Below are 57445 nucleotides of genomic sequence, written 5' to 3' on the forward strand. Positions count from 1 at the left end.
GGCCGGGTAGATGTTGATGTTCTTGACCTGGGCCGTGACCGCCTTGTCGTCGGTGTTGAGCCAGCTCGCGAACTCCGCCGCCTCGGCGGGGTGCTTGGAGTCGGTGGTGACCGTGATGGCCGAGCCGCCCCAGATGCCGGTGGTGGTGTCGCCCGCCGTCCAGGCCGGGAGCGGCGCGGCGGTCCACTTCCCCTTGGTCGACGGGGCGATGCCGCCGATCTGTGCCGGGGCCCAGGCTCCGGAGATCCAGGTGAGGAGGGTGCCGTTGTTCATCTCCTTGTTCCACTGCGGGGAAAAGGAGGGGTTCTTCTTCACCAGCCCCTTGTCGACCAGGCCCTGCCAGTAGTCGGCGACCTTGTCACTGGCCGTGCCGTTGATGTCCACATGCCAGGAGTCGCCCTGCGTGGTCCACCAGTCCGCTCCCGCCTGCTGGGTGAGGCCGGTGAACCAGCCCGGGTCGGCGGCGTCGAAGTTGGTCATCGAGGCCTTGGGGGCCTTGCTGTGCAGCTCGGCGGCCACCTGCGCGTACTCCTGCCAGGTGGTGGGCACCTTCAGGCCGTACTTCTTGAACAGGTCGGCCCGGTAGAACAACATCAGCGGGGCGAAGTCCTGCGGGATGCCGTAGACCTTGCCCTGGAAACGGGTCTGGGCGAGAGTCGCCGCGTCGAAGTCCGTGACCGCCTTCTTCGTCTCGGCGGTGATGTCGCGGACCACGCCGTTCGCCACCAGGCCCGGCAGCGACTGGTACTCGACCTTCGCGATGTCGGGGGCGGTCTTCGCCTGGTGCGCGGTGATCATCTTGCTGACGAGCTGGTCACCGCCGGCCGGGTTGCTGAGGGCGACCTGGATGTCGGGGTGCGTCGAGTTCCACAGGGCGACGACCTTGTCCATGCCCGGGTCCCAGGCCCACATGGTCAGGCGGACCTTGCCGCCGGTGGGGGCCGATCCGCTGTCGGAGCCCCCGCCGCCTCCCCCGCAGGCGGCGAGAACCAGTGTTGCGGCCAGTGTGGCGCCTGCGACTGCGGCGAATCTGGTCTTCATTGGCCAGTGCTCACTTTCGTGTCAGAAGAGGGCCTGCCGCGGTCGTCCCGCCTGTGAGGCCGTCGCCCGGTGGTCCCTCCTGGGACCTGAACCCATGGCCGACCGGCAGTCGACCTGCTCCGACTTTGACTTCGACTTAAGCTAAGTCGCGGCAGAGGTGGGGTCAATATGGTCGACGTACCGATTTACGACGTGTCGATTTCTTTATGAGAGGAAGTCCGCGTGGGGCGGCGGACGCGGGGGCCGGCTCGCGCAGCGGGGCCGCCCGACTCTCCGCACCGTACGCGCCGGGGTGGGTGCACGGGAGCCCCCGCAGGATCTTGTCCACGGCGGCGGGGTGCCGGCGCGCGAGCCCCGGGGGGGGGCGAGCCTGCGTTGTACGGGGTCTGCACCACGTCGGACAGATTCCTCAACGGTGGGGCGACGTCCAGGATCTCGGGCTCGGTGACATCGAGGACGGGCCGGACGGACAGAGCCGGTGCGTGGTTCCGCGGTCGGGGCGTCCCGGTCCGCGAGCGCGCCACGGCACGCGGCCACGGCGCCCGGGCCAGTACGTCGTCGGCGGCCACCCATGGACAGAGCCCCGGGCGGTCAGCAGGGCGTCGGCGCTGGTGAGCGTGGCACGCGCGCGTGCCACGGCGGAATACCGGAGTCGGCCCCTACGGCCTCACCTGTTCGCACGCTTCGGCGGCACCGAGGACGACGCCATGCGGCAGGAGCTGTAGGCCGGTTCTCCCTCGGCGGTGGCCCCGGCTCGATCTCGCGGCGCGTCTCCGGGCGGGCGCGAACGTCGCGGGGGAAGAGCCGGTCGGGCAAGGGGCCGACCATGTCGGCCGCCGCGCCTGGCCGCTCGCCACCCCCGTCGGCTCGTTGACCGGGCCGCCCGGAACAAAGGGAAGAGCCGGTTGGGCAGGGACCGGCCACCGCTGCTGCCACGACCGGCCGCTCGCCCCCTAGCCGGCTAGTTCACCGGGCCGCCCAGAGCAGTCCGCGTATGGTGAGCGCTCTTACGGTGGGCTCGCGCAGGTCGTCCGGCCGGTGTCCCAGGGCGGAGAAGAAGACGCGTCCCCGCCCCCACTGTCTGGTCCATACGACGGGCATGTCGACCGGTAGCTCCCCCTGCCCCGCGGCACCCGGAGCGACGGTGGTGGACGCCAGTACGGTGCTGAACGCGTCGGTCAGCATCCAGTACTGCTCGGTCATCACCGTCGTGTCGGGCAGCCCGGCGACGACCGGGTGCTCCCGGTGCTCCGGCTCGATACGGACCCGGTACTCCAGGAACTCCTCCGGGTGGTGCAGGAACAGGCCGCCGACCATGCGCAGGTACGCGGGAGTGTCCTGGAACGTCGCTACGACGCCGCCGTGCCAGCCCGCGAAGCCGGTGCCCGCCTCGACAGCCGAAACGAGCCCCGCACACTGTTCCCCGGTCAGCCGGCCCTCGGTCCAGCACTGCACGACGAGATCGGTCCGTGCCATGAGGTCCGCGTCGGCGTAGGCCTCCAGGTCCTCCCGGACCGTGACCGTGAAACCGGCGTCGGCCAGCGCGGGCAGGAACAGGTCGGTGCACTCCCGTGGGGAGTGGCCCTCCCAGCCGCCGCGGACCACCAGCGCCGTACGCGCCGCGGCCATCAACGGGTCGCGGGGTCGGCGGTCCACGACGGCAGGGTGAGCGGTGTGCGTTGGAGACCGATCCACTGCCGTTTCGTGAAGCCCGCCATCTGGTCGTCCGCGCCGTGCCGCGCGTGGGCGTCGTTGACGTGCACCTCGCCGGCGTCGAGCCGCTCGGCCACCGACAGACCCCGTATGAGGTCGGCGGAGAACACCGAGTTCATCAGCATGGGGAGCCCGTTGGTCACGGCCACCGCCTCCTCCTGGTCGTCCACCACGGTGACCGGGAGGACCGGGCCGAAGATCTCCTCGGTGAAGGCGGGCATGTCGGGCGTCACCTTGGCCAGCACGGTGGGCCGGTAGAACAGCCCCTCGGGACCGTCGAACGTGCCGCCGGTGAGCACCTCCGCGCCCATCTCCACCGACGCCGTCACGAGGGCGTGCACCCGGTCGCGCTGGCGGGTGCTGATCAGGGGGCCGAGATCCGCCGTTCCGCTCATCGGGTCGCCGACGCGCAGGGCGGCGGCGCGGCGGGTGAGGGCGTCGACGTACTGGTCCGCCACCGCCCGGGTGACGATGTGGCGGCTGGCGCTGATGCAGGTCTGCCCCTGGTATTCGAGCGAGGCGATCATCGCGCACGAGGCCGCGAGGTCGATGTCGGCGTCGTCGAGGACCACGAAGGCGTTGCTGCCGCCGAGTTCGAGCCGGACCGGCCGCAGTGTGGCCGCGGCGGAGGCCGCGATGGCGAGGCCGACCTCGCGGGAACCGGTGAAGTCCAGCAGGTTGAGGCCGGAGTGCTCGGCGAGCGCGTGCCCCGCGTCGAGGCCGTCGCCGGTCACCACGTTGAACACGCCCGGCGGCAGTCCGGCGGCCCGGGCCGCCTCGGCGAGCACCTGGCCGCCGATGATCGGGGTGAGCTCGGCGGGCTTGAGCACGACGGTGTTGCCGAAGGCCAGCGCCGGTGCCACCGCCCGCATGGCCAGGTTGACCGGGTAGTTCCAGGGCGTGATCACACCGATCACCCCGAGCGGCACCGCCCGGGACATCGAGAGCTTGCCCGCCTTGTACGGCGGCAGCAGGTCGCCGGCGTTCTCGCTCGCCTGGATCATGGAGATCCGCAGCTGCCGGATGCCGGTGGACACCTCGTCCTCGGCCTTGGCCCGCACCCCGCCGGTCTCGCGCATGCTCTGCTCGACCAGCTCCGCGTGGTGCGCCTGGAAGAACTCGGCCATCCGCCGCAGGCCCGCCGCGCGCTCGGGAGCGCTCAGTGCCGCCCAGTCCGGCTGGGCGGCCCGCGCCGCGGCCACCGCCCGCCCGACGTCAAGGGCCCCGCCGAGGGCGTACGTACCGATCACGGCACCCGTGGCCTTCTCCACGACGTCGGCGGTACGCCCTGACGAGGCAGGGCCGAACGTTCCGTCGATGTAGAGCTGTGCCACGGGGAACTGAGACGTCATGAAGACTCCACGGAGGTCAGGGAGACTTTGGCTTTGACTTAAACTAAGAGGCGAACGTCATGGACGTCAACCAGTCCACAGCACAGCGGATTGATTTACCGGCTGGTCTACGCCCAGGCCCCGGCGCCGGACCCCGATCCGGGCACGGTCCCGGACACCGACCCCATCCCGGCCCCGGCCCCATCCCCGGACACGATCTCCGGGCGTCGGCCGCCCGTGGTCAGCAGGTGCGCCACCGGCAGGGTGGCCGCCCCCATCGCCACCGCCTCCTGGCCCAGCCGCCCGACCTCGATCCGGGTGCGCCCCCGCAGATACGACAGGGCGTGCCGCTCGGCCGTCGCACGCACGGTGGGCAGGACCACCCCGCCCATCACCGAGCCCGCCCATCCGGAGAGCACCACGAGGTCCGGGTGGAGCAGGTTGATCAGGTTGCCGATCCCGATGCCGATGTACTCCCCGATCTTCTCCAGGGTCTCCATGGCCACCGGGTCGGTGGCCGCCCGCGCCGTCAGCTCCGCGAGCCGGCCCTCGGTCCCTGCGGCGTGGAACGGCTGGCTGCCCAGGGTGGCCTGGTAGCGGTGGAGGATGGCATCGGCTCCGACATACGCCTCCAGGCAGCCCCGCGAACCGCAGCGACAGGGCAGCCCGCCGGCGTAGATCACCGTGTGCCCCCACTCGATCGTGGCCGGGGCCAGGCCCGTGGTGCCGCCCTCCGTGCCCGACCCGAGGGCCGCGCCCACCCCGACCCCGATGAGCGCGGTGACCACTCGGTCGGCGCCCTGTCCCACGCCGCGCCACATCTCCGCCTGGCCCAGGGTCCGCGCGCAGTTGTCCAGCATGAGCGGTGCGGCGACCCCGGGGGCGAGCATCTCGCCGAGCGCGACACCGGACCAGCCGAGCGTCGGCGCGTGCACCAGCGTGCGCCCGGGGATCCGCGGGTCGGGCTGGACCGCGCCGGGCACACCGACGCCGATGCCGAGCAGGTCCGCGGGGTCGACGCCCGCGGCGCGGGTCACGTCGGAGATGCCCTGGAGCACCAGTGCGGCCACCGACTCGGCGTCGAGCCGGGTGTCGGCGATCGGGTAGACCTCGGAGGTGATCACCGACAGGGTCCAGTCGAACAGCCCGATCCGGACGTGCGTCTCACCGATGTCCACGCCGATCACGGAGCCGTAGTCCGGGCGGATCTCGAGCACCGAGCGCGGCCTGCCCCCGTCGGAGTCCTCCGAACCGCCCTCCGCGATCAGGCCCTCGGCGAGGAGTTGGGAGACGACATTGCTCACCGTCGCGGAACTGAGGCCGGAGACACGGGTCAGCTTGTTCCGGCTGGTGGGTCCCTGCACGTACAGAGCGGAGAGGAGGATGGACCGGTTGTGCCGCCGCAAGTCGCTCGTCGTTCGCTTCACCACGGATTTCACAGGACGAAGTCTGCCAGCCCACGGCTCCTCGGATCCCGCCACGTCCGCCGGACCACTTCCGCCCGCGCCCCCAGCCCCTCGGCCGACCCGATGGACGCGTGGTTCCCGGACCACCCGCCGTGCTCGCGCCCCCGCCCGCCGTACGCCCGTCCGCACCGGGACGGCGCTCCTCCTGCCCGTCACACCACCGCCCCTGACAGCAGCCGGTCATAGGAAGAACCCGGTCCGCCGACGCAGGCCGGAACGATCTACGGGATGGGCTTCCACCGCGTGCCCGAGACGAGCCGACGCTTCGGACACCCCTTCGCCGTCGGGCTGATGGGGGTCGTCCGCGTCAGCCGGTGCTCCACTTCTGGTTGTCCCCTCCGGTGCAGGTCCAGAGTTGCAACTCCGTGCCGTTGCCGGTCCCCTGGTTGGTGACGTCGACGCATTTGTCGGCCTGGATGTTGACCAGGTCGTGTGCGGCGTTGAGACGGAACTGCTGGGCCCCCGTGCCGTTGCACGCGACGATCTTGATCCACGCGCCGTCCTGCCGGGAACCACCGTCCACGTCCATGCACTTGCCCAGAGCACGGACGGTCCCGTCCGACGCGAACCGCCACCTCTGGCGGGCGGCGCCCGTGCAGTCCCAGATCTGCAGACGGGTGTGGTCCGCCGAGCTGCCTCCGGTCACATCGACACAGCGGTCGGAGGCATGGCCCCGGATCAGCACGCCCTCGGCCGCGGCGGCGGATTCGGCGGCCGGCGAGGAGTCACCGGGTGAACTCCCGGGCGAGGCAAGGCCGTTCTTGGCGTCGCCGGTCGAAGTGGCCGTGGAACCAACAGTGTTCTTGCCCGACCCCGGCGAACCGGTGTCCGACGTCGGCCGCCCGTCGGGGTGTCGGGTGCCGTCGGTGTCGAGCGCGGAGGACTCCCCCGACGGCGAGGCGGAGCCGGACGCGGACTGGTCGCGGCCTCCGTCCACAGCGGCGTCCGATCCGGTGCCGGCCACTTCCGAACTCCCCCCGCTGTCGCCACCGCCCATGAGGAACAGGGAGCCGATCAGCAGGACGCCGGCGGTACCGGCGGCGACGAGCAGCACCTTGCGGCGCCGCACGGGGCGGGGCGCGGACCGCCCCGGAACGGCTGTGCCGTGGGCGCGGTGGTCAGCCATGTCCCCGGTACGGCCACGGGTGCGGACGCCGGGCGCCGCAGTGTCAGGCGCACCCTCGGTGAATGCCGCGAACTCGGCCGCCGCAGCGGACAACGGCGGCGGTAACACCGACCCGGGGTCGGACACGTCCCCGGACTCGGAGTCGGAGTCGGCAGCGGGCCCCAACGCGGCGGAGGCAGCGGCGATCGCCGACGGTCCCCTCTGCCGACGCGGCAGGGACAGTGACGCGGCGTCACGCTGCTCGGTCCGGGCCGTCGCGGCCTCCGGCGTCGGATCGGCCTCCGCCGTCGGGTCCTCGGAGGAGGCCGTCATGTCGTCCTTCCAGTACGGGAGTTGTGGATTCCCGCACGGGCGGTACGGCGGCGTCGAAAGGTCGAAGACGTCGTGGTCGTCCGTGGGGGCCCGCGATGGTTCGTGATCGCCTTGAACCTGCGTCGGCGATCGTCGTCCTCGCGAACGAGGGCGATTGTGTCGTGTTCACGCCCCGCTAGCAAAGGCGCGACACGCGGTGTCCGCCCCGGTGCCTGAAGCTCGCGTCGGCATGGTCGAGCCGTTCGAGGATACGCATGATCGCGGTCCACTCGTTACGGACCAACTCCCGGCGCCCCGCGCCCAGATGGGACTCGCTGAGCCGACCCATGGTGTCCGACTCGACGTACGCAACGTCGGCGTGCGGGTAGCGGGTGGGGGCGTTACGGATCCGGTGACGGCGTCCTCGTACTGGCCGAGGTGTTCCCGCCGCAGCGGGGCTGGCGCCTCCCGGCAGCGCTCGAGAGCCCGCTCGTGCTGCCCGAGCAGGGTGGAGCGCTACGCGGCATCCCGCACGGCTTCCAGATCGCCACCCGGCGTAGCGGCTACGGCCGGCGTTCGCGAGCACCCCGGGAGAATCGAGTACACAGCACCGTCAACGCGCCCCTGGAAATCGTCACGGCCGACTGAACCGCTCCGGTGGCAACGCCCGAGGGTGCCGGAACAGCACGGAGCTGAGCGCACGCCTACGGAACCCCCGCCTCGAACAACACGTACCCGGCATACGACCCCGACGCGACCGCCGCGATCCCCAACAGCAGGCACAGCATGGGCAGTTGGAGGGTACGGAGCTTGACGGCCAGCGGGATGAAGAGGGGGAAGCACGGGAGGAGGTAGCGGGAGACGTTGCCGAAGATCTGCTGGCTGCCCAGGACCAGGGCGAGGGTGAGCAGGGTGTAGACGGTCAGGACGGCCGGTGGGCGCAGCCGGATCAGGAGGGGGATCAGGAGTGCGGCCAGCAGGACGACGGCCACGCCGATGGTGTCCTCGAGGGGGAACGCGGACAGGTAGTCGAAGCGGCCGACCGCCACGGAGGTGAAGACGTCGACGGTGTGCTTGCCGTAGTCGAAGCTGTGCGCCCAGGCGCCGCTCTGGAGCTTGAAGTAGCCGGTCAGGTCGCCCATTCGATTGCCGACCCAGAGGAGGTAGCCGATCAGGCCGAGCGGTGCGATCGCCATCGCGACCCAGGGGCCGGCGAGGTTCTCCCGGCGGCGGTGGAGCGTCTGTAGGGCGGCGACGGTGAGGGCGGCGATGAGCGCCACGGCCGTCGGGCGGTTGAGGCCGGCGGCGAAGGTGAGGACGCCCGCGGTGAGCCAGCGGTCGGTCATGACGGCGTGGCAGGCCCAGACCGCGAGGGCGATGTAGAGGGACTCCGAATACGCCGACCACTCCATGCCGGAGCCGGGCCAGACCGCCCACAGCCCCGCTGCCGCGAACCCGGCCCGTCTGCCCCCGAACCGGGCCGTGACGGCGTAGATGCCGAGCGCCGCGACGAACGACGCCACGACCGACACCAGCATCCCGGAGCCGTACAGCCCCAGGCCCGTGGCGTCGGAGACGAGTCGCATCGTCGCCGGGTAGAGCGGGAAGAAGGCCGCCGAGTTGCCTTCGAGGGTGATCAGACCGGTGGCGCCGGGGACTTGGACGAGCGCGGGGTGGTAGCCGTGTTCGGCGATCTGCTGGTACCACCAGCCGTCCCAGGTCGCGAGTACGTCCCAGACGTGGGCGCCGCCGCCGAAGCGCGGGTTCCGCGTCCGGAAGCCGCCGTCGGAGTCCAGCAGGTACATGAAGACGGAGAAGCCGATGAGCTTCAGCACGCCGTACAGCGCGAGCACCGGGCCGTAGTAGCGGACTGTGCGGCGCAGGAACGCGCCGACATCCCTGTACGGGAGGCCCGTTGAGGTCTCCGGGAAGGTTGTGGAGACGGGGCGGATCAAGGTCGTCGTGTCGCTCATATCGCCGTCACCTCCGTCTCCGCCTCCGCCTCACGGCGACGCCTCGCCGGGAACACCCAGGCCCGAAAGAGCAGGAACCGTACGAGAGTCGCGGCCAGGTTGGCGGCGACCAGGACGCCGACTTCCGTGGCGCGTGCGGGAGTTGGTGTCGTGTGGTGCAGAAGTGCGAGGGAGCCGCTGGTGAGGGCGAGGCCGACCGTGAAGACCAGGAGGCCCTGGGCCTGGTGGCGGAGTGCGCCGGTGCGGCCGCGGAGTCCGAAGGTCAGGCGGCGGTTCGCTGCCGTGTTGACGAGGGCGCAGAGCAGCAGCGCCAGCGCGTTGGCGGCCTGGCCGCCCGTCGCCGGGCGCAACGCCACGTACAGCAGGACGTATCCGACGGAGCTCACCGCTCCTACGGCGGCGAAGCGCAGGAGCTGGGCGGCCAGGCCGGCCGTGCGCGAGCCGTCGTCGGCGGACCGGCGCAGCCCAGCCGTCGGGAGCGTGCCGCGCGCCAACTCCCGTCCGATGCGGGCGATTCCGCGCAGGTCGGCCACTGCCGTGGACAGGATGTCGACCCGGCTGTCGGGGTCGTCCACCCAATCGACCGGTACTTCGTGGATACGCAGTCCGGCCCGTTCGGCGATCACCAGCAGTTCGGTGTCGAAGAACCACCCCGAGTCCTTCACCAGGGGCAGCAGCCGCTCGGCGACATCGCGCCGCACCGCCTTGAAACCGCACTGCGCGTCGGAGAAGCCGACGGCGAGGGTGGACCTCAACAGGGCGTTGTAGCAACGGGAGATGGCCTCGCGCTTGGGACCGCGCACCACCTGGGAGCCGCGGGCCAGTCGGGTGCCGATCGCGATGTCGGAGTGACCGGAGATCAGCGGGGCGACCAGCGGGAGGAGCGCCGCGAGGTCGGTCGACAGGTCGACGTCGACGTAGGCAAGCACGGGCGCCCGTGACCCGGACCAGGCGGCGTGCAGCGCCCGGCCCCGGCCCTTCTCGGCGAGCCGCAGCCACTCCAACTCGGGCAGTTCAGCGGCTAGTTGGGCCGCTATGCGCGGGGTCCCGTCCGTACTGGCGTTGTCCGCGACCGTGATGCGGAACGGGTACGGGAACGTCTCCGACAGGTGTGCGTGCAGCCGTCGTACGCTCGGTTCGAGGTCCTTCTCCTCGTTGTACACGGGGACGACCACGTCGAGGACGGGCTCGCGGTGGTGTGCCGACACCGGTGTGCGGAGCGGCAGTTGACTCATCGGACCCGTTTGACTCGTCAGCATTACCATGTTTTGTCCTGGTCTGTTGGCTGCCACAGGGCATGCGGGATCGCCTGCGGGCGCGATGTCGCAGCTGGGGCTTACGGGTTGGGGCGGGCTATCCGGAGCTCGTCGGACCCACCGTCGCGGACGACTCCGTCGCCGGCTGTGTCGTGGTCGAACTCGTCGAAGTGCCGTGCCCCGTGGACGTGTTGGCCGTCCCCGTGCTGGAAGGCGGCGGGGACGTGTCGGTCGTGGTCGGGTCCGAGGACGAGGTGGTCGAACTCCCGGTGGGGGTCATGGACGGGGTGGTGGGTGGCCCGGTGGTGTGGGTGGGTGTCGGGCTCGTGGTCCCGCTCGGGGGCGTGTCCGGTGTCAGGGTCGGGCTGCCGGTCGGGATGGTCGGGGTCACGGCAGGGCGGGGCAGCGGGGCCTGCGGTCTGTCGTCCACCCGGTCGTGGGGCAGCAGGAAGAAGCCGAGGCCGATACCGGCGACGGCCAGGGCCGAACCGACGGCCTTCTGGGCCGCGCGGACCCGGCGCCGGGCTCGGACGCCGGAGCGGAGTCGGGTCCGGTGCCTGGGTTCGAATGGGGTCGTTTCCTGGGTGTCGCGCATCATCCGCGCGAGCTCCCGCTCGAAGTGATCCATCAACTCCCCCTCATCCCACCGGTTCGATGACATCGCCGAGGATCCGGCGCAGCCGCGCCACGCCCCGCGACGCATGGGAGCGGGCGGTGCCGACCGGACACCCCAGCACTTCCGCGACCTGCTTGTCGGGCAGGTCCTGGTAGTAGCGCAGGACCACGGCGGCCCGTTGCGCGGGCGGCAGTTGGGCCAGTGCCGACTCCAGCCGGGAGCGCTCGGCCACGGCGGCGGACACGTCGTCCACCTCCGCGCGGTCGGGCAGTTGCTCGACCGGGCGCTCACCCCACCAGCGCCGCCGCGCCGATCGGCCCGCCGCCCGCGCCAGGATCTTGCGCACGTACGGCTCGGGTGCCTCCTCGCCGATCCTCGGCCAGGCGAACCACAGCTTGACCATGGCCTCCTGGAGCAGGTCCTCGGCGCGGTGCCGATCGCCTCCCACGAGCAGACAGGACAGATGGAACAACGCCGACCAGCGTGCTGCCACGAACCCGTCGAACCCGTCGGCCCGACTCTGTTCCATCCGTACCGTCCACCGTCCCCGTTTCGGGCAAGCCCCTTACACAGAGAGAAAGGCCGTGGGCCCCACCCCGCGCTGCACTTCAGTGCTGTGATCCGGGTTACATCACGCTCCGGGGTGCGGCGAGTACGGAGCCGGGCCGCTCGTACCTCCTGCGCCGGTTCCTCGACGAGGATCCGCACACCGGCATCGCGGGTCCGCGCACCGGCTGGTCAAGACTCCGTCATGTGAAATCCGCGGCTGAGAGGGGGCGGGTCCGGCGCCGTACTAAGGGAGCAAGCAGATGCGACTCCTGACGAAGGGCACTTCCTTGATCCCGCGACGCATCGTCCTGAGCCTCGTCGCAGGGCTCGCCTCCACGCTGCTGCTGGGGGCGTGCGGTTCCTCGAACGACGCCGGTACCGACAACGCCGCCTCCGTGGCCCCGGCCGCGTCGCCTCCCGCGGTCTCGACGCCGGTCGCCTCACCTCCCAGCGCCGGCGCGAGCAGCGGTTCCGGTGCCGGAACCACGACCACCGCGGTGACGGCCAAGGTGATGAACGGCCTGGGCACGGTGGTCACCGACAACAACGGGAAGACCCTCTACCGCTTCGACAAGGACGAGCCGTCCCCCTCCAAGTGGACGTGCAAGGACGCCTGCACGATGACGTGGATCCCCGTCATCGTGCAGGACTCCGTACAGACGTCGGGAGTCGCGAAGAGCCTCCTCGGCACGGTCCACCGAAACGGCCGGCCCCAACTCACCCTCGCCGGCTGGCCGTTGTACCGGTACGTCGGCGACACGGCCGCCGGAGAGGCGAACGGCCAGGGCAAGGACGGCGAGTGGTACGCCGTCGCCCCGTCCGGACAGAAATCGGCGACGACGGGCTGACCCTCGCTCCCTGCGGTCGTCCTCAGTCCTTGTAGTCGGGGGCGGTGCGCTCCACGAGCCGGAGCAGCGCCGCCCACGCGAACTCGTACGCCTTGTCGTCCTGGAGGTCCGAACCGCCGTCCTCGCCGGTGAGTTGACGGGCGGACAGCTCGCAGACCTCGGGGGTCGGCATGACGAGCGGGGTGCCCGCCGCGGTGACCGCGGTCTGGATCTCGCAGGCCTTGTCCAGGTAGTACATGCGCAGAAACGCCTGCGCGGGGGTCTCCCCTACGGTGAGCAGGCCGTGGTTGCGCAGGATCATCGCGGGTGGCGGCCCAAGTCGGCGACCAGGCGCCGCTGTTCGGCGAGGTTGAGGGCGACGCCCTCGTAGTCGTGGTAGCCGAGCCTGCCGTAGAACTCCATGGAGATCTGGTTGAGCGGGAGCAGGCCGTGTTCCTGGGCGGCGACCGCGCAGCCCGCCCTGGTGTGGGTGTGCAGGACGCAGTGGGCGTCGGGGCGGGCGGCGTGGACGGCGCTGTGGATGACGAAGCCGGCCGGGTTGACCGGGTGGCGGGAGTCCTCGACGGCGCGGCCGGACAGGTCGATCTTGACGAGGTTCGACGCGGTGATCTCCTCGAAGAGGAGGCCGTAGGGGTTGATCAGGAAGTGGTGTTCGGGGCCCGGGAGGGGTTCGCCCTGCACTGGTTGCCGGACGGTCACCGCTCTTAGGGCCTAGCGGTGACCGTCGGACCGCTTGCGGTGGAGCGTGAAGTTCTCGAACACCGACAGGTCGCCGTTCGGCTTGTTCACGTTGTAGTAGGTCACGTGCATGCGCGTGGTGTCGCCGGCGTGGCGGCCCGGGTCGACGGTGAACGCGGCGAATCCGTAGGGGTGTTCGGTGTCCCGGACGCCGATCCAGACCGCCTCCTCCTGCGTGTACGTGGAGGTGCGCTTGCCGTTGGAGCCGGGCGTCGCCGAGACGGACGTGATCACCTTGCCGGTGCCGTCCTTGAAGAAGCTCTGGTTCGTGGTGCCCGAGACTCCGCCGCCGCCGAGGATCATGTGCACGGTGCCGAGGCCGGTGTCGATGTTGTCGGTGGCCGTGGAGACGGGGTTGGGGGTCAGCGTCTCGGTGCCGCTGACGACTCCGCGGACGGCCAGCGAGCGCTCGTAGTTGTGCTCGTGGCCGCACAGCACCAGGTCGACGCCGTAGCGGTCGAAGAGGGGGCCGTACTTCTGGCGCAGGCCGAGGTCGGCGCCGTTCGCGTCGGTAGAGCTGACCATGACCTGGTGCATGGCGACGACGATCCAGTCGGCGTCGCGCGAGGCCCGGGCCGCCTTCAACTCCTTCTCCAGGAAGGCGAGTTGGCGTCCGCCGGAGTAGCCGCTGATGTAGACGTCACCGCCGTCCTGGAGGCAGTTGTCGTCGTTCTGCAGCACGATCACCCGCACCGAGCCGGCCGTGAACGCGTAGTAGAGGCCCGCGAGTTCGGCGTCGGTCTCGGTGGACGGGAGGGCGAAGTAGGTCTGGTAGGCGCCGAGTCCGATCGGGCCGTTGGCCTTCTCGATCTCGTGGTTGCCGGCCGCCGGCATCCAGGGGCGGAAGCGGGCCGAACGGGTGTTGTTGGTGAAGAAGTTGTTCCAGGTGCGCACCCGGTCGACGTCCAGGTTGGCGTAACAGAGGTCGCCGTTCAGGAGGTGGAAGAGCGGGGCGACCTGCTCGATGCCGGTGACGATGTCCTTCGTCGCGGGGGTGGAGTTCGCGTCGAGCCCGACCGTGCCGTTGGCCGCCCAGGTGACCTGCGGGGCGGACTGGTCGCCGAAGCTGGTGAAGGTGAGCGGCTTGCGTCCGCGCGGGGCGGTGCGGAACGTGCCGCTGTCGGGCGTCGCGCCCTCGTGGGTGGCGAGGTAGAGGTAGTCGGTGTCCGGGGTGAGCCGGTTGAGCGCGGCGTGGTGGACGTAGACGGTGCGGCTGGAGGTGCCGTCGACGTAGGTGACGGTGCGGGCCTTGGCACTGGAGCCGAAGCCGTGCTCCAGCGTGCCGTAGCGCACGACGGGTCTGGTCACCGGTTTGTCGGTGATCCACGAGACGTTCATCTGGGTGCGCGGGTCCGCGCCGAAGGTGAGGTGCAGGCCCTGGACCGGGGATGCCCCGGAGGAGTCCGCGGTGAGGTGCAGGGCCGGGGCGGCGAGCGGGGCGGCCTGCGCCGTGCCTGCTCCCAGCAAGGGGGTGACGGCCGCGCCGGCGCCGGCCGTACCGAGGAGCCCCAGCGCGTGACGCCGGCTGACTCCCTCGGACGACTGCGCGGACCCGTCCGGTGTCTCGGTCTGTGTGGTCATGGTGCCCTCCCTGGCGAGCAGTTGAGCTGACGACGTCCGCACCTTGGCGCTCCACAGCGGCCCCCGAGTGAACAGTGCGTGGCCAGACGGTCATCGCGGCCCGAGGGCCGGGCGCCGGGGCCGATTCTTGCCCCGCGCTTTGCCAGGGACCGCCATTTCGTTGACGCGGACGGTCGGCCGGGCGGGAGTCGGGGAATCAATTCCGGCCACCGCCGGCCCCGCGTCACGGGCGCGTCAGGAATCGGCCCTCCGGCGTCAGACGCGCGCCAACACGGCGATACGTCCGCTCCCTTCGGCCCTTCGATGGGATGCGTGGTCGTCTGTGTACGCCGAGGAGTGAGCGACGATGAGCAGTGACGCACGGGCACGTGCCGTGGTCGGAGTGAGCGGTTCGCCGGGCAGCCTGGCGGCGCTGCACCGGGCGGTGCGGGAGGCCCGTCGCACCGGCGCCGAGCTGCTGGCCGTCCTGGCCTGGGAGCCGCCCGGCGGTGAACTCGCCCACGGGCGCTCGATGTTGGCGCCCCCGGTGTCCCGCCTCCGCCGGGACGCTGCCGACCGACTCCTCGCCGTACTCGACGCGGCCTTCGGCGAGACGGGCCCCGGGATCCCGTTCGAGGGCCTGGTCGTCCGGGGTACGGCGGGCCGTGCCCTGGTGGAGACCGCCGACCGCCCCGACGACCTCCTGGTCATCGGCGCGGGCCCGCGAGGACCGCTCCGCGCCCTGTTCCCGTCCGTCTCCCGCTACTGCGTCACCCACGCCGCGTGCCCGGTCCTGACGGTTCCGCCCTCGCCGCTGGAGAGCGAACTGACCTCCCTGCACCGCCGTATCTCACTGGGGCGGGCGGTGGACGCGCGGGAGCTGACGGAGGGCGGGACCTGACCGGCCACCCGCACCCCCGTCAGCACCGCGTTATGGCTACGGCGCTCCCCGTCAAGCATCCGTCAGCGAGGCACCCGTACCCCCGTCCGGCGGGCATAGCTTCGAGGAAGCGCCAGGTCAGACCGATCAGGCCCCGCACATCGCCTCGTACAAGGAGCCGCACGATGTCCCCAGTCGAACCCGCCGAGAAGATCCCCGCGGACCCCGGCGCCCCCGAGGACCCGGAGCCCGCCGAACCCGTCCCGGCCGGACTTCTGTACGTCCCCGTCCGGTCGGGACCCGCGGGCTGCACGGCCCGTTTCTTCCGCACCCCGCTGGGCGGCCGTACGGCGGTCGGCTTCACCTCGGCGGCGCGGCTCGCCGCCACCCTGGGCGCCGAGCAGGCCTGGATCCGGCTCTCCGAACCCGCGCTGCGCGCCCTCGCCGCACCGCTCGGTGTCACCGCGCTCACCGTCGACCCGCAGTTCTCCGCGCCCGCCGCCGACCGTACGGCGGCCGCCGAGCGGGAGCGGGCGAACTCCTGGCGCCGCTGGCATCCCCAGCACGTCGGTGCCCTGCGCGTCACCGGCGCCGCCGCCGTGGTCGCGTGCCTGAACCTGCTGATCGGCTGAGGAGACCCACCCATGTCCATCCTGGACGCCCCCGTTGTCCCGGTCGCCGACACCCACGACCTGTCCGTCTGGCCCCGCTCCACCCGTCCCTCCCCCTCCGGCGACCTCAGCGTCGGCGGCGTCTCCCTCACCGAGGCCGCCGACCGGTTCGACACCCCCGTCTACGTCCTCGACGAGCAGGAGGTCCGCGACCGCTGCCGTACGTACCGCACGGCGTTCCCGGACGCCGACGTCGTCTACGCGGCGAAGGCGTTCCTGTGCCGGGCGATGGCCCACTGGGTGCGGGAGGAGGGACTCGGCCTCGACGTCTGCTCCGCCGGCGAACTCGAACTCGCCGTCACCACCGGCTTCCCACCGGAACGGATCGTGCTGCACGGCAACGCCAAGAGCCCCGAGGACCTGCGCACCGCGCTCCGGCTCGGCGTCGGCCGCATCGTCGTCGACAGCACCTCGGAGATCGCCCGGCTGGCCGCGATCACCCCCGCCGACAGCCGCCAGAAGGTCATGGTGCGAGTCGTGCCCGGCATCGCGGCCGGCGCCCACACCAAGATCCGCACCGGCACCGACGACCAGAAGTTCGGCCTGTCCATCACCGACGGCTCCGCACAGCACGCGGTGACCCGCATCCTCGACCAGCCGCACCTCGAACTCGTGGGCCTGCACTGCCACATCGGCTCGCAGATCACCACCACGAAGCCGTACGTCGCCGCGGTCCGGCGCATGGTCGGACTGTTGGCCCGCGTCCGCGACCAACACGGCGTCACGCTCCCGCAGTTGGACATCGGTGGCGGCCACGCCATCGCGTACCGCCCCGGCGAGGAACGCCTCGACATCTCCGTCCTCGCGGGCCGGGTCCGCGCCGAACTGGAGGACGGCTGCGCCCGCACCGGCCTGCCCGTACCCCGGCTCACCCTCGAACCGGGCCGGGCGATCGTCGGCCCCGCCGGGGTCGCCGTGTACCGGGTGCTCGCGGTGAAGCGCACCGGCGACCGCACCTTCGTCGCGGTCGACGGCGGCATGAGCGACAACCCGAGGCCCGCGCTCTACGGCGTGCGCTACGCACCCCGGCTCATCGGCCGCCCCGCCACCGCGCCGCCCCGCCCGGTCACCGTCGTGGGCCGGCACTGCGAGGCGGGCGACATCCTCGCGGACGAGGTGGCGCTCCCCGGCGACGTACGCCCCGGCGACCTCCTCGCCGTACCGGCGGCGGGCGCGTACCACCTGTCCATGGCGTCCGGCTACAACCTCGTCGGCCGCCCGCCGGTCGTCGCGGTGTCCGAGGGCATCGCGCGCGTGCTGGTCCGCCGCGAGTCGCTGGACGACATGAACCGCAGGGACATCGGGCTGTAGCCCCGGTCAGAGCGGGCCGGACAGAGCCGGGGAACTGGTCTAGACCGCGCGGAGAGGTTAAGGTCACAGCCACGTCCTCTGCTGCTCACCTGCACATTTGCCCTAGCATCCGAGCATGACGGTCCTGCCCGACGACGGGCTCTCGCTGGCCGCCGAGTTCCCTGACGCGACCCATGAGCAGTGGCAACGCCTGGTGGAAGGCGTACTGCGCAAGTCGGGCAAGGAAGTCTCGGGTGCCGCAGCGGAAGACGCCCTGTCCACCTCGCTGGAGGACGGACTCCGTGCCCGTCCCCTGTACACCGCGGACGACTCCGCACCCGAGCCCGGCCTCCCCGGTTTCGCCCCCTTCGTACGGGGCGGCCGCGCCGAGGGCAACATCCTCGGCGGCTGGGACGTACGCCAGCAGCACACGACGGCCGACGCCGCCACGGTCCTCGGCGACCTGGAGAACGGCGTCACCTCGCTGTGGCTGGTCGTCGGCGAGCGCGGCATCCCGATCACGTCGCTCGGCAGCACCCTCGACGGCGTCTACCTCGACCTGGCGCCCGTCGTCCTCGACGCGGGGCCCGAAGTCGCTTCCGCCGCAGCCGAGTTGCTACGGCTGTACGAGGAGCGGGGTGTCGCACGTGAGGCGGCCCGCGGCAACCTCGGTGCCGACCCGCTGGGCTTCGCGGCCCGTACCGGGGACGAGGGCTTCGACTTCGCGCCCGTCGCCGCGCTCGCCCGGCGCTGCGCTGAGGAGTATCCGGGGCTGCGCGCGCTGACCGTGGACGCGTTGCCGTACCACGAGGCCGGCGGTTCGGTGGCGCAGGAGCTGGGCGCCTCGCTGGCGACCGGTGTCGCCTATCTGCGGGAGCTGACCGAGGCGGGGCTGAGCGTCGAACAGGCCGTGGGGCAGCTGGAGTTCCGGTACGCGGCGACCGCCGACCAGTTCCTGACGATCGCCAAGCTGCGCGCCGCGCGCAGGCTGTGGGCGCGGGTGGCCGAGGTGTGCGGGGCGCCGGGCGGGCAGGTGCAGCACGCGGTGACCTCGCCGGTGATGATGTCCCGCCGTGACCCGTGGGTGAACATGCTGCGCACGACGGTCGCGACGCTGGCCGCCGGGGTGGGCGGCGCCGAGTCCGTCACCGTGCTGCCCTTCGACCACGCGCTGGGCCTGCCGGACGCGTTCGCGCGCCGGATCGCCCGCAACACCTCGACGATCCTGGTCGAGGAGTCGCATCTGTCCCGGGTGATCGACCCGGCGGGCGGCTCCTGGTACGTGGAGCGGCTCACGGACGAACTCGCCCACGCGGGCTGGGAGTTCTTCCAGCACATCGAGCAACAGGGCGGCCAGGCAGCGGTCTTGCGTTCAGGCAGTCTCCGCGACGACCTCGCCGCGACCTGGGCGACCCGCAGCGCGAAGCTCGCCAAGCGCCGCGAACCCATCACCGGCGTCAGCGAGTTCCCGAACCTCGCCGAACGCCTCCCGGAGCGCGCACCCGCGCCCGAGGCACCGACCGGCGGACTGCCGCGCGTACGGCGCGACGAGGCCTACGAGGAACTGCGCGCCCGCTCCGACGCCCACCTCGCGGCGACCGGCTCCCGGCCGCGGATCTTCCTGGCCGCGCTCGGCCCGGCCGCGGCGCACACCGCACGCCTCACCTTCGCGTCGAACCTGTTCCAGGCAGGCGGCATCGAGCCCGTCACCGGGGGCGAGTTCGCGGACAGCGGGGCCACCGAGGCCTGCCTGTGCTCCAGCGACGCGCTGTACGAGGAGCAAGCGGCTTCGGTCGCCGGGGAGTTGAGGTCGGCCGGTGCCGGGCACGTGTTCCTCGCGGGCCGTCCCGGGCAGTACTCCGGTGTCGACGCCTACGTCTTCGCGGGCTGTGACGCCGTAGCCGTACTCTCCGCCACCCTCGACCGCATGGGAGTGTCCTGATGGCAGCGATGGGGCGCATCCCCGACTTCTCCGGGATCGAGCTGGGGGCCCCGGCCACCGAGGCAGGTACCGACGAGTGGCGCGACGCCGTCAAGAAGGCGGCGGGGGGCGACGATCTGCTCTGGGAGACCCCGGAGGGCATCGCGGTCAAACCCCTGTACACCGGGCAGGACTTGGAAGGCCTGGACTTCCTGGCCACCTACCCGGGGATCGCGCCGTATCTGCGCGGCCCGTACCCGACGATGTACGTCAACCAGCCCTGGACGATCCGGCAGTACGCGGGTTTCTCCACGGCCGAGGAGTCCAACGCCTTCTACCGGCGCAATCTCGCGGCCGGCCAGAAGGGCCTGTCGGTCGCCTTCGACCTGCCCACGCACCGGGGTTACGACAGCGACCACCCGCGCGTGACCGGTGACGTCGGCATGGCGGGCGTGGCGATCGACTCGATCTACGACATGCGCCAGCTCTTCGACGGCATCCCGCTCGACAAGATGACCGTGTCGATGACGATGAACGGCGCGGTGCTGCCCGTACTGGCCCTGTACATCGTGGCGGCGGAGGAACAGGGCGTACCGCCCGAGAAGTTGGCCGGGACCATCCAGAACGACATCCTCAAAGAGTTCATGGTCCGCAACACCTACATCTATCCGCCGAAGCCGTCGATGCGGATCATCTCCGACATCTTCGCGTACACCTCGCAGCGGATGCCCCGCTACAACTCCATCTCCATCTCCGGCTACCACATCCAAGAGGCGGGCGCGACGGCCGACTTGGAGCTGGCGTACACCCTGGCCGACGGGGTGGAGTACATCCGGGCGGGGCGGGAGGCGGGGATGGACGTGGACGCGTTCGCACCCCGGCTGTCCTTCTTCTGGGCGATCGGCATGAACTTCTTCATGGAGATCGCGAAGATGCGGGCCGCGCGTCTGCTCTGGGCCAAGCTGGTCAAGCAGTTCGACCCGCAGAACACCAAGTCCCTCTCCCTGCGCACCCATTCACAGACCTCGGGCTGGTCCCTGACCGCGCAGGACGTCTTCAACAACGTCACGCGCACCTGCGTGGAGGCGATGGCGGCGACGCAGGGCCACACCCAGTCGCTGCACACCAACGCCCTGGACGAAGCCCTCGCGTTGCCCACCGACTTCTCGGCGCGCATCGCCCGCAACACCCAGCTCCTGATCCAGCAGGAGTCCGGCACGACCCGCGCGATCGACCCGTGGGGCGGCAGCGCGTACGTCGAGAAGCTGACCTACGACCTCGCGCGCCGGGCCTGGCAGCACATCGAGGAGGTCGAGGCGGCGGGCGGCATGGCCAAGGCCATCGACGCGGGCATCCCCAAGCTGCGCATCGAGGAGGCCGCGGCCCGCACCCAGGCCCGCATCGACTCCGGCCGCCAGCCGGTCATCGGCGTCAACAAGTACCGCGTGGAGACCGACGAGGAGATCGACGTCCTCAAGGTCGACAACTCCTCCGTCCGCACCCAACAGATCGAGAAACTACGGCGGTTGCGCGCCGAGCGCGACGAACAGGCCACCCAGGACGCGCTGCACGCCCTCACCCGGGCCGCCGAAAGCACCGGCAACCTCCTGGAGCTGGCGGTGAACGCGGCCCGCGCCAAGGCGACGGTCGGCGAGATCTCCGACGCGCTGGAGAAGGTGTACGGGCGGCACGCGAGCCAGATCCGTACGATCTCCGGTGTGTACCGCACCGAAGCCGGCGACTCCCCGTCCGTCGAGCGCACCCGCACCCTCGTGGCCGAGTTCGAGGAGTCCGAGGGCCGCCGCCCCCGCATCCTGGTCGCCAAGATGGGCCAGGACGGCCACGACCGCGGCCAGAAGGTGATCGCCACCGCGTTCGCCGACCTCGGCTTCGACGTCGACGTCGGCCCCCTCTTCCAGACCCCCGGCGAGGTGGCCCGCCAGGCCGTCGAGGCGGACGTGCACATCGTCGGCGTCTCCTCGCTCGCCGCCGGACACCTCACCCTCGTACCGGCGTTGAAGGAGTCCCTCGCCGCGGAGGGCCGCGAGGACATCATGATCGTGGTCGGCGGAGTCATCCCGCCCCAGGACGTCCCCACCCTCCTGGAGATGGGCGCGGCGGCCGTGTTCCCGCCCGGGACGGTGATCCCGGACGCGGCCTACGACCTGGTGCAGCGACTGGCCACCGACCTCGGGCACGCCCTGTGATCGAGGTCGACACCTATGTGAAGGGCGTGCTCGACGGGAAGCGGGCCCTGGTGGCCCGCGCCATCACCCTCGTCGAGTCGACCAAGCCCCAACACCGGGTCATGGCCCAGGAGTTGCTGACCGAACTCCTCCCGCACAGCGGCCAGGCCCGCCGGATCGGCATCAGCGGCGTACCGGGCGTCGGCAAGTCGACGTTCATCGACGCGTTCGGCACGCTGCTGACCTCGCAGGGCTTCCGGGTCGCGGTACTGGCCGTGGACCCGTCGTCGACCCGCACGGGCGGCTCGATCCTCGGCGACAAGACCCGCATGGAACGCCTGGCCGTGGACCCGGCGGCCTTCGTACGTCCCTCCCCCACCGCCGGCACGCTGGGCGGCGTCGCGAAGGCGACCCGCGAGTCGATCGTGGTGATGGAGGCGGCGGGCTACGACGTCGTCCTCGTCGAGACGGTAGGCGTGGGCCAGTCGGAGACGGCGGTCGCGAACATGGTCGACTCCTTCCTGCTGCTGACCCTGGCCCGCACCGGCGACCAGCTACAGGGCATCAAGAAGGGCGTCCTGGAGCTGGCTGACGTCATCGCCGTCAACAAGGCGGACGGCCCACACGAGCGCGACGCGAAGAGCGCGGCACGTGAACTGGCGGGCGCACTACGGCTGATGCATCCCGCCGACGCCGCCTGGACCCCACCGGTACTGAGTTGCAGCGCGCGCGAGGGAACGGGCCTGGACACGGTCTGGGAGCGCCTCGAACAACACCGTTCACTGCTGGACTCCACGGGCCGCCTGGCCGCGAAGCGCAGCGAGCAGCAGGTGGACTGGACCTGGACTATGGTCCGAGAAGAACTCCTGGGCCGCCTGCACGCCGACCCGACGGTCCGCGCCCTGGCCCCGGACCTAGAACGCCAGGTACGAGAGGGCGAGTTGACAGCAACCCTGGCGGCCGAGGAAATCCTGCGAGCCTTCGAATCCCGGCAAGCTGACATGCCCTAGGGGCGCGAGGCTGTATCGATTTGCGGCTCCGCCGCGTGGGCGCGACCAGCCCCCACCGGCCCGCACCCAAAAATCGACGCACAAGACCCCCACCCCGTAGGCTGGCTAACGCAGCTGGTTCGCCCCGTCAGCCAGACGGACGCGTCGCAAGAGGGAACCCGGTGAGATTCCGGGACTGCCCCGCAGCGGTAAGCGGGAACGACCGCCGTCATACGCACTGGGCCCACACAGGACCTGGGAAGCGACGGCCAGTAGGTGACCTCCGGTTCACAGGAGGCCGTGCCCGCAAGTCCGAAGACCTGCCACCTGCCCGCACGCGAAGCATTCGCGTGCGGAATCCCGGTGACCTCGTGGGCGGGTCGGCGTACATACGGGCGGTCACCATCCCCCGGTCTACGAACCTTCGCACTCACGTCCCGACACCGGGATCCAGGGAGATATCTCGCGAAGGAGATTTCCGTGACAGCGAAGTCCGCAGCCGCGGCAGCACGGTCCACCGTGTACGGCTACCCCCGCCAGGGCAGGGGCCGTGAACTGAAGAAGGCCATCGAGGGGTACTGGAAGGGCCGCGTCGACGCCGACGCCCTCCGGACCACCGCCGCCGAACTGCGCCGCACGAACTGGCGGCAGCTCGCCGAGGCCGGCATCCACGAGGTACCGACCGGCGACTTCTCGTACTACGACCACGTCCTCGACACCACCGCCATGGTCGGCGCGATCCCCGAACGCCACCGCGCCGCCGCCGAACTCGACGCGCTGGACGGGTACTTCGCGATGGCGCGCGGCACGCAGGACGTGGCGCCGCTGGAGATGACGAAGTGGTTCGACACCAACTACCACTACCTCGTGCCGGAGTTGGGCCCGGACACCGTCTTCACCACCGACTCCACCAAGCAGGTCGCGGAGTTGAGGGAGGCCCTCGCCCTGGGCCTGACCGCCCGCCCCGTCCTGGTCGGCCCGGTCACCTACCTCCTGCTCGCCAAGCCCGCACCCGGGGTGCCCGCGGACTTCGAACCGCTGACCCTGCTGGACCGGTTGCTGCCCGTGTACGCCGAGGTCCTCGCCGACCTGCGCGCGGCGGGCGCGGAGTGGGTGCAGCTCGACGAGCCCGCCCTGGTCCAGGACCGCACCCCGGCCGAACTGAACGCCACCACCCGCGCCTACCGCGACCTCGGCGCCCTCACCGACCGGCCGAAGCTGCTGATCGCCTCCTACTTCGACCGGCTCGGCGACGCGCTGCCGGTGCTGGCGAAGGCGCCGGTGGAGGGCCTCGCCCTGGACTTCACCGAGTCCGCCGCCGCCAACCTGGATGCCCTCGCCGCGGTGGGCGGGCTGCCTGGCAAGCGGCTGGTCGCCGGTGTCGTCAACGGCCGCAACGTCTGGGTCAACGACCTCACCAAGTCCCTTGCCACACTGGGCACGTTGCTCGGTCTCGCCGACCGGGTCGACGTGGCCGCCTCCTGCTCGCTCCTCCATGTGCCGCTCGACGCCGCCGCCGAGCGGGACATCGAGCCGCAGATCCTGCGCTGGCTCGCGTTCGCGCGGCAGAAGACGGGCGAAATCGTCACGCTCGCCAAGGGCCTGGCCCAGGGCACCGACACGATCGCCGCCGAACTCGCGGCGAACCGCGCCGACTTGGCCTCCCGCTCCGGTTCGGCACTCACCAGTGACCCCGCCGTACGGGCCCGGGCCGCCGCCGTCACGGACGCCGACGCCCGCCGCTCCCAGCCGTACGACGAGCGGACCACGGCACAGCGCGCGCACCTCGGGCTGCCGCCGCTGCCGACGACCACGATCGGCTCGTTCCCGCAGACCGTCGAACTGCGCACCGCGCGGGCCGACTTGAGGGCGCGGCGGATCGACGCGGCCGGTTACGAGGAGCGGATCAAGGCCGAGATCCAGGAGGTGATCTCGTTCCAGGAGAAGACGGGCCTGGACGTCCTCGTGCACGGCGAGCCCGAACGCAACGACATGGTCCAGTACTTCGCCGAGCAGCTCACGGGATATCTCGCCACGCAGCACGGCTGGGTCCAGTCCTACGGCACCCGTTACGTCCGCCCGCCGATCCTGGCCGGCGACATCTCCCGCCCGGAACCGATGACGGTGCGCTGGACGACGTACGCCCAGTCGCTCACCGGCCGTCCGGTCAAGGGCATGCTCACCGGGCCGGTCACCATGCTCGCCTGGTCCTTCGTCCGTGACGACCAGCCGCTCGGCGACACCGCACGGCAGGTCGCCCTGGCCCTGCGCGACGAGGTCAACGACCTTGAGGTAGCGGGGACTTCGGTCATCCAGGTCGACGAACCCGCGCTGCGCGAAACCCTTCCGCTGCGTGCGGCGGACCGGGAGGCGTATCTCGCCTGGGCCACCGAGGCGTTCCGGCTGACCACCGCCGGCGTCCGTCCGGAGACGCAGGTCCACACGCACATGTGCTACGCCGAGTTCGGCGACATCGTGCAGGCCATCGACGACCTCGACGCGGACGTCATCAGCCTGGAGGCGGCCCGCTCGCACATGCAGGTCGCGCGCGAACTGGCCGAGCACGGTTATCCGCGCGAGGCGGGACCGGGTGTCTACGACATCCACTCCCCGCGCGTACCGGGCACGGCCGAGGCAGCGGCCTTGCTGCGCAAGGGACTTGAGGCCATCCCGGCGGAGCGGTTGTGGGTCAACCCGGACTGCGGCCTGAAGACCCGGGGCTGGCCCGAGACCCGCGCGTCCCTGGAGAACCTGGTCGCCGCGGCCCGCACGGTCCGTGCGGAGCTGACCGGTTCCTGACCCGTTGGCGGGGGCGGCTGGGAGGAACACCCTCCCGGCCGCCCCCGCCGTCGGATGCGCGGGAGACGATGTCCTCCCATGGCCCTAGGAACGGGAGCGACCGAGTGACCAGCCGCATCACCTTGATCTCGCCGGCGATGAACCGGTCCCTGCGGGAGACCCGGTTCGACGACGGCAGCCCGCTCGATCCGAGCGGTGCGGCCCGCGCCGAGTCCGCCGCGCGGTCGCTCCGCTCGGCTGACCGGGTGCTGGTCTCGCCCACTGTGCGGTGCCGGGAGACGGCGTCCGCGCTGGGCCTCCCGGCCGTAGCGGAGCGGGAGTTGGCGGGGCTGGACATGGGGCGCTGGCGGGGGCTGACCCTCGACGAGGTGATGGCTCGGGAGCCGGACGCGGTGATGGGCTGGCTGACGGATCCGGACGCGGTGCCTCATGGCGGGGAGTCCGTGCGGGGGCTCTGCGAGCGGGCGGCACGGTGGCTGGAGGCGGCGGCCGGGGTCGAGGGCGGGACCCTTGCGGTGGTTGAGCAGGAGTTCGTGCGGGCCGTTGCGGTCACGGTCCTTGACGCGCCTGGGCCCGCGTTCTGGCGGCTCGATGTGCCGCCGCTGACCGCGACCGAGCTCAGTGGGCGGGCCGGGCGGTGGAATCTGCGGCTCGGGCGGGAGCTGGGAGCCGACGTCCGCTAGGCGCTCCGCGGGATCTGCGGTTCCTTGGCCGCCCGCCGGTGGGGGCTGGTCGCGCCCACGCGGCGGAGCCGCAAATCGATACAGCCCCGCGCCCCTAAAAGGCCGCTGTACCTAACCGGACTGCCCCAACTCCTCCGACTATACACACCACGTATACTCGCTATGTATAGTCTCGGCATGCCATCACTGAACGCTCTGTGCAAGAAGAGGGAAAGACCCCGGGCCGGGTTGCGTGCTGTCGGCATGTTTGTGGCGGTCGCCGTGCTGGGTCTGGCGTCGAGCGGGTGCACCAAGCTCGACACGACCGCGCCGGCCGCCGCCCGCGCCGAGGCCGTGTCGGGCACCGCGCAGGTCCCTTTCGGGACGGTCGACTGCCGTGAGGCGAAGTGCATCGCGCTGACCTTCGACGCCGGGCCCAGCGAGAACTCGGCGCGGCTGCTCGACATCCTGAAGGAGAAGCAGGTCCCGGCGACCTTCTTCCTCCTCGGCGAGCGGCACATCGAGAAGTACCCGGAACTCGTCGAGCGCATGGCCGCCGAGGGTCACGAGGTGGCCAGCCACACCTGGGACCACAAGATCCTGACCCGAATAACCCCCGCGCAGATACGCGGCGAACTGCAACGCACGGACGACGCGATAGAGCGGATCACCGGCAGGCGGCCCACGCTGATGCGCCCGCCGCAGGGCCGCACGAACGGCACCGTGCACAAGATCTGCCGGGAGCTGGGCCTGTCGGAGGTGCTGTGGAGCGTGACCGCCAAGGACTACGCGACCACCGACTCCGCGCTCATCACCAAGCGCGTCCTCGCCCAGGCCACCCGGGACGGCATCATCCTGCTGCACGACCTGTACCAGGGCACCGTGCCCGCCGTCCCCGGGATCATCGACGCGCTGAAGGAGCGCGGGTACGTGTTCGTGACCGTGCCGCAGCTCCTCGCGCCCGGGAAGGCGGAGCCGGGGAAGGTGTACCGCCCCTGAGAGCCACCGGGCTCTCCTTGCCTCACCAGTCGAGGTGCAGGGCGTACGGGGAACGGTGGATCATCGTCGGCCGCATGGTGACCGGACGGTCCCGCGCCAGCCGTAGACCGGGCAGGCGGCTCGTCAACTCCTCCAGGGTGAGGCGGAGTTGCTCGCGGGCGAGTTGGGAGCCGGGGCAGCTGTGCACGCCGAAGCCGAAGGCGAGGTGGCGGCTCGGGGTGCGGGTGATGTCGAACGTGCCGGCGCGCGCATGACGTCCCTCGTCCCGGTTGGCCGCGCCGAAGGCGACGAACAGCGCTGCCCCGGCGGGGAGTTCGGTACCGGCGAGGACGAGCGGCCGGGTGGTGATCCTGCGGAAGCCCTGCAACGCGGTGTCGTAGCGGGCCGCCTCCTCGATCGCCGCGGGGATGCGAGCGGGCTCGGCGCACAGCAGCTCCCACTGGTCCGGGTGACGGAGGAGATGCAGGACGGTCGTGCCGATGAGCGCGGTGGTGGTGAGGTGGCCGGCGATGAGCAGGTTCTGGAGGTGGGCGACGAGTTGGTGCCGATGCTCCAGGGTCAACGGCCCGTCCGTGACGGAGGCGATCAGCTCCGAACAGAGGTCCTCGCGGGGCTGGTCGTACCGCTCACACACGTACCGGTCGAGGGTGTGCTGCATCGCGACGACGTCCTCGGCCGCGGCGATCTGCTCGTCCTCCTCCAGCGGGCGGAAGAGCAACTCCTCGGCGCGGTGGCCCCCGTGGACGACCCCGGGCACGTCGGCGGGGTCGAGGCCGAGGATCCGGCCGACGACCTCGCCGGGCAGCCGCCTGGCGTACGCCGACATCAACTCGACGTGTCCGTCGCCGTGTCCGTCCTTGGCGAAGGCGTCGACCAGGGCGGCGACGCGCTCGGCGGCGTACGGCAGGACGGCCGCGACCCGGGCCGGCGAGAGGCCGCGGACGATCGGGGCGCGCAACCGCTGGTGCTGCGCGCCGTCCGCGGTGACGACGACGGGCCGCCCGCCGAACCCGCCCCCGAGGACGGCGAGCGCGGCGGGCGCCGACAGTACGTCGGGCCGTAGGGCCACCGATGAGGAGAAGTCCTCGGGGCGGCGCAGGACTTCACGTACGTCGGCGTCCCGGGCGACGAGCCAGGAGTCGAGTTCGGCGAGGTGGGTGAGTCCCTCGGTCTGCCGTGCCCGGGTGTAGGCCGGGTACGGGTCGCGCTGCAATGCGTCGAGCCCGGCGTGCAGTTCGCGGTCCACGGGACACCCTCCGGCCGATGGCGTGATGCGGTGCGGTGCGGGTCGCGCTCATCGTGCCGTAGGGGTGGGCGGGTGCGGTAGGGAACTTCCGGGCAGGGCTGCCCAGTTGGTCAGAACACGACCGTCCAGCCCTCCCGTGCCGCCTGGTCGGCGGTGTACGAGACGCCGTGCACCTTCAGGCCGTTCGCGTCGAGGAGGGTGATCTCGCCGCCCTGGTTGCCGAGTTGGACGCCGTCCGTGAGCGGGACGAGCAGGGTGGCGCCCGGGGCGAGGGGGCCGGGCGGTACCGCGCAGGAGTGGCCGAGCCGGTCCCGGACGCGCCAGCCGGTCGGGTCGAGCGGATCGGGCGAGGCGTTGAGGAGCGTGACGCTCTCCGGCTCGGGCGCCGGGCCGCGCGGGTTGACCAGGGCCGCGACGACGCGGACGGGCTGGCTGCCGGGGTCGGGGCGCGAACCGTCGGTGTCCTCCAGCGTGTGGCCGGTGGTGTCGTCGGTGTGCCAGGACTGGCTCTGGAAGGCGAGGAAGATGCCGACCCAGCGCGACTGCGCCGGGAAGTGGATGAGGAGGCCGCCGTCCTGCCAGACCCCGTCGTCGCCGCTGAAGCGGCGGCTGTTGCCCTGGTTCATGTGGATGTCGTGGACTCCGTTGCCCGGCAGGAAGCCGAACACCTTGTCCTTGACGGTCGGTTCGGGGCCGAAGCGCTCGCCGAAGACGTACAGGCGGGCGTCCGGGTCGTCCACCGCGCGTCGTACGTAGTGGTCGAGGAGGTCGGCGAGGTCGTTGTCGGGACCGCTCGCGTCCGGCGGGAGGGTGCGCAGCTGCGCCGGGTCGAAGAGGTTGCCGCGCACGAAGTCGAGGTTCGGGCCGCCGGGGCCGGGCAGCAGGGTGTTCCAGCCGCTCGGCAGGCCCTCCAGGCGGGCTGTGACCGGGTGTTGGAAGTCCTCGCTGACGAGATAGAGCAGCTCGGAGGGCCGCTCCGCGGACAGGACGTTCACGGCGGCCCGGAAATGTGTGCCCGTGTCGTCCGTGAGATGGATCTGGTAGTGCGGTGTCCCGGCGGCGCCCTCGCGCCTCGTGTCCACCGCGCGCGTGATCAATACGCCGTAGGCCTTCAGTGGCATGGCGACCAACTCCCCCTGCGGGCAGGCGGGATGCCCGCCCATGGGAGAAAGCCTAGGGGGGAGGCGCCCGCTCCGGCCGGGACGCGGGGAAACTCGGGGCGGCTGTCCGGTGTACGTCTGCGTACCTGTGAACCGCTAGGCCAAGGGTGTGAGCCGCCGGTGAAAGTACCGTCGATCAAGAAGCGTTCTCTACGATCCACACATGGTCAACTTCCGTCTCGAACGCACAGCCCCGCTTCCCCTTGAGGAGGCGTGGCGCCGGTTGACGGAGTGGCCACGCCACGCCGACGTGGTCCCGCTGACCCGGGTCACCGTGGTCACCCCTCCGCCGACCGGTGAGGGCACGGTCTTCGTGGCCCGCTCCGGGCTCGGCCCGCTCGGCTTCGACGACCGGATGGAGGTCACCGTGTGGCGCCCGCCGACGGACGACGAGCCCGGTCTGGTCCGGCTGGAGAAGCGGGGGCGGGTCGTCACAGGCTGGGCGGAGATCGAGGTGCGGCCGGGGCCGGGGGGCCGTAGCCGCGTGGTGTGGCAGGAGGAGTTGGCGGTCAGCTTCCTGCCGCGCCTCTTCGACCGGCCGCTGGAGTGGGCGGCGCGGTCGATGTTCGGGCGGGCGGTGAACGGGCTGCTGCGACGGCCGTAGCGCAGTCGGTCCCTACCGAGCCAGTCCCTACCGGGTCAGTCCTTGCCGAGTCAGTCCTTGCCGCATCAGTCCTTGCGGCCTGTCACCGCGACCGTCACGCCCAGCCCGATCATCGTGAGCCCGCCGACTCCACCGACCGCGGACAGTCGGCGCGGTGAGCGCGCGAACCAGTCCCGGGCGGTCGCGGCGACCAGCCCCCACACGCTGTCCGAGGCCACGGCGATGAGGTTGAAGACGAGGCCGAGCAGCAGCATCTGGCTGGTGACGTGGCCCTGTTCGCGGTCCACGAACTGGGGCAGGACGGCGGCGAAGAACACGATCGTCTTGGGGTTGGCCACCCCGACGGCGAACCCCTCCCACAGCGTGCGCAGTCCGCTGTGCGGGGCCGTCTCCTCCCCCGCGAACGCGGCCCGCAGCGAACCGCGTTGACGCCACGCCTTCACCCCGAGGTACACCAGGTAGGCGGCACCGGCGAGCTTCAGCGCCGTGAAGACGAGCACCGAGCGCTCCACCAGCGAACCGACGCCGAGCGCGACCGCCACGACGAGCAGATACGCGCCGAGCGTGTTGCCCACCACGGTGGTCAGCGCGGCCCGGCGGCCATGTGCCAGCGCCCGCCCGATCACGAACAGCACACTGGGGCCGGGGACGATGATCAGCAGGAAGGACAGGGCCGCGAAGGCGAGCAGTCGGTCGGTGGACACCATGGGCCCATGGAAGACGGGGGCACCTGGGGCCCGCAACCCATTTCCCCCCCGGCCCGGTCTCGATGTCCGGTGGCAGTCGCCGACGCTCTAGTGTGATGGTCCTGAACGGCCCTTCCGGGCAAGGGAATCAGGAAAGGTGACCGGCGGATGTCGCTTCGCCCCGGGGACGCGGAGACCATAGGCGGCTACACGCTGCTCGACCGGCTCGGCAGCGGCGGGATGGGCGTGGTGTATCTCGGGCGGTCGGCCTCCGGACGGCAGGTCGCGGTCAAGGTCGTGCACGCGCAGTACGCGCTGGACGAGGAGTTCCGGGCCCGCTTCCGGCAGGAGATCGCGGCCGTCCGCCGGGTGAGCGGAGCGTTCACCGCCCCCGTCGTGGACGCCGATCCGGACGCCGAAGTCCCCTGGATGGCCACGCTCTACGTACCCGGCCGCACCCTGGCCGAAGCCGTCGAGAAGGACGGCCCGTTGGCCGGGCGGGCGCTGCGCACGCTGGCGTTGGGGCTCGTCGAGGCGCTGCGGGACATTCACCAAGCGGGCGTCGTGCACCGGGACTTGAAGCCGAGCAACGTCCTGCTCGCCGAGGACGGCCCGCGCGTCATCGACTTCGGCATCTCCCGCGCCGCCGACAACCAGGCCCTGACCGTCACCGGTCGGCTGATCGGCACCCCGCCCTTCATGTCCCCGGAACAGTTCGCCGCGCCCCGGGACGTCACCGCCGCCTCCGACGTCTTCTCGCTGGGTTCCCTGCTCGTGTACGCGGCCACCGGCAACCGCCCCTTCGACGGCGCCAGCCCGTACCTGACGGGTTATCAAGTCCTGCACGAGCAGCCCCGGTTGGAGGGCGTGTCCGAGCCGCTGCGGAGCATCGCCGAGCGCTGCCTCGACAAGGAGGCTACGGCCCGCCCCCAACTGCCGGAGCTGCACGGCATGTTGCTGGCCCTGCCCGAGAACGAGAACGAGAACGGGTCCTGGTCCGGGTCGGCCACGACGGCGGGCCTCCCGAGAACCGCACGCCCCAGCCCAGGCACCCCTGCTCCCACTCCCACGACCGTCCCCGACAACGGGCAACGCCCGCGCCGAACCCGGCGATTCGTCATCGCCCTCGCCACCGCACTCGCCGTCACCACCCTCGCTCTCACGACCCTGCACTGGCTGTCGGACCGCGGCACGGACTCGGGCACGCCCGCCGCGTCCACGTCCTCGGCGTCCCCCGCCGCCGTGTCCCTGCCCACCGGCTGGAAGCCGTGGCGGGCGAGCCTGCTCACCGCCCAGACCGGCGATCCCCTCGACTACACCCAGTCCGGCTGTCTGGCGGACGGCAGCGCCGTGTACTGCGCCGGTACGGGCGCCACGGTCACCGCGCTGGACGCCGCCTCGGGCCGGGTCCGCTGGCGGTCGGGCAGCAGCCCCGAGACCTCGCTCCCCATCGGCGTCCGGGACGGGCACGTCTACGCCTACGACAAGCCCGACTCGAACGACACCTTCATCACCCGGCGCCTGGTCGCCCTGGACGCGAAGACCGGCACCCGGCTGTGGCTCCACCCGATCAGGGACGACACGGACCCGGTCCTGTTCGACGGCGGGATCCTGGCGATGGACACGGACGCGACGAGGTTCGTGGCCTACGACGCGTCGGGCCGTCGGCTGTGGACCGCGCCCATCTGGTCGAACCTCGGGAACTCCTGCACTCCGACGGCGCTGGGCGGCGCCCCGTACGCCGTCTGCACGGTCGAGGACGATCCCTCCCAGAGCGATTTCGTCCTGGTACGCGTCGACCCCGCCACCGGCGCGCAGCGAAAGATCGCCGAACTGCCCACGGGGGCACTGCCGTTGGGCGTCGACGAGGGCCGGGCGCTGTTCCTCGTGCCGAAGCTGGCGCCGGAGGTCTTCGGCAGCGGCCCGGACCAGCTGTACACCGCCCTCGACCGGGTGAACCCGAACACCGGCGCGATCCAGCGGATCGCCCTGCCCGCCGCCACTCGCGGCACGGCCACCCTGGTCAAGGACGTGATCTACCTCGTCCGCCCGAACGGCACGGTCACCGCCGTCCGCGCGGCCGACGGCAAGCGGCTCTGGCAGCGGGGGACGGACACCGAGAACCTGTCGACGCCGGTGCTGTCGGCGAAGTTCGACAGGCTCTATTTCTCGAACCAGTTCGGCCGTCTGCTGGCCCTGGACCGGAGCACCGGAGCCGTCGAGTGGCGTACGTCCGCACTGGCGAACGCCGGCGACTCGACGGACGACACCACGCCGTACGCCGTACTCGTCAAGGACGCACTCGTGGCCGTGGCGGGCGACACGGCGTTCTCGGTACGGCCGCCCGCGGGGCGCTGAGCCGCGCCCCTCAGGCCACCGAGCCGATCCGTCCGGCGGGCAGCGATGTCGCGTCGTGGTGGATCGGCGTGTGGGCGCCGGTGAGTGAAATGCCGGTCCCGCCACGCCTGTTGGCCACGATCTCCGCCGCGATCGACAGGGCCGTCTCCTCGGGCGTGCGAGCGCCGAGGTCGAGGCCGATCGGGGAGCGCAGGCGGGTCAACTCCAGTTCCGTGACGCCGACTTCGCGCAGGCGCTGGTTGCGGTCGAGGTGGGTGCGGCGGGAGCCCATCGCGCCGACGTAGGCCACCGGGAGGCGGAGCGCGAGCCGGAGCAGGGGTACGTCGAACTTGGCGTCGTGGGTGAGGACGCACAGGACGGTTCGGGCGTCGACGTCCGTGCGGCCGAGGTATTTGTGGGGCCACTCGACGACGATGTCGTCGGCGTCGGGGAAGCGGGCCCTGGTGGCGAAGACGGGGCGGGCGTCGCACACCGTCACGTGGTAGCCGAGGAACTTGCCGACGCGGACCAGTGCGGAGGCGAAGTCGATCGCACCGAACACGATCATCCGGGGTGGCGGGACCGAGGACTCGACCAGGACCGTGAGCGGGGCCCCGCAGCGGGAGCCCCGCTCGCCGATCTCGACGGTGCCGGTGCGGCCCGCGTCCAGATAAGCACCGGCCTCGGCGGCGACCGTGCGGTCCAGTTCGGGGTGGGCGCCGAACCCGCCGTCGTAGGAGCCGTCGGGGTGGACGACGATCGCGCGGCCCCGCAAGGGAGTTGGGCCCGAGACGATCCGGGCCAGTGCCGCCGCCCCGCCGCTCGTCGCGGTCGAGAGGGCGGCGGTGATCACCGGGCGGGCGGGGTCGCCGACCCGTACCGGTGTGACGAGGATGTCGATGACTCCGCCGCAGGTCAGGCCGACGGCGAAGGCGTCCTCGTCGCTGTAGCCGAAGCGTTCGAGGACGGTTTCGCCGTCCGCCAGCGCCTGTTGGCACAGTTCGTAGACCGCGCCCTCCACACAGCCCCCGGAGACCGAGCCGATCGCCGTGCCGTCGGTGTCCACCGCGAGGGCGGCACCGGGCTGGCGGGGTGCGCTGCCACCGACGGCCACCACGGTGGCGACGGCGAAGTCGCGGCCCTGCTCGACCCACCGGTGCAGCTCTTCGGCGATGTCCAGCATCTCGGTCTCCTAACGAGGTTGCGGGGAAGGGCAGTTGGGGCGGACTAGTGCACGCCCAGCCAGCTCTCGACAGGGTTGAGAGCAAAGTAGACGAGGAAGATGACGGTGAGCCCCCACATGAAGGCGCCGATCTCCCGCGCCTTGCCCTGGGCGGCCTTGATGGCGACGTAGGAGATGACTCCGGCGGAGACGCCCGCGGTGATGCTGTACGTGAACGGCATCACGACCACCGTCAGGAACACGGGGATCGCGGTGGCGCGGTCTGCCCAGTCCACGTGCCGGGCGTTCATCAGCATCATCGAGCCGATGACGACCAGGGCGGCGGACGCGACCTCCTGCGGGACGATCGCGGTGAGCGGGGTGAAGAAGAGGCAGGCTGCGAAGAAGAGCCCGGTGACGACCGAGGCGAGGCCCGTTCGGGCACCCTCGCCGACTCCCGTCGCCGACTCGATGAAGACGGTCTGGCCGGAGCCGCCCGCCACCCCGCCGATCGCGCCGCCGGCGCCGTCGATGAACAGCGCCTTCGACAGACCCGGCATCCGGCCCTTGGCGTCGGCGAGTCGGGCCTCGGTGCCGACGCCGATGATGGTGGCCATCGCGTCGAAGAAGCCGGCCAGCACGAGCGTGAACACGATCATGCCGACCGTCATCGCGCCGACCTTGCCCCAACCCCCGAACTCCACATGGCCGAAGAGCGAGAAGTCCGGCATCGAGACCGCGCTGCCGTGCAGTTCGGGAGCCGCGCCGCTGGCCCACTGCTTGGGGTCGATGACCCCGGCGGCGTTCAGGATCGCGGCGACGACCGTGCCGGTGATGATGCCGATGAGGATGGCGCCGGGCATGTTGCGGGCCTGGAGCATGAAGATGAGGAGCAGGGTGCCGGCGAACAACAGGACGGGCCAGCCCGCGAGTTCACCCGCCGGGCCGAGGGTGAGCGGGGTCGCCTTGCCCTGGTGCACGAAGCCGGACTTGTAGAAGCCGATGAGTGCGATGAACAGCCCGATGCCCATCGTGATGCCGTGTTTCAGCGCGAGCGGGATCGCGTTCATGATCATCTCGCGCAGGCCGGTGACGACGAGCAGCATGATGACGACGCCGTACATCACGCACATGCCCATCGCCTGCGGCCAGGTCATCTGCGGGGCGACCTGCGAGGAGAGCACACCGGAGACGGAGAGTCCGGCGGCGAGGGCGAGGGGCACCTTGCCGACGAAGCCCATCAGGAGGGTGGTGAAGGCCGCGGCGAACGCGGTCGCGGTGATCAGGCCTTTCTGGCCGAGTGTGTCCCCCGCGACGTCCTTGCCGGACAGGATCAGGGGGTTGAGCAGCAGGATGTACGCCATCGCCATGAAGGTGGTGACTCCGCCGCGCACCTCACGCGCGACGGTCGATCCCCGCAGGGATATGTGGAAGTACCGGTCGAGCCAGGACCGGCCGGCCGGGACGCGGGTTCCTTCACCCGCGTCTTCGGCGGCGGTCCTGGGTTCCACTGACTGCTGGGTCATGGGGCCATCTCCCAAGGTTCACAGGGGCACCCGTCGGCCGCCTCGGCGGCGCGCGGGATTTGGGATGGACGACCCGGGGGACGGCCCGAGACGAACAATGGGGCCCGGGGGGACCAACTCCCCCCAGGGCGTCACCGGTTGGGACCCCGTGGGGTCACGTGCCCGTGAGGTGCTCCGGGCGTACCGGTGTCCTGTTCAGTTCCAGCCCGGTCGCGTTCCGAATCGCCGCTAGCACGGCCGGAGTCGACGACAGGGTGGGGGCCTCGCCGATGCCGCGCAGCCCGTACGGGGCGTGCTCGTCGGCGAGTTCGAGCACATCGACCGGAATGGTCGGCGTGTCGAGGATGGTGGGGATCAGGTAGTCCGTGAAGGACGGGTTCCTGACCTTGGCGGTCTTCGGGTCGACGATGATCTCCTCCATGACCGCCACGCCGAGACCCTGGGTCGTACCGCCCTGGATCTGGCCGATGACGGACAGCGGGTTGAGCGCCTTGCCGACGTCCTGCGCGCAGGCCAGCTCGATCACCTTGACCAGGCCGAGTTCGGTGTCGACCTCGACGACGGCGCGGTGTGCGGCGAACGTGTACTGGACGTGCCCGAAGCCCTGTCCGGTGCGCAGGTCGAAGGCCTCGGTGGGGCGGTGGCGCCACTCGGCCTCGATCTCTACGGCCTCGCCTTCGAGGACGTCGACCAGATCGGCCAGCACCTCACCGCCGTCGGTGACCACCTTGCCGCCCTCCAGGAGGAGTTCGGCGGTGGCCCAGGCCGGGTGGTAGGTGCCGAGCTTGCGGCGGCCCATCTCCAGGACCTTCTCGCGGACCAGCTCGCAGGAGTTCTTCACGGCGCCACCGGTGACGTACGTCTGCCGGGACGCGGAGGTCGAACCGGCGCTGCCCACCTGCGTGTCCGCCGGGTGGATCGTCACCTGGGTGACGCCCAGCTCGGTGCGGGCGATCTGCGCGTGGACGGTGACTCCGCCCTGGCCGACCTCCGCCATCGCGGTGTGCACGACGGCGACGGGCTCACCGCCGACAACTTCCAGGCGGACCTTGGCTGTTGAGTAGTCGTCGAAGCCCTCGGAGAAGCCGACGTTCTTGATGCCGACCGCGTAGCCGACTCCGCGTACGACGCCTTCGCCGTGCGTGGTGTTGGACAGACCTCCGGGCAACTGCCGTACGTCGGCGGCCTCTCCGGCGGCGAGCCACTGCTGCTCGGGCGGCATGGGCATCGCCTTGACGCGGCGCAGGAGTTCGGCGACCGGCGCCGGGGAGTCGACCGGCTGCCCGGTCGGCATGATCGTCCCCTGCTCCATCGCGTTGAGCTGACGGAACGCGACCCGGTCCATGCCCACCTTGTCGGCGAGCTTGTCCATCTGGGCCTCGTAGGCGAAGCACGCCTGGACCGCGCCGAAGCCGCGCATCGCGCCGCAGGGCGGGTTGTTGGTGTAGAGCGCGATGGCCTCGATGTCGACGTCGTCGATCACGTACGGGCCGGCGCCGAGCGACGAAGCGTTTCCCACGACCGCCGGGGAGGCCGACGCGTAGGCGCCGCCGTCCAGGACGATCCGGGCCTTGAGGTGGGTGAGCTTGCCGTCCTTCGTGGCGCCGTGCTCGTAGTGGAGCTTGGCGGGGTGGCGGTGGACGTGGCCGAAGAAGGACTCGAAGCGGTTGTAGACGATCTTCACGGGTTTGCCGGTGCGCAGGGCCAGCAGGCAGGCGTGGATCTGCATCGACAGGTCCTCGCGACCGCCGAACGCGCCGCCGACGCCGGACAGCGTCATGCGGACCTTGTCCTCGGGCAGGCCGAGGACGGGCGCGATCTGGCGCAGGTCGGAGTGCAGCCACTGGGTGGCGATGTAGAGGTCGACGCCGCCGTCCTCGGCCGGGACGGCGAGCCCGGACTCGGGGCCGAGGAACGCCTGGTCCTGCATGCCGAAGGTGTACTCGCCCTCGACGATGAAGTCGGCGCGCTCGCGGGCGGCCGCCACGTCGCCGCGGATGATCGGCTGGCGGTGCACGATGTTGGGGTGCGGGACGTGGCCGATGTGGTGGTCGTCGCGGCCCTCGTGGATGAGGATCGCGTCCGGTGCGGTCGCGGACAACTCGTCGGTGATGACCGGGAGTTCGCGGTACTCGACCTTGATCTTGGCGGCGGCGCGGCGGGCCGTCTCCGGGTGGTCGGCGGCGACGATCGCGACCGGCTCGCCGTGGTGGCGGACCTTGCCGTGCGCGAGGACCGGGGTGTCCTGGATCTCCAGGCCGTAGTTCTTCACGTCGGTCGGCAGGTCGTCGTAGGTCATGACGGCGTAGACGCCCGGGGTCTTCAGGGCCTCGACGGTGTCGATGGAGACGATCTCGGCGTGCGCGACCGTGGAGCGGAGGATCTGGCCCCAGAGCATGTCCTCGTGCCACATGTCGGAGGAGTACGCGAACTCACCGGTGACCTTGAGGGTGCCGTCCGGGCGGAGCGTGGACTCGCCGATGCCGCCCTTGGTCTTCGAGCCCTGGGTGACCTTGGTGGGAGTGCCGATGGGGGCGCCTTTTGCGGAGATGCCAGACATGTCAGACCGCCTCTCCCTGCCGGGCGGCCGCCAGGCGTACCGCGTCCATGATCTTCTCGTAGCCGGTGCAGCGGCACAGGTTGCCCGAGAGCGCCTCGCGGATGTCCGCGTCGGTCGGGGTCGGGTTGTGCTCCAGCATCTCGTCGGCGGCGACGAGGAGTCCGGGGGTGCAGAAGCCGCACTGGACGGCGCCGGCGTCGATGAACGCCTGCTGGATGGGGGCCAGTTGGGTGCCCTCGCCGGTCTGCGAGTCGAGCGGTTTCGCCTGCCGGCCCTTGGCCTCGTCAACCGACGTACCGCAGGCGGCCGTTCCGCAACTCCCGTGCTCCGCACGCTGCTTGGCGTAGTCCGCGAGGCCCTCGACGGTGACGACCTCGCGGCCCTCGACCTGCCCGGCCGCGACGAGACAGGAACACACCGGGATGCCGTCGAGCCGGACGGTGCAGGAACCGCACTCGCCCTGCTCGCACGCGTTCTTGGAGCCGGGCAGCCCCATCCGCTCGCGCAGGACGTACAGGAGGCTCTCACCCTCCCACACGTCGTCCGCTTCCTGCGGGCGGCCGTTGACCGTGAAATTGACGCGCATCAGGCGACACTCCCCTTCTCGATGGAGCGGCCGCCAGTGCCGCGATAGGACTCCCAGGTCCAGGTCAGGGTGCGGCGGGCCATGATGCCGACCGCGTGGCGGCGGTAGCTGGCCGTGCCCCGGACGTCGTCGATCGGGTTGCAGGCGGCGGCGCACAGGTCCGCGAACTGCTTGGCGACCGACGGGGTGATGATCTTGCCGTTCTCCCAGAAGCCGCCCTCGTCGAGCGCCGCGTTCAGGAATTCCTCGGCGGCCTTCGCCCGGACGGGGGTCGGCGCGGCCGAACCGATGCCGGTGCGGACCGTGCGGGTGGCCGGGTGCAGGGCGAGGCCGAAGGCGCAGACGGCGATGACCATCGCGTTGCGGGTGCCGACCTTGGAGTACTGCTGCGGGCCGTCCGCCTTCTTGATGTGGACGGCCCGGATCAGCTCGTCGGGGGCGAGCGCGTTGCGCTTCACTCCGGTGTAGAACTCGTCGATCGGGATGAGCCGGGTGCCGCGCACCGACTCGGCCTCGACCTCGGCGCCGGCCGCGAGGAGCGCGGGGTGGGCGTCGCCGGCCGGGGAGGCGGTGCCGAGGTTGCCGCCGACGCCGCCGCGGTTGCGGATCTGCGGGGAGGCGACCGTGTGCGAGGCGAGGGAGAGGCCCGGCAGCTCGCCGCGCAGGTTCTCCATGATCCGGGTGTACGGGACCGAGGCCCCGAGCCGCACGCTGTCGGCGCCGACCTCCCACTCGTAGAGATCGCCGATGCGGTTCAGGTCGAGGAGGTACTCGGGCCGGCGGTGGTCGAAGTTGATCTCGACCATCACATCGGTGCCGCCCGCGATGGGCACAGCGGTGGGGTGCTCGGCCTTAGCGGCGAGCGCCTCCTCCCAGCTGGCGGGGCGAAGGAAGTCCATGACCGGCTCTCTTCTTCGTCTCGTGGGTCGTACGGATCAAGCCAGTTCGTGTGCGGCGGGTCCGGCTCGTTCATGCGCTGTTAATGCAGCGTGAGGTCAGTACACAGCGCCGTGCGCGGAGCGGGTCAGTCACGGAAACCATGAAGGAGTTGGCTGGCCAGCGCGGGCATCTTGTAGATTCATATGAACGGAGGTCATCAGTAACCCCTCCGATTCCCTGTGGAAACGTGGGAAACAGCCCCGCACGGCCCTGCACCCACAGCACCTCTTGGTTCATCGTAGTTTTCTAGACAAAGAACGGCGGCGACGGCGATGCGGCTGCGCGCACTTCTGGACACCGATGCGCTGGGGCTGCGGCTGCTCGGCGGCGAGGACGAGCTGGACCGCACGGTCCGCGGAGTGATGACCACCGACCTGCGCGACCCCAGCCGCTACCTCTCGGGCGGCGAGCTGGTCCTGACCGGTCTGGCCTGGCGCCGGTCCGCCTCCGACACCGAGCCGTTCGTACGGCTCCTGGTGTCCGCCGGGGTGGCCGCGCTGGCCGCGGGCGAGGCCGAGCTGGGGGCCGTCCCGGACGACCTCATAGCCGCCTGCGCCCGGCACCGGCTGCCGCTGTTCGCGGTCAACGAGTCGGTGGCGTTCGCGACGATCACCGAGCATGTCGTACGGCAGGTGTCCGGTGAGCGGGCCGGTGATCTCGCGGCCGTGGTGGACCGGCACCGCCGGATGATGACCTCGGGCCCGGCGGGCGGCGGCCCGGACGTGGTCCTGGATCTGCTGGGCTCCGACCTGGACCTGCGGGCGTGGGTGCTGTCGCCGACCGGGCGGCTCATCGCGGGCTCGAAGGTGTCGGGGCCGGCGCTGCCCGCCGACGTGTGCGCGAAGCTGGCCGCCGAGCAGCTGGCCGCCGCCCGCACGGGCCGCCGGGGACCGCACCGGCTGGCGCTGGGCTCCTCGACGTACTCCCTCTTCCCGATCCGGGGCGGCGGGCGGCCCGCGCAGGGCTCGCGGGACGTGCGCGAGACGGTGCTGTCGGACTGGCTGCTCGCGGTCGAGGCGGACGCCGGGGACTGGCCGGACGAGCGGCTCGACCTGCTCCAGGGCGTCACGCAGCTGATCGCGGTCGAGCGGGACCGGCGGGACGCGGCGCGCACGGTCCGCAGACGGCTCGCGCAGGAGGTCCTGGAGCTGGTCCAGACGGGTGCCGTGCCGTCCGAGATCGCCGCGCGCCTACGGGTCGCCGCTCCCGTTCTGCTGCCCGGGCTCGGCGCGGCGCCGCACTGGCAGGTGGTCGTGGCCCGGGTCGAGTGGGACGGCACCGACATCGAGGCAGGGCCGGTCGCCCAGTCGTTGCTGGAGGAGATCCTGGTCGACCCGCTGGCGACGGGCCCCGAGCCCTCCGACCGGATCGCCGTGGCCCACACGGGCGACGAGGCGATCGCGCTCGTACCGCTGCCCGCGGTGTCGGCGGAGCACGACGGCTCCGAGTCCGGCATCCACGCGGACGTGCTCCTGGAGGCCGTACGGGATCCGCTGTCGGCCGGGCTCGACGGCGACGGGCGGGTCACGCTCGGGGTGAGCGCGGCGGTGCACTCGGCGGAGGGGCTGCGCGGGGCGCTGGAGGAGGCGCGGCACGCGAGACGGGTGGCCGCCGCCAGGCCCGGGCGGGTGTGCGCGGCGGGGCACCAGGAGCTGGCCTCGCACGTCCTTCTCCTCCCCTTCGTGCCGGACGACGTGCGGCGGGCGTTCACCGCGCGGCTGCTCGACCCGCTGCGCGACTACGACCGCCGGCACCGCGCGGAGCTGATTCCGACGCTGGAGGCGTTCCTGGAGTGCGACGGTTCCTGGACCCGCTGTGCGACCCGGCTGCACCTGCACGTCAACACACTGCGCTACCGGGTCGGCAGGATCGAGCAGTTGACGAGTCGGGACCTCTCGCGCCTTGAGGACAAGCTGGATTTCTTCCTGGCGCTGCGGATGAGCTGACCCGAAGATCCCACGACTTTGTGAATTCCTTCACCCACCCCCTTGGCCGGGCCGCCCGATCCGTGCTGAGATGCGGCCACCACTCAACAGCTCAATGGTGTGCTCGGGGAGGGCAACGTGGCGCATTCCGCCATGTCTGGGAACGGAACGACCGCTGGTGACGATCCCCTCCAGACCGCGGTGTGGCGGCTGCGCTCGCGGGCCTGCTGGGCCGACGCGGCGGCGCTGCTGCGGCCCGACACCGCGGCACCGGCCCTCCAGCGGACCGCGCTGCTCGTGGAGCGGTGTCTGTACACCGAGCAGGGCTGGGAGGAGGCCGACGACGCCCTGCGGACGGCCGAGGCGCTGGCCCACAGCGACGACGAGCGGGGCGCGGCGGCCTGCGAGCGCGGGTACCTCGCCTACGCTGCCACGCTGCACTCGGTGCGCGACCGGGCCGACGAGGCGCGGGCCGCGCTCGGGCGGGCGGCGGCGCTGATCCCGCCGGACGGTGCGGGGCGGGCGCTGCTGGACTTCCGGCGGGGGCTGGTCGCGGAGAACCTGGCGCGTTCCCCGCAGGCCGCGCGGGCCGCGTACCGGCGTGCGCACGCGGCCGCCGCCGACCAGACCGACCCCCTGCTCCTCTCCTTCACCCATCGCCACCTGGCCGGACTGGCCCTGCGGGACGGCGAGTTGGCGGAGGCCCGGCACGGCTTCGCCGAATCACTGCGGATCCGGGAGGAGTTGGGCTACCTCGTCGGCACCGCACCGGCCCTCGTGTCACTCGCGGACGCGGAGACAGAGCCGGAGGCGTCCCGGCTGCGCGAGGAGGCACGGCGCCTGTTCCGGCTGCTCGGCGGCGTACCGACGTGGCTGGCACGGCAGTTGGCGGTACCGACGCCGGGGGCGGCCACCGCGTAGGTCAAGGGGCGTCGGTCGGACCCCGGCCGTCGCGCCCCTCGCGGACACCGAGGCCGAGCCGGAGACGTCCCGGCCGCGCGAACAGCCGCGGCGGCTTTTCCGGTTGCCGGCACGGCAGTTGGCGGTGCCGGCACCCCGGGGCGGTCACCGCCTAGGCCAGGAACCGCCCGCACGCCGCCTGGCCCTCGCCTCCGTCGCGGCCACCGCGTAGGTCAGGAGCCGTCGGTCCGGTTCTGGACGACGTTCACGATGTGGTGGACGAACTGCAGGACGGATGCCCGGAGTTCGGGGTCGCGGGCGACCAACACCCCGACGGCGACGAGCAGAAGGAAGGACAGGAAGCCGCCGCGTGACGAACCGGAGTGGCCGCGCCGGGCTCCCGCCTGCGCGGCGCGCATCCCGTCCTGCGCCGCCTGTCGTGCCGACTGCTCGGCGCCCCGCTGTGCGGCCTGCTGGCCGGGATTCGGAAACATCGGCGTTCTCCCCCGCGGATCGGTCGTCCCTTTCCGTGGGGCACGTCACCGCCGGCCGGGCGGGTTCCCGGTGCGGCCCTCGGTCGCCGGACGCGGACCCGCTCGTGACCGGAGTCACATATTCGGATTCACGCCGCTCCCGCGAAGTGCTCCTGCACCAGGGACCGCACCACGTCCCACTCCCCCGCGGCCAACGCGTCGAGGAGCGCCAGGTGTTCGGCCGCGTCCGCGACCAGGTCGGCCCGCCCGCGCGTGGCGGGACCGCCGACCAGCGGCCACTGGGCACGCCTGTGCAGGTCCTCGGCGATCTGGACGAGCTGTTCGTTGCCCGCGAGGGCGAGCACCGCGCGGTGGAAGGCGCGGTCGGACTCGGCGTACGTCGCCCGGCACCCGGAGGACGCGGCGCGGACGGTCCCCTCGGCCAGCGGACGCAGGTCGGCCCAGCGGGCGGCGGGCACGGTTCGGGCGAGCCGGAGCATCACCGGCACCTCGATCAGGGCGCGGATCTCGGCCAGTTCGGCGAGTTCGCGGGCGCCCCGCTCGACCACGCGGAAGCCCCGGTTCGGTACGACCTCGACGGCGCCCTCGGTGGCGAGCTGCTGCATGGCCTCGCGCACGGGGGTGGCGGAGACGCCGAACCGGTCGCCGAGCGCGGGCGCTGAGTAGACCTCGCCGGGGGTCAGCTCCCCGCCGACGAGCGCGGTGCGCAGCGCGTCCAGTATCTGCCCGCGCACGGAGGGCCGCTGGAGGACCTGACGGGGCCGCGGGATCGGCGTCTCGCTGTGCGTGTGCTCACCGCGCACCGCACCCGCGCCGTCCGCGAGATCCCGGTTCCGGTCCACATCGGCGGCGCGCTGCTGCGGCGGCACCCGGGTGCCGCGGACGGGCGCATCCGGAATGCCGGTCCGGGCGGAGCCCTGCGTGCCCTGCTTCACGGGTCCTCCTCCGGACGTGTCGGTACTTGGGGTCATTACGGCTGCTTGTTACTCGTCCGTCAAGCACCTTAGGCGCAGATCGGACTAGTTCAAATTACGGAAGGGTTGGGTAAGGTAAGCCTTACCTCTACACCAACGGCGAATCGGTGGTCCCGGCATGCCCCTGCCTTCTTCGGCCGTAGCGGACTCCTACGCCCGCCTCACCGAGGTCATCCCCGGGCTCGCGATCACCGAACTCACCCCGGACCGACCGACCCCGACCGGCGGCGGCTGGATCTCGGCAGCCGCACTGGCGGAGGGCGGCGAAGGCCTGGAGGCGTTCCTGGCCCGGGACGACGCCCAGGTCCTGCGCGACCACGGCCGCCGGGGCCGCCCGGACGTGATAGCCACCTTCGGTCTCCACCGCTACGCCTGGCCGGTCGTCCTCCTGTTCACCGTCCCGTGGTTCCTGCACCGCCGCGTCCCCCGCCTCCCCGTGACCCACGTCTCCTACGACCGCACGGCCGAGGGCTTCGACATGGGCCGCCTGGCCGTCCGTACCGATTCCTTCGCCTGTCTGCCCGGCGACCCGGCCGCGGCACTGCCCGGCGCCCGGGTGGTCGCGGACCACGAGGCGCTGCGGGCCGAGGTGCGGGCCGCGGTCGCCGAGCACATGGAGCCCGTGCTGGCCGGCTTCGGGCCGCGGATGCGGCGGCGGGGCCGCGCCCTGTGGGGCATGGCGACCGACGAGGTCGTGGAGGGCATCTGGTACGTCGCCGACCTCTTCGGCGAACAGCCGCGGGCGGTACGGGAGTTGGAGCGCCTGCTGCCGGGCGCGACCAAGCCGTACGTCGGATCGGCCGCGTTCCGCGAGGTGACAGGACCTCAGGGCGAGCCGCTGTCCACAAGGGACCGGGCCAGTTGCTGTATGTACTACACGCTGGACGCCGACGACGCGTGCCCGACCTGTCCGCGCACCTGCGAGACCGAGCGGGTCACCAAGCTGCTGGCCACCGCCGTGAGTTGAGGGACCCTCAGTCACACGCCCCACTCGGGGCCCGCTAGGATCAGCCGCGAACTAGGCGTCCGTCCGGTTACAGGTGCTTCACAACTTCCTCACTTGCCGCAGGAACTTTCCGTGGAACCACCCGTACGGGTAGTCTTATTCGAACTCAACTCCCGCCCCTCAAGCGGCAGTTCGAGCAGAAAGCCGTCTTGGGCATCCCCTTGCACCTCCTTGGCGGCCTCTTGCCCCGAAAACGCCTGAGGGCCGTTGGGATTGGGCCACTATGGCGGGCGTTACGCCCTATCCCAATGCAAGGGACCCCAGATGAGACTGACCGACATATCGCTTAACTGGCTGCTTCCCGGCGCCGTACTGCTCCTGGGCATGCTGGCGGCGGTTGCGGTGCTCGCGCGGAGCAAGCGGTCCGGCGGGGAGCACGCGAAAGACGACTCGTGGGAGCGCACGGAGGAGCGCCGCAGGCGCAAGGAGGCCATATACGGCATCGCCTCCTACGTCCTCCTGTTCTGCTGTGCGGCGGTCGCCGCGGCACTCTCCTTCCACGGACTGGTCGGCTTCGGCCAGGAGAACCTCGGCCTCACCGACGGCTGGGAGTACCTCGTCCCGTTCGGCCTCGACGGCGCGGCCATGTTCTGCTCCGTCCTCGCCGTGCGCGAGGCCAGCCACGGTGACGCGGCCCTCGGCTCGCGCATACTCGTGTGGACGTTCGCGGCCGCGGCCGCCTGGTTCAACTGGGTGCACGCGCCCAGGGGTGTCGACCACGCGGGCGCTCCGCAGTTCTTCTCCGGCATGTCGCTGTCGGCCGCGGTCCTGTTCGACCGCGCGCTGAAGCAGACCCGTCGGGCCGCGCTGCGCGAGCAGGGTCTGGTGCCGCGTCCGCTGCCGCAGATCCGTATCGTCCGCTGGCTGCGGGCCCCCCGTGAGACCTACAGCGCCTGGTCGCTGATGCTCCTGGAGAACGTGCGCAGTCTGGACGAGGCGGTCGACGAGGTACGCGAGGACAAGGCGAAGAAGGAAGAGACCCGACTGCGCCGCCGCGACCAGCAGCGGATCGAACGGGCCCAGCTCAAGGCCATCAGCCGGGGCCAGCGCGGCCTCATCGGCCGGGGCGGCGGCCGGTCGCCGGAACCGCAGGCCCTGGAGCGTGGCGGCTCCGGACAAGCATCCGCGGAGCCTGCTCTATCGACGCCGGAACAACTGCCGGTTCGCACGCGTCCCTCACTCCAGCCAGTCCGCGGGGCATCTGACCCGATAACCGTCGACCTCACCGCGGAGGACGACACGATGGCCCTGCCGCGACTCGACTCCCTTGAGCGCAAGCTCAAGGACCTGGAGCAGCAGTTCGGCTGAGCCCAGGGCTGAGAACCTGATCCGGGACCGGGCGACAACGGGACGGGGGCGGCGTCCAACTGGACGCCGCCCCCGTCCCGTTGCTCATGCCGGGCCCGTTCCTCCGCTCACGCCGCGTCCGAATCCAGCTCGAACCAGACGGACTTGCCGACCCCGTGGGCCGACACCCCCCAGGCGTCCGCGAGAGACTGCACCAACACCAGGCCCCGCCCGTGCGTACCGTCGTCGGCGGTCGGTACGCGCAGTCTGGGCCTGCGGGCCACGAAGTCCCGTACCTCCACGCGCAGTCCACGGGGACCGACGGTCGCCGTGAGCACGGCGTCGTGGTCGGTGTGGATCAGCGCGTTGGTGACGAGTTCACTCGTGAGCAGCTCCGCTATCTCCGATCGTCCCGGCCTCCCCCAGTGCCGTAGCAGTTCACGCAACGCTCTGCGCGCCTCGGGCACCGCCCGCAGGTCCGCGCGTCCGAGTCTGCGCCTCAGTTGAGGCGGCTGCGCCTGTTCCATGGCGCTGTCGGCCTTGTCCTCCGCCGCTTTCGCCGAGGAGGCCCCGATCGCCATGGGACCGCCCCCTCGTGCTTGCCTTTTCATGACCCCCGCCTGCACGCCGGTTTCCGGTTCCCTCCTGCTCGAACACGTTCACGGGGATCCATGCCCTCGTCGGGAAGAGGCCAGTCATGTCGAATCGCCGACGCCCGGGTGTTCGGCCACGGTCGCGCCGGGTCCGGCGGGGCGGAGGATTCGGGGGCGCCGCTGTCCGTACGGTCGAACGGCCACCGTACGGAGCATGCGGCGCGGGTGGGGCGGCCGGGGCGTTCCCCTCCGGGGTGCCGTGGCTCCCCGCGGGGGGACCAGACACCTCGTGACGTCCTGACCACGGGCGATCGAACCGACTGCCGATGCGCGGCTGCCGATCCGGCCGTAGTCCGCGAAGGCGTGGGGCGATTGGTCCCCCCGGACCTCCCCCGAGACCCACGCTCCGCGAAACTGGCCGGAATCAGCCGCTCAGGAACCGCGAACGGCTCCTCTACGGGGCTTACTTGCCGCCGATCCCCTTCGTGCCGATGTGGAAGATCTTGTGGGTCGTGCGGGTCATGTCGACGATCAGCTTCGTGGTGTCCCCGCCGCCCCAGGTGAGGGTGATGGCGGCCTCGGTGTAGTCGGCGGTGCCGTTGTCGGTGACCTTCCAGCTCATCGGGATGTTCTGCGCCTGGAGGACGCCGTCCGCGTGGTTCTTCGCCTCCCAGGCCTTGAGCTCCTTCAGGTAGGCGGGGGTGAGGTAGTAGTTGCGCAGCTCCGTGGCCAGCTTGCCGCCGCCGCTGTCCAGGTCGCTCTCGGCGTCGATGTAGGCGCCGTAGAAGTCGGCGATGCGGGTGATGTTGTCGTCCGGTGAGCCGCTCACGGTGCGCGGGGCGCCGGCGGAGGCCTGGGCCGCCACACCCAGCCCGAGGGCGAGGGCGAGGCCGGCGGCGAGGGCGGTGCGGCGCGTGGCCTTCTTGCTGTTCACGTGTGTTTCCCCGTTCGGGTCGGTGCCGTGCTGTGGTCGCGACGAGCTTCGGCGTACGGCGGTGGCGACCGCAACGACCGACACCAACCGCGCGACGGTGGAACCGTCCCACCCCCGCTGACCTCCTGATATAGGGAGTGCCTGGGATGCCGTCCTGGGACGCGACACACACGGGGGCAACGGTGTCGGGCAAGGCCGACGACAAGGACGTCGAGGAGTTCGCGGCGCTGCTACGGCGCCTGAAGGCACGCACGGACCGCAGTTACGGCCAGCTGGCCCGCCGTCTGAACATGAACGCCTCGACCCTGCACCGCTACTGCGTCGGCGAGGCGGTCCCCCTCGACTTCGCGCCCGTCGAACGGTTCGCGGCGCTGTGCGGGGCGACACCGGAGGAGCGGCTGGAGCTGCACCGGTACTGGATCCTGGCGGTGGCGGCGCGGCAGCGGCCCCGGGTCGCCGCCGCGCCGCCGTCGGAGAGTGCGGTCGCGGAAGCACCGGAACCGGACGAGGCACTGGAGCCGACGCCACGGCCCTGGTACCGAAGGCGGCTCCCGCTCACCGCCGCCGCGGTGTGCGCGGTGCTCGCGGTGGGGGGCACCCTGTCGGCGGTGTCCACCCACGACACGGCCAAGGCGAAGAGCGGCGCCACGGCACAGGCGAAGACCGGCGCCAAGTCACAGGCGAAGACCGGCACCACAACAAAGGCCACCCCTTCCGCCCTCCCCGCTCCCCTCGCCTGGACCGCCGACTCCCAGGTCTGGGAGATCGGCTGCGACCACGACTACGTCATCGACAAGTCACCGAAGGACGTGCCGCCGCCTCCGGTGCAGCAGGACGCCGGGGTCTGGGCGGCGACCCAGCACGCGGTGCACGGCGGGCAGACGAACGTGGAGATCTCGGTGCAGGGCAGGTCCTCAACGGCCGTGGTCCTGGAGGCACTTCGGGTCCGCGTCGTCGGCCGTACCGCGCCCGCCCCGGGCACCGCCTACTCGATGGCCCGGGGCTGCGGCGGGGACATCACCCCGCGCTACTTCGGCGTGAACCTGGACGCCCACCGCCCGCTCGTCCGGCCGGAACCGGGCGGCGACCTGGGCAAGACGGTCCCGGCGGTCCACCTGCCGTACCGGGTCTCGGCCACGGACCCGGAGGTCCTGCTGGTCAAGGCCCGCACCGGGACCTGCGACTGCCGCTGGTACCTGGAACTCGACTGGTCCTCGCAGGGCCGCACCGGCACCCTCCGCATCGACGACCACGGCAAGCCGTTCCGCACCAGCTCGATCAAGGGCCTGCCGCACTACTGGTACGGGGAGCACGGCTGGACCCCGATCGACTGAGGGCGGTTCGGTGAGGCCGGTCGGGTCAGACCGGTTGGGTCAGGCCGTCCGGTCAAGGGCGGGGCATGTTGCGGATGTTGGAACGGGCCATCTGCAGCATCCGCCCGACTCCCCCGTCCAGCACGATCTTTGACGCCGACAGCGCGAACCCGGTGACCATCTCGGCGCTGATCTTCGGCGGGATGGACAGGGCGTTGGGGTCGGTGACGACGTCGACGAGAGCCGGGCCGTGGTGCTTGAAGGCGGCCTTCAGGGCGCCTTCGAGGTCCTTGGGCTTCTCGACCCGCACACCGTAGGCACCGCACGCGCGCGCCACGGCGGCGAAGTCGGGGTTCTTGTTGGTGGTGCCGTACGACGGGAGTCCGGCGACCAGCATCTCCAACTCGACCATGCCCAGGGAGGAGTTGTTGAACAGGACGACCTTCACCGGCAGGTCGTACTGGACGAGGGTGAGGAAGTCGCCCATCAGCATGGAGAATCCGCCGTCGCCGGACATCGACACGACCTGGCGTTCGGTGTCGGTGAACTGGGCGCCGATCGCCATGGGCAGCGCGTTCGCCATCGAGCCGTGCGAGAACGAACCGATGATGCGGCGACGGCCGTTGGGCGTGATGTAGCGCGCGGCCCACACATTGCACATGCCCGTATCAACCGTGAACACAGCGTCCTCGTCGGCGAGTTCGTCGACCACGGCCGCCACGTACTCCGGATGGATCGGAACGTGCTTCTCGACCTTCCGCGTGTACGCCTTGACGACACCTTCCAGCGCGTCGGCGTGCTTCTTGAGCATCCGGTCGAGGAACTTCCGGTCCCCCTTCGGCTTCACCCGCGGGGTGAGACAGCGCAGCGTCTCCTTCGCGTCGCCCCACACCGCGAGGTCCAACTTCGAGCGCCGGCCGAGGTGTTCGGGCCGTACGTCGATCTGGGCGATCTTCACGTCGTCGGGCAGGAAGGCGTTGTACGGGAAGTCGGTGCCGATGAGGATCAGCAGGTCGCACTCGTGGGTGGCTTCGTAGGCCGCGCCGTAACCGAGCAGCCCGCTCATCCCCACGTCGAAGGGGTTGTCGTACTGAATCCACTCCTTGCCGCGCAGGGCGTGTCCGATCGGGGACTTGATCTTCCCGGCGAACTCCATGACCTCGGCGTGCGCGCCGGCGGTGCCGCTGCCGCAGAACAGGGTGACCTTCTCGGCCGCGTCGATCATCTCGACGAGCTTCTCGATCTCGGCGTCGCCGGGGCGGACGGAGGGGCGGGAGGTGACGAGGGCGGTCTCGGCGGCCTTGTCCGGGGCGGGCTCGGAGGCGATGTCGCCCGGGAGCGAGACGACGCTGACACCGCTCTGCCCGACCGCGTGCTGGATGGCGGTCTGGAGGAGCCGGGGCATCTGCTTCGGGTTGGAGATGAGTTCGCTGTAGTGACTGCACTCCTGGAAGAGCCGGTCGGGGTGGGTCTCCTGGAAGTAGCCGAGGCCGATCTCGCTGGACGGGATCTGCGAGGCGAGGGCGAGGACCGGGGCCATGGAGCGGTGGGCGTCGTAGAGGCCGTTGATGAGGTGCAGGTTGCCGGGGCCGCAGGAGCCGGCGCAGGCCGCGAGCTTCCCGGTTATCTGCGCTTCGGCGCCGGCGGCGAAGGCGGCGGTCTCCTCGTGCCGTACGTGGATCCAGTCGATGGCGGAGTTGCGGCGGATCGCGTCGACGACCGGGTTGAGGCTGTCGCCGACGACGCCGTAGAGGCGCTTGACTCCGGCGCGGACGAGGATGTCGACGAACTGTTCGGCAACGTTCTGCTTGGCCATGGTTCTCGCGTGCCCTTCGGTTTCCGGTGTCCTGCGGATCCCTCTGGGTTCCATGAATTCACAGCCCGGGCACTCACGCCTCCCAAACGGCGGCGGCCGTGCGGTCGTCGGCATAACCCTTGACCCGCACTTGGGTGTCGGCGAGGAACGCGGCCAGGCCCGGCGGGGTGGCACCGGACCACCGCCCCGCCAGATGGGCGGACAGCTCGGGCTCGCCGCGCAGGGGTTCGGCCAGCCCGCCGGTGCACATCAACAGCGTGTCTCCCGGGCGGGCGACGGAGGCACGGAAGCGGAAGGGCTCGCGGGGCGGTTCGGGGGCGGGTTCGTACGGGCTCGGGGGCGTCGGGATGCCGAGGTCCATGGTGAGCCGGTCGCCCTCGGGCGTCTCGGCGGGCTGCGACCCGAACCCGAGGACGGCCTCGCCGCTCAGGTCGCCGACGGTGGGCTCGATGTCCTGCCACTCCCCGTCCCGCAACCGGAACAGTCCACCGGGCCCGACCCCGAAGAAGACGCGGGTACGGCACTCCGGATGCGCGGGCAGGAGCAGACACCGCAGCCCGGCCGAGTACTCCTCCGGATCGATGCCCTGTTCGGCGGCGCTGGCGCGGAGCTTGCCGAGGCTGCGGTCGGTGAGCCGGTGCAGCCCGGATTTCAGGTCCCCGCGCCGAGCGGCCCTTATGTCCTCGGAGAGCCGTGCGTGACTCCGCCCCACGGCTCGTGCGATCCAGTCACAGGCCTCGGCGGCGGCCCGGTGCGCCCCCGGCGTGGCCCGGGCCCCGGTCGCCATCGCCACCAACACCAACGCCTGCTCCCCGACCCCGAACCGCGCGGTCAACAACGAGTCCCGCCGCGGCTCCCCCCGAAACCGCGCGGAGTCCCCGCGCACAGAAGCAGCCCTGATCGTGCTCGCCCCGTACCGCGCCCCGTCCAACACGGTGTCCGCGACCAAATCATCGAGCTCGTCCGGATCAGCGAGCGGGAGGGCGGTGGGCTCGGCGTCGTAGGTGGGCGGACCGGAGCCTACGTAGTCGAGGGTGAGGGGGGCGGGAGGGGGTGCGGTGGGCGGCGGGGGCGGCGCGAGGGCGGGGAGGTTGGGGGGTGGGGCGATGGGGAGGGGTGGGGCGGTGAGGCTGGGGTTGTCGGCGGGGGCGGCGGGCACGGCCGATGGCTGCGGGTAGGGGCGCGGGTCGAACGGACGGTCCGGACGGAGGGGCTGCGGGGCGACGGCGGGAGGTGCGGGGGTGGTCGGAGGCTGGGGGTAGGGGCGCGGGGCGGACAGGCTGTCCGGGCGCGGGTCTTCCGGCGCGAGGGTGGGGTTGTCGGCGGGACGTGCGGGGGCGGTCGGAAGCTGAGGGAAGGGACGCGGGCCGGACGGGCCGTCCGGGCGAGGATCCTCCAGAGCAACGGTGGGGTTGTCGGCGGGACGTGCGGGGGTGGTTGGGGGCTGAGGGTAGAGACGCGGGCCGTCCGGGCGCGGGTCCTCCGGAGCAACGGCGGGATCGTCGGCGGGAGGCGCGGGGGTGGTCGGAGACTGGGAGTCGGACCCCGCACCGTTGAACGGCTCGGAATCAGTTCCGGCGCGCGCGCGGGGCCCCGGAACACCCGGGCCCACCGAACGCACCCCCTCGTCCACCGAAGGCACCCCCACAGGACGCGCCCCCTGATCCGCCGGAGGCACCCCCGCCAAACGCCCCTGCTCATCCGCCGAAGGCACAGGCACCCCCGCCGGACGCCCCCGCTCATCCGCCGGAGGCCCTCCCACCGTCCCCGCCGCCGAGGCGAACCGGTCGTCGACGGAGTCGGCCGCGGCCGAGGGCCCCGTATCCTCCGCGGTGTCGTCGTACAGCTGGCTCCACCAGTCGTCCTCGTGACCGGTCGGCGTTCCCCCCTGCTGGCTCATGCCCCTAATTGTCCACCGCACGGGCCAGTTGGAAACGGGGCGTCCGGAAAATCGGGTACGCGCCCCTCCTCGAACGGCGTGTCGGACGACGTACCGAACACCCGTCCGCCACAAGGCGACACAGGGCCGCCGGACGGTCCCACCCCCCACGGGAGAACCGCCCGGCGACAACTGGGTGACCCGGCCCCAACTCCCCTGCGTGCCGGCGCACGTCATGGGTCCGGGTCACGTTCCACATGACCGAATCACGTTGCGGGTTCGGCCCACCCGGCCCCGAGTGTGGCCTGCTTCCCTGAAGTTCCCCTGTGATTCGCGCCTGTCTCCCCCATGACCCACCGCGCGCGAACCCGCAGGCCAAGAAAGGCCAATACCGGCATTACGGGCGGCAGTTGACGCCCCCGTGGCGCAACCTTGGCAGAGGGGCGGGTGGTACGGCGATGATGTGCCGAGGCGGTTTTGCGCCGTGGCTGTTTTCCGCCACGGCCCGCAGGACGCGACGGGGTCTTCGAGGAGGGGCGGCACCTGATGCTGGGAGCGATAGGCCTGGACGAGGCACACGAGTCGGCGTACCGGGCACTGGTGTCCGCCGGCGCCGCGGACGTACCCGATCTCGCCCGCCGGCTGACCCTCGGGGAGTACGACACCGAGCGCGCCCTCCGCCGCCTGGAACGGCACGGACTCGCGGCCCAGTCCTCGGCCCGCCCCGGCCGCTGGGTCGCCGCCCCGCCCGGGGTCGCCCTGGGCGCGCTGCTCACCCGGCAGCGGCACGAACTGGACCAGGCCGAGCTGGCCGCCGCGCAGCTCGCCGAGGAGTACCGGGCCACCGCCGCCGAACCCGCCGTACACGACCTGGTGGAGGTGGTGATCGGCGCGGCGGCGGTCACCCAGCGCTTCCTTCAGCTCCAGCTCGGCGCGGCCGAGGAGGTCTGCGCGCTGGTCACCGGGACCCCGGTCGCGGTCACCGGCATGGAGAACGACGCGGAGGAACAGGCCGCCGGCCGCGGGGTCCGCTACCGGGTCGTCCTCGAACGCGCCGTACTCGACCAGCCGGACGGCCTCACCGAACTCACCGCCGCGCTCGGCCGCGACGAACAGGTCCGGGTGGCCGACAAGGTGCCGACCAAGCTGGTCGTCGCCGACCGCACCCTCGCCATGGTCCCGCTGACCTCGCACACCGCGGAGCCCGCCGCGCTCGTCGTGCACGCGAGCGGCCTGCTGGAGCTGCTCTGCGGACTCTTCGAATCGGTCTGGCGGGACGCCCTCCCGCTGCGCCTGGGCGCGTCCGGTGCCACCGAGCAGGACCCGGACGGCCCCGACGACGCCGACCTGGAGGTGCTCTCCCTGCTGCTGGCCGGACTGACCGACGCCAGCGTCGCGAAACAGCTCGGCCTGGGCCTCAGGACGGTCCAGCGCCGGGTGAAGCGGCTGATGGAGCTGACCGGCGTCACGACCCGGCTGCAACTGGGCTGGCATGCCTGCGAACGAGGCTGGGTGGCCCGTGGCTGACCTGCGGTTTCACCCGGGATCCCGCAGGCTGGGCAGATGGGAGTGGGTGAACTCCTGCTGGTCGGCGTCGTCATCCTGCTCGGCCTGTGCGGAGTCTTGGTGCCCGGAGTGCCGGGGTCGTGGCTGGTGTGGGCCGCCGTCCTGTGGTGGGCGCTGAAGGACCCGCAGCCGGTGTCCTGGGGCGTCCTCGTGGGCGCCACGGTCGTCCTCTTCCTCTCCCAGGTGGTCCGCTGGGCCCTGCCGCCCCGCCGGCTGCGCGCGAGCGGCGCGACCCCCCGAATGGGCGTGTACGCCGGAGTCGGCGCGTTCCTCGGCTTCGTCCTGATCCCCGTGCTCGGCGCGATCCCCGGCTTCATGGCCGGGATCTACCTCCACGAACGCCTGCGCCTGGGCCGCCACGGCGAGGCCATGGCCTCCCTCCGTACGGCGATGCGCTCGGGCGGCTCCAGCGTGCTGACCGAACTGTTCACCTGCCTGCTGATCATGGGGGCGTGGCTGGGCGCGGTGATCTGGGGCTGATCCGTGGGGATCAGCTGAGCGCGGTGAGATCGACCGCGTCGGCGAGCGCCCGCATGCCCGCGTCGTTGAAGTGCAGGTGGTCGCCGCAGTCGTAACCGGGCCGGATCCGCTCCGGCTGCTCCGGGTCACGGACCGCGGCGTCGAAGTCGACCACCCCGTCGAAGGGCCCGCCACCGCGGATGAAGCCGTTGACCTTCTGTCGTACGGCCTCCCGCGCCGCCGTGAAGCCACCGGCGCCGCCGTACGGCGTGAGGGTCGCGCCGATGACGCGGATGCCGTTCGCGTGGGCGCGGCTCACGAGGGTGCGGTAGGCACTCTCGAAGGCGCCGGGGTCGGTGGCGTTCGGGGTGCCTTTGATGTCGTTGATGCCTTCGAGGACGATCAGCACCCGCACCCCGGACCGCGACAGGGCATCGGCGTCGAGGCGGGACAGCGCATTCGGTCCTACGTCGTCGCGCAGCAGCCGGTTGCCGGAGATACCGGCGTTGAGGACACCGAGGCGACGGTACGACGGCAGGGTGCCGAGGCGTTCGGCGAGGCGGTCGGGCCAGCGGTGGTTGGCGTCGCGGGTGGAGCCGTTGCCGTCGGTGAGGGAGTCACCGAGGGTGACGACACTGCCGGCCGCGGGGGCGTCGAGGACGTCGACGCCGGTGACGTAGTACCAGGAGGTGGTGGTCGCCGTGTACGCGGAACCGTCGACATCCGCGGCCCGATTCCCTTGCGGGGCGCGGTAGTTGGTCTGCCCGGCCGCGCGGTGGTAGGTCGCCGGACCGGAATCGTCGGGCGTGTGGACGGTGACGAGCAGGTCCGCTGCGTCGGTCACGGCGAGCGGAACGGGATCACTGACCAGATCCTCGCCCGCCGGAATGGTGACCGTCCTGGCGCCGTCGAAGGTGGCGACCCGCATCGAACCGGGCACGGCGTCCGGTCCCGCCTCCCGCAGGGCGACGGTCACCGCGTCGAGGCGGAGGGGCGCGGTCCCGAGCCGGTTGGTGAGCCGGACGCGGGTGGCGCTGCCGCCGACGCTGAGGTGGACGACGTTGCGGAAGGAGGCGCCGGGCTGGGCCGGTGCGGTGCCGGAGGGAGCGGCCTCCCAGGTGCCGGTCCAGGTGTCCGACGCTCGGCCGACCGGCCCCTCGGCTGTCGCCGTACCCTCCCCAACTCCCGCTCCCAGCACGAACACCAGCAGTGCCACGCCGACCCGTCCGGCCCCGACCATGAGCGCTCCGCCTCTCCCCACCAGCCACAAGGAAGGCGACCGTGGCACGCGGAAGGGGGCAGAGAGCGGAGCATCACCGGCGCCGGTCCCCACGTCCCCTGTCCGGCGTACGACGCAGGGCGGAAGGCGGCCTGGGACCGGAGGCCGATGCGCACGGCAGCCAGGCGTGTTTGGCTGCGTTCATGACCGAATTCACCGAGGCCGAACGCGCGTACCTCGCCTCGCAGCGACTGGGCCGCCTCGCCACCGTCGACCCCCAGGGCCAGCCACAGGCGAACCCCGTCGGCTTCTTCCCGCAGGCCGACGGGACGATCCTGGTCGGCGGCTATGCGATGGGTACGACGAAGAAGTGGCGCAACCTGCAAAAGAACCCGAAGGTCGCGCTGGTCGTGGACGACATCGTCAGCGTCAAGCCGTGGAAGGTACGGGGTATCGACATCCGCGGCGAGGCCGAACTCCTCGTCGGCCCGCACGAGTTGGGGCCGCACATGAGTGAGGAGGTGATCCGTATCCATCCCCGGCGGATCCACAGCTGGGGACTGGAGACGGAACCGGGAACGGACTAACTCAGCCCAACGCGTCCTCCAGGGTGAGCAGTTGTACCTTGCGTTCGAGCCCGCCCGCATAACCCGTAAGCGACCCGTCGGCGCCGATCACCCGATGGCAGGGCCGGACGACCAGCAACGGGTTGGCGCCGATCGCCCCGCCCACGGCCCGGACGGCGGCCCGGGACGCGCCGATCCGTGCGGCGATCTCGCCGTACGTCGTCGTCGCGCCGTACGGGACGGAGTCGAGGGCGGTCCACACGCGCTCACGGAAGTCGGTGCCGGAGGTGCGGAACTCCAGCTGGAATTCCTTGAGTTCACCGGCGAAGTAGGCGGCGAGCTGTTCACCGGCGGCGCGGAAGGGGCCGGGGTCCTGCCGCCACTGGGGCTGGACGGTGCGGCCACCCTTCTGGCCGGGCACGGAGAGGGAGGTGAGGGCGCCGAACTCGTCGGCGGTGAGGAGGAGTTGCCCCAGGGGGCTGTCGAAGCTCGTCCAGCGGGTAGTCATCGGGACTCCAACTCCTCTGCCGTGCGCAGGTGTTGTACGGCGTACGAACGCCAGGGGCGCCAGGCGTCCGGGACGTCGATGCCGGGCGGTGCCACGTCGGGGTCGCCGAGGGCGCGGGTACGGATGACGGCGACGGTCGCGGCGTCCATGCCGGGCAGTGCGAGCAGCGCTTGCTCCGCGTCGTCGAGGTCGGCGCCGGCGTCGAGTCGTACGGTGCCGTCGGCCAGGGCGGTGGCGAGGGCGGCCAAGGGGGTGCCGGGTGCGGCTTCCACCAGTGCGGACGGCTCGGGGAAGA

General features: G+C 71.5%; 47 protein-coding genes, 1 pseudogene and 1 riboswitch (2 of these 49 cut by a window edge). Of the genes and pseudogenes, 20 read left to right on the forward strand and 28 right to left on the reverse strand.

What is annotated here, in order from left to right; genetic code table 11:
• The 9 genes from OG714_RS12550 to OG714_RS12590 form a co-directional block, all read right to left on the reverse strand.
• Window positions 1-1041, reverse strand: partial view of an ABC transporter substrate-binding protein gene (locus OG714_RS12550; protein WP_406120532.1) — the 5' portion only. Its footprint begins 267 nt before the window's first position; 1041 of the gene's 1308 nt are visible here — the first part of the coding sequence; it begins with the start codon at window positions 1039-1041; its stop codon lies beyond the left edge, outside the window.
• 966 nt (window positions 1042-2007) lie between these two features.
• The gene (locus tag OG714_RS12555; RefSeq protein WP_406120534.1) at window positions 2008-2697 is read right to left on the reverse strand and encodes a ThuA domain-containing protein; all 690 of its coding nucleotides are present in this window, start codon (window positions 2695-2697) and stop codon (window positions 2008-2010) included.
• Window positions 2670-4106, reverse strand: a complete 1437-nt coding sequence (locus OG714_RS12560; RefSeq protein WP_406120536.1) for an aldehyde dehydrogenase family protein — start codon at window positions 4104-4106, stop codon at window positions 2670-2672. The genes OG714_RS12555 and OG714_RS12560 overlap by 28 nt, the downstream gene beginning before the upstream one ends.
• 107 nt (window positions 4107-4213) lie before the next feature.
• Window positions 4214-5515, reverse strand: coding sequence for an ROK family protein (locus OG714_RS12565; protein ID WP_406120538.1), 1302 nt, complete (start codon window positions 5513-5515; stop codon window positions 4214-4216).
• 343 nt (window positions 5516-5858) lie between these two features.
• Complete coding sequence (locus tag OG714_RS12570) at window positions 5859-6989, reverse strand: ricin-type beta-trefoil lectin domain protein (protein ID WP_406120540.1); 1131 nt, start codon at window positions 6987-6989, stop codon at window positions 5859-5861.
• A gap of 683 nt (window positions 6990-7672) precedes the next feature.
• Window positions 7673-8941: a hypothetical protein gene (locus OG714_RS12575; protein WP_406120542.1), complete on the reverse strand. Its 1269-nt coding sequence runs from the start codon at window positions 8939-8941 to the stop codon at window positions 7673-7675.
• Window positions 8938-10176 (reverse strand): glycosyltransferase, encoded by a 1239-nt coding sequence (locus tag OG714_RS12580; RefSeq protein ID WP_406120544.1) that lies wholly within the window; start codon window positions 10174-10176, stop codon window positions 8938-8940. The genes OG714_RS12575 and OG714_RS12580 overlap by 4 nt, the downstream gene beginning before the upstream one ends.
• A gap of 118 nt (window positions 10177-10294) precedes the next feature.
• The gene (locus OG714_RS12585; protein ID WP_406120545.1) at window positions 10295-10825 is read right to left on the reverse strand and encodes a hypothetical protein; all 531 of its coding nucleotides are present in this window, start codon (window positions 10823-10825) and stop codon (window positions 10295-10297) included.
• Window positions 10826-10835: 10 nt separating this feature from the next.
• The gene (locus tag OG714_RS12590; RefSeq protein WP_406120547.1) at window positions 10836-11342 is read right to left on the reverse strand and encodes a SigE family RNA polymerase sigma factor; all 507 of its coding nucleotides are present in this window, start codon (window positions 11340-11342) and stop codon (window positions 10836-10838) included.
• A 280-nt stretch (window positions 11343-11622) separates the two neighbouring features.
• On the opposite strand from OG714_RS12590, the gene OG714_RS12595 reads away from it, so the two are divergent.
• Window positions 11623-12210, forward strand: a complete 588-nt coding sequence (locus OG714_RS12595; RefSeq protein WP_406120549.1) for a hypothetical protein — start codon at window positions 11623-11625, stop codon at window positions 12208-12210.
• A 22-nt stretch (window positions 12211-12232) separates the two neighbouring features.
• On the opposite strand, the pseudogene OG714_RS12600 reads toward OG714_RS12595, so the two are convergent.
• Window positions 12233-12876: pseudogene (locus tag OG714_RS12600) on the reverse strand (class II aldolase/adducin family protein); the annotation flags it as partial.
• Window positions 12877-12921: 45 nt separating this feature from the next.
• Entirely contained in the window at window positions 12922-14529 is a 1608-nt protein-coding gene (locus tag OG714_RS12605; protein ID WP_406120551.1) for a purple acid phosphatase family protein, read from the reverse strand.
• Between the two features lie 346 nt (window positions 14530-14875).
• Here OG714_RS12605 and OG714_RS12610 point away from each other — a divergent pair, with 346 nt between their 5' ends.
• The 9 genes from OG714_RS12610 (at window position 14876) to OG714_RS12650 (ending at window position 26905) form a co-directional block, all read left to right on the forward strand.
• Window positions 14876-15409 carry a universal stress protein gene (locus OG714_RS12610; RefSeq protein ID WP_406120553.1) on the forward strand — a complete coding sequence of 178 codons (534 nt, stop codon included), beginning with the start codon at window positions 14876-14878 and terminating at the stop codon, window positions 15407-15409.
• Between the two features lie 164 nt (window positions 15410-15573).
• Window positions 15574-16020 carry an SAV_915 family protein gene (locus tag OG714_RS12615; RefSeq protein WP_406120555.1) on the forward strand — a complete coding sequence of 149 codons (447 nt, stop codon included), beginning with the start codon at window positions 15574-15576 and terminating at the stop codon, window positions 16018-16020.
• 12 nt (window positions 16021-16032) lie between these two features.
• Window positions 16033-17370 carry a diaminopimelate decarboxylase gene (lysA, locus tag OG714_RS12620; RefSeq protein ID WP_406120557.1) on the forward strand — a complete coding sequence of 446 codons (1338 nt, stop codon included), beginning with the start codon at window positions 16033-16035 and terminating at the stop codon, window positions 17368-17370.
• 115 nt (window positions 17371-17485) lie between these two features.
• Window positions 17486-19291, forward strand: coding sequence for a methylmalonyl-CoA mutase family protein (locus tag OG714_RS12625; RefSeq protein WP_406120558.1), 1806 nt, complete (start codon window positions 17486-17488; stop codon window positions 19289-19291).
• The gene (gene scpA / locus OG714_RS12630; RefSeq protein WP_406120560.1) at window positions 19291-21477 is read left to right on the forward strand and encodes a methylmalonyl-CoA mutase; all 2187 of its coding nucleotides are present in this window, start codon (window positions 19291-19293) and stop codon (window positions 21475-21477) included. The genes OG714_RS12625 and scpA overlap by 1 nt, the downstream gene beginning before the upstream one ends.
• A complete protein-coding gene (gene meaB, locus OG714_RS12635; RefSeq protein WP_406120562.1) occupies window positions 21474-22466 on the forward strand; it encodes a methylmalonyl Co-A mutase-associated GTPase MeaB in 993 nt (330 codons plus the stop codon). Before scpA ends, meaB begins: the two co-directional genes overlap by 4 nt.
• Before the next feature lie 98 nt (window positions 22467-22564).
• Window positions 22565-22788, forward strand: a riboswitch (cobalamin riboswitch).
• A 137-nt stretch (window positions 22789-22925) separates the two neighbouring features.
• The gene (gene metE / locus OG714_RS12640) at window positions 22926-25244 is read left to right on the forward strand and encodes a 5-methyltetrahydropteroyltriglutamate--homocysteine S-methyltransferase (RefSeq protein WP_406120564.1); all 2319 of its coding nucleotides are present in this window, start codon (window positions 22926-22928) and stop codon (window positions 25242-25244) included.
• 104 nt (window positions 25245-25348) lie between these two features.
• Window positions 25349-25927 (forward strand): histidine phosphatase family protein, encoded by a 579-nt coding sequence (locus OG714_RS12645; RefSeq protein ID WP_406120566.1) that lies wholly within the window; start codon window positions 25349-25351, stop codon window positions 25925-25927.
• A 243-nt stretch (window positions 25928-26170) separates the two neighbouring features.
• The gene (locus OG714_RS12650; RefSeq protein WP_406131799.1) at window positions 26171-26905 is read left to right on the forward strand and encodes a polysaccharide deacetylase family protein; all 735 of its coding nucleotides are present in this window, start codon (window positions 26171-26173) and stop codon (window positions 26903-26905) included.
• A gap of 22 nt (window positions 26906-26927) precedes the next feature.
• Here the strand turns inward: OG714_RS12650 and OG714_RS12655 are convergent, their stop codons facing one another.
• Window positions 26928-28151 (reverse strand): cytochrome P450, encoded by a 1224-nt coding sequence (locus tag OG714_RS12655; protein ID WP_406120568.1) that lies wholly within the window; start codon window positions 28149-28151, stop codon window positions 26928-26930.
• A gap of 110 nt (window positions 28152-28261) precedes the next feature.
• Window positions 28262-29272, reverse strand: a complete 1011-nt coding sequence (locus OG714_RS12660) for a DUF2278 family protein (RefSeq protein WP_406131801.1) — start codon at window positions 29270-29272, stop codon at window positions 28262-28264.
• Window positions 29273-29474: 202 nt separating this feature from the next.
• Here OG714_RS12660 and OG714_RS12665 point away from each other — a divergent pair, with 202 nt between their 5' ends.
• Entirely contained in the window at window positions 29475-29915 is a 441-nt protein-coding gene (locus OG714_RS12665; RefSeq protein WP_406120570.1) for an SRPBCC family protein, read from the forward strand.
• A 65-nt stretch (window positions 29916-29980) separates the two neighbouring features.
• Here OG714_RS12665 and OG714_RS12670 read toward each other — a convergent pair whose 3' ends face one another.
• Entirely contained in the window at window positions 29981-30622 is a 642-nt protein-coding gene (locus tag OG714_RS12670; RefSeq protein ID WP_406120572.1) for a LysE family translocator, read from the reverse strand.
• A 147-nt stretch (window positions 30623-30769) separates the two neighbouring features.
• Here OG714_RS12670 and OG714_RS12675 point away from each other — a divergent pair, with 147 nt between their 5' ends.
• Complete coding sequence (locus OG714_RS12675) at window positions 30770-32959, forward strand: protein kinase domain-containing protein (RefSeq protein WP_406120574.1); 2190 nt, start codon at window positions 30770-30772, stop codon at window positions 32957-32959.
• Between the two features lie 10 nt (window positions 32960-32969).
• Here the strand turns inward: OG714_RS12675 and OG714_RS12680 are convergent, their stop codons facing one another.
• From OG714_RS12680 to OG714_RS12700, 5 genes are all read right to left on the reverse strand, one after another.
• Window positions 32970-34121 carry an XdhC family protein gene (locus OG714_RS12680; RefSeq protein ID WP_406120576.1) on the reverse strand — a complete coding sequence of 384 codons (1152 nt, stop codon included), beginning with the start codon at window positions 34119-34121 and terminating at the stop codon, window positions 32970-32972.
• 44 nt (window positions 34122-34165) lie between these two features.
• Window positions 34166-35626, reverse strand: a complete 1461-nt coding sequence (locus tag OG714_RS12685; RefSeq protein ID WP_406120578.1) for an NCS2 family permease — start codon at window positions 35624-35626, stop codon at window positions 34166-34168.
• A 154-nt stretch (window positions 35627-35780) separates the two neighbouring features.
• Entirely contained in the window at window positions 35781-38186 is a 2406-nt protein-coding gene (locus tag OG714_RS12690; RefSeq protein WP_406120580.1) for a xanthine dehydrogenase family protein molybdopterin-binding subunit, read from the reverse strand.
• Between the two features lies 1 nt (window position 38187).
• Window positions 38188-38772 carry a (2Fe-2S)-binding protein gene (locus OG714_RS12695; protein ID WP_406120582.1) on the reverse strand — a complete coding sequence of 195 codons (585 nt, stop codon included), beginning with the start codon at window positions 38770-38772 and terminating at the stop codon, window positions 38188-38190.
• The gene (locus OG714_RS12700; RefSeq protein ID WP_406120583.1) at window positions 38772-39671 is read right to left on the reverse strand and encodes an FAD binding domain-containing protein; all 900 of its coding nucleotides are present in this window, start codon (window positions 39669-39671) and stop codon (window positions 38772-38774) included. The genes OG714_RS12695 and OG714_RS12700 overlap by 1 nt, the downstream gene beginning before the upstream one ends.
• Before the next feature lie 312 nt (window positions 39672-39983).
• Between OG714_RS12700 and OG714_RS12705 the strand changes: the two genes are divergently transcribed.
• Window positions 39984-41657, forward strand: coding sequence for a PucR family transcriptional regulator (locus tag OG714_RS12705; RefSeq protein ID WP_406120585.1), 1674 nt, complete (start codon window positions 39984-39986; stop codon window positions 41655-41657).
• Between the two features lie 132 nt (window positions 41658-41789).
• Window positions 41790-42557 (forward strand): hypothetical protein, encoded by a 768-nt coding sequence (locus OG714_RS12710; protein WP_406120587.1) that lies wholly within the window; start codon window positions 41790-41792, stop codon window positions 42555-42557.
• A gap of 212 nt (window positions 42558-42769) precedes the next feature.
• On the opposite strand, the gene OG714_RS12715 is transcribed toward OG714_RS12710, so the two are convergent.
• Window positions 42770-43030 (reverse strand): hypothetical protein, encoded by a 261-nt coding sequence (locus OG714_RS12715; RefSeq protein WP_406120589.1) that lies wholly within the window; start codon window positions 43028-43030, stop codon window positions 42770-42772.
• 128 nt (window positions 43031-43158) lie between these two features.
• Complete coding sequence (locus OG714_RS12720; protein WP_406120590.1) at window positions 43159-43965, reverse strand: GntR family transcriptional regulator; 807 nt, start codon at window positions 43963-43965, stop codon at window positions 43159-43161.
• A gap of 157 nt (window positions 43966-44122) precedes the next feature.
• Here OG714_RS12720 and OG714_RS12725 point away from each other — a divergent pair, with 157 nt between their 5' ends.
• Both OG714_RS12725 and OG714_RS12730 read left to right on the forward strand, forming a co-directional pair.
• Window positions 44123-44971 (forward strand): (2Fe-2S)-binding protein, encoded by an 849-nt coding sequence (locus OG714_RS12725; RefSeq protein ID WP_406120592.1) that lies wholly within the window; start codon window positions 44123-44125, stop codon window positions 44969-44971.
• 303 nt (window positions 44972-45274) lie between these two features.
• Window positions 45275-46318, forward strand: coding sequence for a DUF2637 domain-containing protein (locus tag OG714_RS12730; protein ID WP_328677142.1), 1044 nt, complete (start codon window positions 45275-45277; stop codon window positions 46316-46318).
• 107 nt (window positions 46319-46425) lie between these two features.
• On the opposite strand, the gene OG714_RS12735 is transcribed toward OG714_RS12730, so the two are convergent.
• Window positions 46426-46878 (reverse strand): ATP-binding protein, encoded by a 453-nt coding sequence (locus OG714_RS12735; RefSeq protein ID WP_406120593.1) that lies wholly within the window; start codon window positions 46876-46878, stop codon window positions 46426-46428.
• Window positions 46879-47353: 475 nt separating this feature from the next.
• Complete coding sequence (locus OG714_RS12740; protein ID WP_406120594.1) at window positions 47354-47824, reverse strand: hypothetical protein; 471 nt, start codon at window positions 47822-47824, stop codon at window positions 47354-47356.
• A 146-nt stretch (window positions 47825-47970) separates the two neighbouring features.
• Here OG714_RS12740 and OG714_RS12745 point away from each other — a divergent pair, with 146 nt between their 5' ends.
• Window positions 47971-49158, forward strand: coding sequence for a helix-turn-helix domain-containing protein (locus OG714_RS12745; protein WP_406120597.1), 1188 nt, complete (start codon window positions 47971-47973; stop codon window positions 49156-49158).
• A 52-nt stretch (window positions 49159-49210) separates the two neighbouring features.
• On the opposite strand, the gene OG714_RS12750 is transcribed toward OG714_RS12745, so the two are convergent.
• Both OG714_RS12750 and OG714_RS12755 read right to left on the reverse strand, forming a co-directional pair.
• The gene (locus tag OG714_RS12750) at window positions 49211-50953 is read right to left on the reverse strand and encodes a pyruvate dehydrogenase (RefSeq protein WP_406120599.1); all 1743 of its coding nucleotides are present in this window, start codon (window positions 50951-50953) and stop codon (window positions 49211-49213) included.
• A 73-nt stretch (window positions 50954-51026) separates the two neighbouring features.
• Entirely contained in the window at window positions 51027-52853 is a 1827-nt protein-coding gene (locus tag OG714_RS12755) for a protein phosphatase 2C domain-containing protein (protein WP_406120601.1), read from the reverse strand.
• A 525-nt stretch (window positions 52854-53378) separates the two neighbouring features.
• Between OG714_RS12755 and OG714_RS12760 the strand changes: the two genes are divergently transcribed.
• Window positions 53379-54359, forward strand: coding sequence for a helix-turn-helix domain-containing protein (locus tag OG714_RS12760; RefSeq protein ID WP_406120603.1), 981 nt, complete (start codon window positions 53379-53381; stop codon window positions 54357-54359).
• A gap of 36 nt (window positions 54360-54395) precedes the next feature.
• Window positions 54396-54878: a DUF456 domain-containing protein gene (locus OG714_RS12765; RefSeq protein ID WP_406120605.1), complete on the forward strand. Its 483-nt coding sequence runs from the start codon at window positions 54396-54398 to the stop codon at window positions 54876-54878.
• A 10-nt stretch (window positions 54879-54888) separates the two neighbouring features.
• Here OG714_RS12765 and OG714_RS12770 read toward each other — a convergent pair whose 3' ends face one another.
• Window positions 54889-56097, reverse strand: a complete 1209-nt coding sequence (locus tag OG714_RS12770; RefSeq protein ID WP_406120606.1) for an SGNH/GDSL hydrolase family protein — start codon at window positions 56095-56097, stop codon at window positions 54889-54891.
• Between the two features lie 182 nt (window positions 56098-56279).
• On the opposite strand from OG714_RS12770, the gene OG714_RS12775 reads away from it, so the two are divergent.
• Window positions 56280-56663 carry a PPOX class F420-dependent oxidoreductase gene (locus tag OG714_RS12775; protein WP_406120608.1) on the forward strand — a complete coding sequence of 128 codons (384 nt, stop codon included), beginning with the start codon at window positions 56280-56282 and terminating at the stop codon, window positions 56661-56663.
• 1 nt (window position 56664) lies between these two features.
• On the opposite strand, the gene OG714_RS12780 is transcribed toward OG714_RS12775, so the two are convergent.
• Entirely contained in the window at window positions 56665-57150 is a 486-nt protein-coding gene (locus OG714_RS12780) for a methylated-DNA--[protein]-cysteine S-methyltransferase (RefSeq protein WP_406120610.1), read from the reverse strand.
• A protein-coding gene (locus OG714_RS12785) for a DNA-3-methyladenine glycosylase 2 family protein (RefSeq protein ID WP_406131802.1) crosses the window boundary here: on the reverse strand, window positions 57147-57445 show its 3' portion. 1108 nt of this gene lie beyond the right edge of the window; 299 of the gene's 1407 nt are visible here — the last part of the coding sequence; its start codon lies beyond the right edge, outside the window — the gene reads right to left on this strand; it ends in the stop codon at window positions 57147-57149. Before OG714_RS12785 ends, OG714_RS12780 begins: the two co-directional genes overlap by 4 nt.

It is taken from the genome of Streptomyces sp. NBC_00989, from assembly GCF_045162655.1.
Lineage (GTDB): Bacteria > Actinomycetota > Actinomycetes > Streptomycetales > Streptomycetaceae > Streptomyces.

Excerpts from the sequence above, each read along its gene's own strand:
- OG714_RS12560 (WP_406120536.1), bottom strand. The coding sequence starts at position 4,106 with ATGACGTCTCAGTTCCCCGTGGCACAGCTCTACATCGACGGAACGTTC.
- OG714_RS12570 (WP_406120540.1), bottom strand. The coding sequence starts at position 6,989 with ATGACGGCCTCCTCCGAGGACCCGACGGCGGAGGCCGATCCGACGCCG.
- OG714_RS12575 (WP_406120542.1), bottom strand. The coding sequence starts at position 8,941 with ATGAGCGACACGACGACCTTGATCCGCCCCGTCTCCACAACCTTCCCG.
- OG714_RS12580 (WP_406120544.1), bottom strand. The coding sequence starts at position 10,176 with ATGAGTCAACTGCCGCTCCGCACACCGGTGTCGGCACACCACCGCGAG.
- OG714_RS12585 (WP_406120545.1), bottom strand. The coding sequence starts at position 10,825 with ATGGATCACTTCGAGCGGGAGCTCGCGCGGATGATGCGCGACACCCAG.
- OG714_RS12590 (WP_406120547.1), bottom strand. The coding sequence starts at position 11,342 with ATGGAACAGAGTCGGGCCGACGGGTTCGACGGGTTCGTGGCAGCACGC.
- OG714_RS12595 (WP_406120549.1), top strand. The coding sequence starts at position 11,623 with ATGCGACTCCTGACGAAGGGCACTTCCTTGATCCCGCGACGCATCGTC.
- OG714_RS12605 (WP_406120551.1), bottom strand. The coding sequence starts at position 14,529 with ATGACCACACAGACCGAGACACCGGACGGGTCCGCGCAGTCGTCCGAG.
- OG714_RS12610 (WP_406120553.1), top strand. The coding sequence starts at position 14,876 with ATGAGCAGTGACGCACGGGCACGTGCCGTGGTCGGAGTGAGCGGTTCG.
- OG714_RS12615 (WP_406120555.1), top strand. The coding sequence starts at position 15,574 with ATGTCCCCAGTCGAACCCGCCGAGAAGATCCCCGCGGACCCCGGCGCC.
- lysA (WP_406120557.1), top strand. The coding sequence starts at position 16,033 with ATGTCCATCCTGGACGCCCCCGTTGTCCCGGTCGCCGACACCCACGAC.
- OG714_RS12625 (WP_406120558.1), top strand. The coding sequence starts at position 17,486 with ATGACGGTCCTGCCCGACGACGGGCTCTCGCTGGCCGCCGAGTTCCCT.
- scpA (WP_406120560.1), top strand. The coding sequence starts at position 19,291 with ATGGCAGCGATGGGGCGCATCCCCGACTTCTCCGGGATCGAGCTGGGG.
- OG714_RS12650 (WP_406131799.1), top strand. The coding sequence starts at position 26,171 with ATGTTTGTGGCGGTCGCCGTGCTGGGTCTGGCGTCGAGCGGGTGCACC.
- OG714_RS12660 (WP_406131801.1), bottom strand. The coding sequence starts at position 29,272 with ATGCCACTGAAGGCCTACGGCGTATTGATCACGCGCGCGGTGGACACG.
- OG714_RS12665 (WP_406120570.1), top strand. The coding sequence starts at position 29,475 with ATGGTCAACTTCCGTCTCGAACGCACAGCCCCGCTTCCCCTTGAGGAG.
- OG714_RS12670 (WP_406120572.1), bottom strand. The coding sequence starts at position 30,622 with ATGGTGTCCACCGACCGACTGCTCGCCTTCGCGGCCCTGTCCTTCCTG.
- OG714_RS12675 (WP_406120574.1), top strand. The coding sequence starts at position 30,770 with ATGTCGCTTCGCCCCGGGGACGCGGAGACCATAGGCGGCTACACGCTG.
- OG714_RS12680 (WP_406120576.1), bottom strand. The coding sequence starts at position 34,121 with ATGCTGGACATCGCCGAAGAGCTGCACCGGTGGGTCGAGCAGGGCCGC.
- OG714_RS12685 (WP_406120578.1), bottom strand. The coding sequence starts at position 35,626 with ATGACCCAGCAGTCAGTGGAACCCAGGACCGCCGCCGAAGACGCGGGT.
- OG714_RS12690 (WP_406120580.1), bottom strand. The coding sequence starts at position 38,186 with ATGTCTGGCATCTCCGCAAAAGGCGCCCCCATCGGCACTCCCACCAAG.
- OG714_RS12695 (WP_406120582.1), bottom strand. The coding sequence starts at position 38,772 with ATGCGCGTCAATTTCACGGTCAACGGCCGCCCGCAGGAAGCGGACGAC.
- OG714_RS12700 (WP_406120583.1), bottom strand. The coding sequence starts at position 39,671 with ATGGACTTCCTTCGCCCCGCCAGCTGGGAGGAGGCGCTCGCCGCTAAG.
- OG714_RS12705 (WP_406120585.1), top strand. The coding sequence starts at position 39,984 with ATGCGGCTGCGCGCACTTCTGGACACCGATGCGCTGGGGCTGCGGCTG.
- OG714_RS12710 (WP_406120587.1), top strand. The coding sequence starts at position 41,790 with ATGTCTGGGAACGGAACGACCGCTGGTGACGATCCCCTCCAGACCGCG.
- OG714_RS12715 (WP_406120589.1), bottom strand. The coding sequence starts at position 43,030 with ATGTTTCCGAATCCCGGCCAGCAGGCCGCACAGCGGGGCGCCGAGCAG.
- OG714_RS12725 (WP_406120592.1), top strand. The coding sequence starts at position 44,123 with ATGCCCCTGCCTTCTTCGGCCGTAGCGGACTCCTACGCCCGCCTCACC.
- OG714_RS12730 (WP_328677142.1), top strand. The coding sequence starts at position 45,275 with ATGAGACTGACCGACATATCGCTTAACTGGCTGCTTCCCGGCGCCGTA.
- OG714_RS12735 (WP_406120593.1), bottom strand. The coding sequence starts at position 46,878 with ATGGCGATCGGGGCCTCCTCGGCGAAAGCGGCGGAGGACAAGGCCGAC.
- OG714_RS12745 (WP_406120597.1), top strand. The coding sequence starts at position 47,971 with ATGCCGTCCTGGGACGCGACACACACGGGGGCAACGGTGTCGGGCAAG.
- OG714_RS12750 (WP_406120599.1), bottom strand. The coding sequence starts at position 50,953 with ATGGCCAAGCAGAACGTTGCCGAACAGTTCGTCGACATCCTCGTCCGC.
- OG714_RS12755 (WP_406120601.1), bottom strand. The coding sequence starts at position 52,853 with ATGAGCCAGCAGGGGGGAACGCCGACCGGTCACGAGGACGACTGGTGG.
- OG714_RS12760 (WP_406120603.1), top strand. The coding sequence starts at position 53,379 with ATGCTGGGAGCGATAGGCCTGGACGAGGCACACGAGTCGGCGTACCGG.
- OG714_RS12765 (WP_406120605.1), top strand. The coding sequence starts at position 54,396 with ATGGGAGTGGGTGAACTCCTGCTGGTCGGCGTCGTCATCCTGCTCGGC.
- OG714_RS12770 (WP_406120606.1), bottom strand. The coding sequence starts at position 56,097 with ATGGTCGGGGCCGGACGGGTCGGCGTGGCACTGCTGGTGTTCGTGCTG.
- OG714_RS12775 (WP_406120608.1), top strand. The coding sequence starts at position 56,280 with ATGACCGAATTCACCGAGGCCGAACGCGCGTACCTCGCCTCGCAGCGA.
- OG714_RS12780 (WP_406120610.1), bottom strand. The coding sequence starts at position 57,150 with ATGACTACCCGCTGGACGAGCTTCGACAGCCCCCTGGGGCAACTCCTC.